The sequence below is a fragment of the Paraburkholderia sp. J7 genome (genome assembly GCF_905220155.1).
GTDB lineage: Bacteria > Pseudomonadota > Gammaproteobacteria > Burkholderiales > Burkholderiaceae > Paraburkholderia.
Genome location: NZ_CAJMYZ010000016.1, coordinates 57,672 through 115,342 on the forward strand (window position 1 = coordinate 57,672; position 57,671 = coordinate 115,342).

Consider the following 57,671-nt stretch of genomic DNA (forward strand, 5'->3'; position numbering starts at 1 on the left):
CATCGGCGTCGCAGAAGCTCATTGTGTTCGAACAGCTCGACGAGCCAGTCGATAAATACGCGGACCTTCGCGCTCAGATAGCGGTTGGGCGGATAGATCACGTGCACGGGGTAGGTGGGCTGCGACCAGTCCTCGAGCAGCGGCACGAGCTTTCCCGCGGCAATGGCGTCGCGCACCGAATAGGCGGGTGCCTGGATAATGCCGAGGCTCGCGAGGCCGGCTGCCAGATAAGTATTCGTATCGTTGACGATGAGCCGGTGAGTGAGCGGCAGACCTTCTTTTCGATCGTCGTACAAAAACGGGAACGACGCGGGGTAGCCTGCGCCCGAGGGGATCATGCCGATGGTCGGAAAGTCGCTCAACTGGTCCGGCGAGGTGGGCGTGCCATGCGCGTCGAGCAGCGCCGGTGTCGCGCATGTGGTGAAGCCGAACGCACCGATCTGCCGGGCAACGAGAAACGGTTCGTCGACCTTGCCGGCGCGGATCGCGCAGTGGAAGCCCTCGGCAATCAGGTCGGCGCGCTCATTGCCCACCTCCAGTTCGATCTGGACGTCCGGATAGGTGCGGTAGAAGTCATCGAGCGCCGGCGCGAGCACCAGTGTGCCGATCGCCGTCGCCGCGTCGACACGGATCTTGCCCGAGGGCTTGGTCCGCGCATGGGTCGTCGACGATTCGATGTCCGCGAGGTCGGCGAGCAAACGCACGACACGGTCGTAGTAGAGCGCGCCTTCCGGCGTGACCGTCACCGAGCGCGTGGTGCGATGCAGCAGGCGCACCTTCAGGTCTTCTTCGAGCTTCTGGATGAGCCGCGTCAACGACGCGTTCGGCATGTCGAGCGTCTCGGCCGCTTTCGTGAACGTACCGGCCTCGACCACGCGCACGAAAGCGTTCATCGCTGCGATGCGGTCCATGACAGGCGTCTCCGTTCGAAGGGACGCCGTCATTAGACCGCACAATCGCGACACCTGCTTTCAGATGCCCTTGAAGTCCATCACCGGGCGTGGGCGGCCCGCCTTCAGCGCGTCGACGGCGGAGCGCAGCCCGCGTTGCACGTCGTCGGTTTCGAACAGCGGCATCGCAATGTCGAGCATCGCTTCGTCCGCCGCCGCGACGCCGCCAACGGCCCATGCGCGCAGCAGCGCCTTGTGCGCGGCATAGGCACGCGTGGGGCCGCTCGCGAGCTTGCGCGCGAACTGGGTCGCTTCATCCAGCAGTGCCGTGTCGGCTACCACGCGGTTCACGATGCCGAATCGCTCCATCGTGGCGGCAGGCACTTTCTCCGACGTGAGCGCCCATTCGGAAGCGCGCGAGCGCCCCGCGCGTTCCGCGACGCGGTAGATGCCGCCGAGCACGGTGACGATACCCAGTGTCTGCTCGGGATGGCCAAAGGTCGCCGATTCGGCCGCAAAGATCACATCCGCCCGCAGCGCGAGTTCGAAGCCGCCGCCGAAGCACAGACCCTGCACCGCGGCGACCACCGGCAGCGGCAGGTGCTCGAAGCGATTGAACACGGACAGGTATCGCCCGAAACGCGCGCGCAGTTCGCGCACACTCGCATCGGGCCAGGTCATGATGTCGCCGCCGAACGAGAAGTTTTCGCCAACGCTGCGCACGAGCACGGCGCGAGCTTCGCTGCTCTCGATTGCGGTGACGGCCGCGTCGAGTTCGTCGATCATCAGGTCGTCGATGCGATTTTGCGGAGGGCGGTCGATGACGATCGTCGCGAGCGCGCCGTCGAAGCTGACAGTCAGGTGAGCCATGAGGTGATCCTTGAAACGTGAGTGCGGAGATTAGCCGAGGTGCTGCTTGAACCACTCGAGCGCGGCGCTGCTGGAAATCTGAAACTGCGACAGATACGGATCGAAGTGACCGCCTTCGATCGTCACGAGCCGCTTGGGCTGAAGCGCGCGTTCGTAGGCAGTCAATTCGAGGTCCGTCAACGTGATCGCGTCGCGCGTGGCGACCACCATCAGCAACGGAGTCGGCGATACACGCGCAATCCACTGGCCCGGCTCGTACATGCGCGCCGCGCGCGTCGAGCGCACCGTCACGTTGTTTTCCCAGACGCCTTCCGGCAGCGACTGCAGATAGAAGTCGATCGCGTCTTTTGCACGATACGACGCGGCGACCGCGGGATCGGCACTGACGATTGCCTGGCGACGCGGCGCCTCGCCGCGCAGTTGCGCGCGGTCGTCGTCGGCGAAGGCTTCTTCGATGGCCGCGACGTTCTCCGGCGCAATGCGGCGCAGCCCCTGTTCGTAGCCGCTGATCGTCGGCACCTGGGCGACGACGCAGCGCAGGCGCCGCTCGGTTGCGCCCAGCACGATGGCGTGGCCGCCCGCATAGCTCGTCCCCCACAGGCCGATGCGCGCCGGATCGACGACGTCGAGGCTTTCGAGGTAGCTGATCGCGCGCCGCCAGTCCGCGATCTGACGCCACGGGTCGATGTCGTGGCGCGGCGTACCCTCGCTTGCGCCGAAGCCGCGGTGGTCGTGCAGCAGCACGACGAAGCCCGCTTCGGCGAAGGCGCGCGCGAACGGCTCGAGCCCGTGCTGCTTCACGCCGGCGTATCCGTGCGCCATCGTGATGGCGGGGCGCCTTCCTTCGCCGGGCGGCGTGAAGAGCCAGCCGCGCAGCTTGACGCCGCCGTCCACTTCGAATTCAACATCGCTACGTTGCACCATTTCACACTCCTGGAATCGGGATGATTGCGCGTGGATACCACTCACGCGCCGGGATAAAAGAGGCTCGCGTCCACCTTGCCTTGCAGGCGGCGGCCGAGTTCGGCGGAGAATTTCAGCGCGCCGCCGAGCGGCCGATGATGGATCGCCACGTGGACGATCTTGCCCGCCTCGTTCTTCGTGAGCACCGTGACGCCGCGCATGCGCTCGCCGCCGAACGCCTGGACCTCCCACTCGAGGTATTCGCGCAGCCCGCTGTGTGCCTCATGCGTGAACGAGAGCGCCTCGTAGATCTTGCTCGCGGTGGTCATCACGGTCTTGACCTGTTCGATGCCGACAGCCGGCTTCGCGAGCACGCTGGCTTCGAGCACGACGTTCGATGCGAATGCGTCCGCAAAGGCATCCGCGGACTTTTGCTCGAAGGCCCGGGTCCATCCTTGTGGGGCGACAGGGGTGTCCTGCGAGTGCGCGGCATTGGGCGCGTGTTCGATATCGGCGAGAAACGACTCGACGACCTGTGCAACGGCTGCTGGCCGCTCGACGTGCGGCCAGTGGCCAGCGTGCTCGATCGACGCGATGGAAGGCGCCTTGAAGCGCGGCATCACGCCCGAGGAAAGCATGGCGAAGTCGACGAAGCTGTCGCCGTCGCCGCGGATAATGAGGACCGGGCCGCGATACCGGGAGGGTTCTGCGCCGGATGCATGGCCCGCGTTCCAGAGGTCGGCAAAAATCCCGACCGCCGGGGCGGCCACGCGGTCGCCGAGCTGGCCGAGGCGTTCGAGCCGCGTGTCATCGAGACTCACCGAGACATTGCGTCGTAGCTCGCGTTGCGCCGCCGGATTGCCGCCGATCGCATGGAACGCACTGACGGCTTCCTTGGGCAGTCTCGCGCCGCCCAGCGGCACCGGCGTCAACAGCACGAGACCGTGGACCTGGTGATCCAGCCGTTGTGCGACGAGTTCGGCAATCTGCGCTCCCATGCTATGGCCGACGAGCACGACCGGTCGCGACAGCGCGCGAACCTGCGTTGTGATGTCTGCTGCGAAGCGGTCGAGGCTGAACGGGCCGGGGTCGTCGGCGCGCGCGCCCATGCCGGGCAGATCGATGCACAGTGCGCCGGCCGCGCGCTGGCCGAGGTGCCGCGCGACGTCTTCCCAGATCCGGGCGCCGTCGAGGAACCCGTGGACGAATACGAGCGCGGGCTGGGTCGAATGAGTCGGATGCATGTTCGTTTCTCTCGCTGGCGGTTCGAAGATCAGCGTGTCGCGCCGGATGCGGACCAGTTCGCGGCATCGACAGGCGAGTAGTTGTCGTCAAAGTCGTCGAGCCGGCCAATGCGCTTGTTCTGCAGGCGCGCGAGCACCTCCGGGGCGAGCGGCGTCGTGAACGCGCTCTGTACCACCGTGTATTCGGCAGCCAGGCGGCCAACGGCCTGCAGGGCGCCGGTGTCGATACGGCCACGTTCGAGGTAGAGGTCGTCGCGGATCTGGAAACGGAGCACTTCACCGAATATCACGTGGTCGTATTCGCTGATCTGGATGATCCGGTCGAGCTTGCATTCGAGTGCGATCGGCGCGGCCTTCACGCGGGGCGGGCGCACCGTCAGCGAATCGGCCTTCTCGAGTCCGAGTGCGTCGAATTCATCGATATCGGAAGGAAATTCGTATGCACTACGATGCATTGCATCCGCAAGCTCGAGATTGGCGATATTGACGACGAACTCGCCGGTGTCGCGGATATTGACGAAGGTGTCCTTCAACGTCACGCCGTCGGAGCGGGGCTGCATCGAAATGGAAATCATCGGCGGCTTGCGGCCCACGGCGGTGAAGAACGAAATGGGCGCGAGGTTGGCGACGCCGTCCGTGGAAAGTGTGCTGACCCAGGCGATGGCGCGCGGCAGGATCGAGCCGATCAGCAGCTTGTAGTTCGCAGCGGCGTCCTGAGTGGTGGGGTCGATGATCATGAAGAGTGTCCTTGAAACGGTGTCAGGTGCGCAGCGTTATGCGGGGCGGCGTGCGACGATCAGTTTGGCCGTCATGTTCTGCACGACCTGGTCTTGCTGATTGAGCGTTCTGGAACGCAGCACGAGGGTGCCGAGATCGGTGCGCGAGCGCGAAGGAATCAGCTCCATCACTTCGCTTTCGACATGCAGCACGTCGCCCGCGCGCGTCGGCAGCTTCCACTCGATCTCGCAGCCGGCGCCGAGCACACCGTTGGCCAGCTTCGGACCGTCGTCGACGAGCAGACGCATCGTCATTGCCGCCGTATGCCAGCCGCTCGCCGCGAGTGAGCCGAACATCGTGTTGCGGGCCGCTTCATCTTCGAGATGGAACGGCTGCGGATCGAACTCCGCGGCGAAGCGTTTGATGTCGGCTGAACCGACTTCATGCGTGCCTGTGGTGAAGGTGTCGCCGACCTTGAGGTCGTCGAAGTAGCGCGTTTCCTGACTCATGAACGTGTCCTTTTCAGGGAGCGGGCGGCAAGCTGGCCGGTCGTGCCGGCTTGCTTGCCCGCGGAACCTGAAGCTACTGTAGGCAACGTCCGGGGAGGGAGAAAGAGGGGTGCGCTGAAAGCGGCATTCCAATCCGGTCAATAATCGGCGCGAATGCCGCCTGGCGGGCTGTCAGGCCTGGTCGAGCCACGCGACGATGTTGCGTACGGTATCGCCGTAGAAGGTCTGGTACATCTCGCGCGTCACGTAGCCGATATGCGGCGTGACGAGCACGTTCTCCGTTCTGCGCAACGGGTCGTCTGGGGCCAGCGGTTCCGTGTCGTACACGTCTAGGGCCGCGCCTGCGATCTTTGCGCTTTTTACCGCCGCGAGCAGCGCTGCGATATCGACGATCGGGCCGCGCGACGTATTGACGATGCGGCTCGTGGGCTTCATGTTCGCGAGTTCCGCCGCGCCGACCAGGCCCCGCGTGCGCTCGCTCAGGCGAACGTGAATCGAGAGAAAGTCGGAGGTCGCGAACAGCGTCTCCTTGTCGACCAGTTGGACGCCTTTCGATTCCGCACGCTCGGCCGTCAGGTTCTGGCTCCAGGCAATCACGTTCATCCTGAACGCCTGGCCGATCACCCCGACCGCGGACCCGACACGGCCCAGCCCGAGCAGGCCAAGGGTCTTGCCCGATAGTTCCGTGCCGAGCATGGTCTGCCAGCCGCCCTCGCGCACGGACCGGTTCTCGACGGTCAGATTGCGGGCCATGGCCAGAATCAAGGCCCACGTGAATTCGATCGTGTGGGTGGACCAATATCCGGTGCCGGCAACCTGGATGCCGTGATCCGCCGCCGCGTCCATGTCGATCGAGGCGTTGGCCGGGCCCGTCGAGGCAATCAGCTTGAGATTGGGCAGGCGCTCGATAATCTCGCGCGTGAGCGGCGTGCGCTCGCGCATCACGCATAGCACGTCGAACGGTGTGAAGCGCTCGATGACCTGCCCGGTTTGCGCGACATGGTCGTTGAAAACGGTGATCTCCGCGCGGCCTTTCAACGGTGACCAGTCCGCCATGTCGAGCGCGACGTTCTGATAGTCGTCGAGAATGGCGATACGGGCAGGCGATGGACTGGACATGGGGGTGACCTCCTGCAGCGATGTTTCGGTTAGCTTACGGTTGACGCGCTATGCCGGTATGCCGGTATGCACGGTGCAATGGTAATCCCGAAGCGGTTTGCCGCGCTCGTTTAGCCGGAGCCGAACTCGATCGTGCGAAAGTCGATCGACACGAGCAACGGCTCGCCAACCTTGCGCCTCGCCTCGTCGTAGGCAAACACGCGCCGCGACATTGGCACCATCACGCCGTTCACCTCGCGATAGTCGGACGCATAGTTGGCGCCAGGTGCGCCGCCCATCACGTCGACGGTATAGTCGTGGCGGCGCAGCAGACCGTCCGCGCCGAAGTACGAAATCTGCTCGCGCGTGTGACTGGCAATCGAGTCTGGAAACGTGACCTTCAACCGTCGCCAGACTTCGCCGCTCTCTTCCCATTCAGGCAGCTCTTCCGTCTGGAAACCGGGGTAGGTGTAGAGAAACGGGATCGTCAGATAAGTCCAGAGCGCGTAGCCGGTAAAGTACAGCGCGTGCAGACGATCCCATGAGGTCTCCTGAGCATGACCGCGGTAACAATCTCGCGGTGCGCGCCGCTCTTCGGTGGCGTGACCCTCGAGCGACTCGATGCGCACGGCATCCGGCGTGAACGCGCCTTGCCAGCCGGATTGCGGCGACATGATCGAGACGTGCTGCCGTGCAAGGCTCGCCACCAGTGCGATATTGCGGAACATGTCCGGCTGGCCTTTGAGCTGCCATACGGCGCCGCCAATATCGAGGGTGGCCGAAGCGGTGCGCAGCGTCTTCCACTTTTCGATTCCTCCGTGTGCCTCTACGGCGCGTTCGAGCAAAGTACTCATTGTCTATTCCTTGGCTGCAGCGGTTGCCACGAGCGTTATTGCTCGCCCGGGAATGCGTTGCCGAACATCGGGTAGCCGCCGGCGGACTCGCTGCGCTTCGGCTCGTCCTGCAGCACGTCCCAATGCTCGACGAGCTTGCCATTCTCGATGCGCAGGATATCCACGGCGATCAGGGCGGCAGGCGTGGCAGAACTGGTGTAGCGGCTGTGCACCCAGACGAAGTCGTCTTTGGCGATCACCATGTCGTACTCGAATCGAATATCGCCCATCGAACGCACGAGGCCGAAGAGCCCGTCGCGTCCGGCGGGAACGTGCCGGCTGTGCTGCACATAGGCAGCGGACCAGAACTGCGCGGCCTTCTCGTAGTCCTTCTTGTTGAACAGCGTTTCGAGCGCTTCGAGCACGAACGCCGTGTTTTTCGCTTCAGTTGCGGTGGTCATGGTCAGGCGCCTCTCAATCAACGGGAATCGGGTTATCGACGACGAACTGGTTGAACTGTTCGACGAAAGCGTGTTCGTTGGGTCCGGCGTTGTCGCGCATCGGCTTCGCCGCATCGACCACGACCTCCGTCGTCGCGGTTTCCAGCAGCTTCAGCGTTTCGGCGATGAAGGCGTCGAGCGGCATGGCGCGCGGGTCGCCGCTCTTGTGAACGAGGTCCGTATCGACCCAGGGCGGCGCGATCTCGAGCACCTTCACGCTCGTATCGCGCAGCGCGAAGCGCTGCGAAAGCGTGTACGAGTGAATCGCTGCCTTGGTCGCGGAGTACAGCGCCGTGGCCGCGAGCGGCACATACGCGAGCACGGAACTGTTGTTGATGATGTACGACTCTGATTGTTGCTTCAGATGCTCGACGAACGCGGCGCTGACGCGGACCGGACCGAGCAGGTTGGTGTTCACGAGCCGCACGGCCTGTGCGTCGTCGAGTGCGCCGCCGGCGTCGTCGAATGGCATGATGCCGGCGTTGTTGATCACGACATTCAGCGACGGATAACGCGCGATCAATTGCGCGGCGACTTCGCGAATCTGCGTGGCGTTGCCGATATCGAGTTCGACGGTATCGATGCCGGGATTGAGCCTCGCGATCTCGTCGAGCAGAGACTTGCGCCGCCCCGCGACGATGACCTTGTTGCCACGGCGATGGAGGGCTTCTGCCAGTGCGCGCCCGATGCCCGAGGTGCCGCCCGTGATGAATACGGTATTGCCGCTGAGTTTCATGATTGTGCTCCTGATTGCAACGAGTTAAACGTTAGGATGGCGAATTAAATTTAACCGAGCCCCACGCAAAAAAATGCCGCGACACCTGCGCGCGCCGCATTGGCGCTGCGCCGGCGTTGCGTCGGCACACCGGTGCGGGGGTCACTCGCCAAACGAACCATGATCCGATTGTGGTGGCTAACGCCGGCCCGATAAATCTCGCGTTCGGTTCAACAGTGTTATCGGAAAGGAGAACAATGCGCAGTGGTTGCGCCTGATTATGTTCGCGCTACCCAAGGGGCAGCGTTTCGTCCCCAGTAAGGTTGGCGCCAACGGCATCCCGGGCGTCCTGGGCGTCGACGCTCGTCGGGCGGCACCGCGCTTCGGCTTCCGGGGTGCTGGACATCAACGGGTTCGTGCGGAACAGTTCGGCGATCCAGTCGATAAACGCGCGCACGGTGGCGGAGAGATGGCGGCTGTGCGGATAAACAGCGGAAATGGGCAGCGTCGGCGGCTTCCATGGCGAAAGGATTTCGACCAATGCGCCCGATTCGAGGTAGGGCAGCGCGATGAAGCGCGCGCCCTGAGCGATCCCGAGCCCGCTTAGCGCGCCGCCCAGATACGCCTCGGCGTCGTTCACGGCGATCGAGCCGGACATTTTCACCTCGGTCACTTCGCCGCCATCGGCTTCGAACGTGAGAGGCATGATGCGGCCGGTGCGGGGCCAGTAGTAATTCACCGCGCGGTGACTGGCCAGCTCGGCCAGGGTTTGCGGGGTGCCTGCCTTGTCGAGATACGCCGGGCTGGCAACCGTGACGGCCTGATACACACCGACACGACGCGCGACGAGCGACGAATCCTGCAGGGTGCCAATGCGCACCACGCAATCGATGCCTTCCTGGACGAGATCGAGCGGTTTGTCGCCCAAGCCGAGCATCAGGTCGATTTCCGGATACCGCTCGTGAAAATCGCCCAGCGCGGGCATGACGATGAGGCGGCCGAGCGCGCCGGGCATGTCCACACGCAGCTTCCCGCGCGGGGAACGCTGCTTGCCGAGGAAGGAGCTTTCGATATCGTCGATGTCCGCAAGCACGCGCACACAACGCTCGTAGCAGGCCGCACCGTCTGGCGTCAGGTTGATACTGCGGGTTGTGCGTTGCAGCAGGCGTGTTTTGAGGTGCGCTTCGAGGCTTTGGACGATCACTGTCACGCGCGCGCGGGGCATGTCCAGCGTCTCCGCCGCGCGCGTGAAGCTATTGGTCTCCACCACTCGCGCGAATACTTTCATGGCTACCACGATATCCATGTCCTCACCTCGTCGGATCCGGGCGAGGCCAGCACGCCCAGCGCGAAGTCTAAACTGCCGCTGCCGACGGTGCCACGGGCCCGCCGCGGCTCCTCCACGGCAACGGCGTCTCCCGTGCAAAGCCGCTAAACTCGGCTTTCTGCGCTGTCCAACGCGCACCGCTGGAGATTGCCGATGAAACTGGTGGGCCCGTGGATATCCGGCTACACGCGGCGGGTGGGGATCACGCTAAACCTGCTGCAGATTCCGTTCGAACATCTGGCTTATCACGCCTATCGGGAACCGGAACGCGTGAGGGTGTTCAATCCGATGGTGCGCGTGCCCGCACTGCAGCTGGACGACGGCCAGGTGCTCATCGACAGCCACGCGGTCGTCGACTATCTGGACAGCATCGTGCCGGCCGACCGGCGCTTGATGCCGGCGAGCGGCCCGGAGCGCGTGCGCGCGATGCAGCTCGTCGGCTACGGTTGCGCCTGTTACGACAAGGTGGCCCGCTATTGCGACGAGCTGATGCTGCGTCCCGAGGCCCACCGGCTCGCTCACCTGCAGGCCGGTTATCGGGAACAGCTGCAGAGCGGCTTGTGCGTGCTGGAAGCGGCGCATGCGGACCCATGGCTGCTCGGCTCGCGCATCTTGCAGGCCGACATCATGGCAGTCGTGGCGTTCCAAAGTGCCTCGGCGGTCTTGCCCCGCCTATTCCACGGCGAATCGTTCCCGCAACTGGCCGCGCTCGCGCAGCAAGCGATGCAATACACAGCGTTTTCCTCGACGCTCCCCGACCTGGAGGAACTGCAGGCCTCGGGTCTCATTGACGCGAATCACGGCGTGTAGCGAACAGCGGTTAGAGATCCAGCGTCACGCCGCCCGCCGCCGGATGCCCGACGCAGATCAGCGCGTAGCCTGGCTCGACGTCGAATTCCGGCGCTTCGTCGTATTCCACGCCGCCTTCCAGCACGCGCGCGGCGCAGGTTCCGCACATGCCGGAGCGGCAGTTGGACGCCGCGTTCGTGCCGCAGCGCTCGGCTGCATCGAGCAGCGAACCCTGCTGCGGCTCCCAGCGAACCGTTTTCCCTGTGCGGGCAAATGTCACCGGACCGCCTTTCGTCGCGTCTCCCGCAATGGGAGGTTGCTCAGGCGACGTACGCTTCACGCTCGACGGACCGAACGCCTCGAACCGGATGCGCTCGTCGGCGATATTCAGCGCGCGCAGCCCGTCGTACAAGTCGCGCATGAATGCTTCGGGGCCGCACAGATAGAAGTCGTAGTCGTCGAACGGCAGGAAGCGGCGCAAGGCATTCACGTCCACACGGCCCGCGAGCCTCTCGCCATCAGGCGCGTCGTGCTGCGCGGCGCTGTCGTACAGATGCACCGACACGTTCGGATGCGCACGTTCGATCTCGCGCAGTACGGCGGCGAACGGTCTTTCGTGCTCACCGCGCGTACCGTGGAACACATGGATACGGCGCTGCGGTTCGAGCGCGAGCGCCGCGTCGAGCATGGCCAGCATCGGCGTGATGCCGATACCTGCCGCTGCCAGCACGATCGCGCGCGGGCTGCTTGCATCGAGCTTGAACGACCCGCGTGGCGCCAGCGTGTCGATCAGCGAGCCGATGCGCGCGTGTTCATGCAGCCAGCGCGACGCCGCGCCGTCGCGCTTCACGCTGATCCGGTAGCGCGCGGGTCGCGCGGCATCGTGCGCCGCAGAGAGCGTATACGTGCGCGTGAGCGGCTTGTTCGATCCCGGTGCGGCGACGCGCAGTGGAAGGTACTGCCCGGCTTCGAATGGTGTGAGTGGCCGACTGTCCACCGGTTCGAAAGAGAATGAACGGATCGTTGGAGATTCGTCGTGCACGTCGGCCACGCGCAGCGTGCGCCATGAGGGTGCGTCGGCTTTTTTCGGCGCAGCGGCTAACACCTGCTCGAACTGCGGCGCATAGTCGACCGCCGACCAGCGCAGCGGCAACGCGCCTCGCACGCGCCGCACCTCGTGCAGATGAAAGCGAACCAGCCGCTGCGCCATCGGGAATTGCGCGACCTCCGGGCCGTCCCAGATCACCTCGGCGCGCACGGCGAGATAGAGCAGATCGCCGCGCTCGAAGTCGACGAACAGCAGCCCCGCGCGCGGCTCGCGCAGCAGGTTGCCGATCGTGTTGAAAAAATTGTTGCCGCTGAAGTCGGGCGCGGTCAGCGTGCGCGCGTCGTCGATCCGCACGAAGCCGGGCACGCCGCCGCGATGCGAGACATCCACGCCGCGCCCGGCTGCGGCTGCATCGTCGAGATTGGCGCTCGCGATAAAAAATGCGTCGGCGCGGGCAATCAGGGCGCGGTCGTCTTCCGAGAGTGAATCCGCGTGTTCGACCGACGCGTTCGGCGGCAGGTTGCCGACGAACGTCGGCTCGCGGCCGTTGATGTACTTCGGGCAGTTGCCGAAGCTTTGCTTGACCGCGAGCGTGACTACGTCGCCGTCTACCGCTTCGATCACGCCATTCACGCGGTTGCGCCGCCGCGTGTGCGGCTGGATGCCGAGCCCGCCGATTCGCGCGCCCGGCACCCAGCTTCCCGCGAGCGGGTCGCCCGGCAACGCGCCGCCGTCGATGCGCAGCGTGCGGCTGTCCGGCGTCGATACGAAGCCCGCCGTGTTCGCGCGCATCGTCGCCCAGGGCTGACTGTTTGCATCGACGCCGCCGAACACCATGAACGGCAGCATCGCGAAGAACGCACGATGCTGGTCCGGCATCTGGTCGCGAATACCGCGCGAGCCGTACGCGAGCGCGATGTCGGCGACGCCCGCCCGCGATTGCGCCTCACGTTCGCCGTCGTGAAACGGGCCGATCGCGTGATAGGGGTTCAGTTCAGGCAGTGCATTCATGACGGTCTCGGGTTGGCGACGCGCGCGTGCGGTTCAGGCCGCTAGCAGGCCCGCTTGCGTCGATGGCATTGGCACGAAGCCCGGCAACGCGGCGACGCGTTCGAGCCATGCACGCAGATGCGCATACGGCTCGAGCGACACGCCGCCTTCAGGGGCATGCGCGATATACGTATGCGCGGCGATATCGGCGATCGTTACGTGACTGCCTGCCGCGAATGGCTTGTGCGCGAGTTCGGCATCGAGCAGCGGCAGCAGGGTTGCAGCGGTTTCCTGTGCGCGCGCCAGATCGAGATCGCGCTTGAACACATGGACGAGACGCGCGGCGCACGGGCCGTATGCAATAGGGCCGGCGGCAAGCGACAGCCAGCGTTGCACGTTTGCCGCGCCGAGTGCGTCGTCCGGCAGCCACGACGGATCGCCGTAGCGCTTGGCCAGATACACGAGAATCGCGTTCGAATCGAACAGTACCGTGTCACCGTCGACGATGGTCGGCACCTGGCCGAATGGATTGAGCTTCAGATACGCGCTCTGGCGATGCTCGCCTGCGGCGAGATCCACCGGCACGATCTCGAACGGCAGATCGAGCAGGGAGAGGAAGAGCCGCACGCGGTGCCCGTGACCGGACAGCGGTGTGGTGTACAGGCGGATCGGCGTGGCGGGACGGGCAGCAGGCATCGGCATTCTCCATAACGAAAGCGCTTCGGAAAGAAGCGGCAGGGAGTTTGCAGATTAGGCAATGACTGCGTGCGCGAGAAGACTGCTAAGCTTGTAATCATTTTCTATCGAAAGTGGACAATCGCCGATGACCGATGTGCGCGACGTCAATCTGAACCGGCTGGCGGTGTTCGTCGCCGTGGTCGAAGCGGGCTCGCTGACGGCGGCGGCCGAGCGGCTTGGCATTGCCAAGACGATGGTCAGCGCGCATATGCAGCGACTCGAACGCGAGATCGGCGCGAGCCTGATCGCACGCACCACGCGGCGACTTTCCGTGACCGACGCGGGCCGCGCGTTTTACGACGCCAGTTGCCGCATCCTGCAGATGACGGAAGAGGCCCTTTCGGCGGCGTCGGGCGAGGCATCGCCCGCGCGCGGTACGCTGCGGGTGAGCGCGCCGGTCGACTACGGCGCACAGGTCGTGGCGCCCGCGCTCGTCGATTTACGCGGCGCGTATCCGGAACTCGAAATCGAACTGGTCTGTGCCGACCACTATGTCGATCTGATCGGCGAGGGCATCGATCTGGCGGTGCGGCTGGGCAACTTGCCGGACTCGAACTACCGTTCGGTGAAACTCGGCAGCTACGTGCGCTGGCTGGTCGCGAGCCCTGCGTTCGTCGCGCGGCACGGCATGCCGGGTTCGCTGAAGGCACTGGCGTCCTTGCCGCATATCGCGATGACGGTGCTGCGGCATCCGTCGACGCTCGAGTTGACGCGCGACGCCGGGCGGCTCGCCGCGGGCCGCGTCACCCGCGACAAGGCCGTGCGCCGCGTGCGCTGCGTGAACGCCATGAGCGTGAACACGGCCACCTCGGCTCGCGCCGCGGTCCTCGCGGGCGGTGGCTTTGCCGCGCTGACCGACTTCTCGACGCGCGCCGATGTGGCGTCTGGCGCCCTCGTGCGGTTGCTGCCCGAATGGTCCGGCGTGCCTTCGAACGTGCAGGCCGTGTTTGCGCCGACGAGCTATCCGTCGGGCAAGGTGCGGGCGGTGATCGAGGCGCTGAAGGCGCGGGTCGCGAAAAGCGCGGCGTGAGAAATACTGCGCCTTCAAATGTCGAAGGGTCGGGGTAGGGTCCCCGCGTTTGCAGTCGTCCCGGTTGTTCCCGTGAAAGGCGACTCGAACGGCGCGATTTCGATTTCCGGATTGACGAGGTCGCTCTCACGCTCGCGCTCGTACTGCTCGGTCCAGATCTGGCTATCGGGAAACCAGAATGCGTTCTCGCGCGGTGCCACGGCAAGCCTGACCCGCAGCGAAGGATTGAAGATTTTGGACCATGCAGACAAATAGGAGGGCGTCTTGATCAAATGCCCGCAATTGGCCAGCAGCAGGCTCGCGACCAGGGCTTCGCGGGCGATGGCGAGTCCGGGATGACCGCTGAAGTGCACGGGTTTTTCACCGCTCGCGAGCAGCGCGGCAGGCGCGACGTTCACGGGCACCGCGAAGCCCCACTTCAGGAAGAAGTCAAGAAACGCCTGCTCGTCGCTGGAGACGAAGATGCGGGTGAGATGGCGATCTTCCGCAAGCGCTTTCTCGACCTTATGGCAAAACGCATTCCATTCGATCGTATGGGCTTCGAACTTTTTATCCGTGCCGCGAAAGTGGACGCCCAGTGTCGATGAACCGATATCGAGCCGTTCGCTGATGCGCGCGACTTCCTCCCGGATCGACTCGCTTGGCCGGTAGTTCGACAGGAACAGTGTGCTCGCCCGCTGCAGCCCGAGGCCGGCTTCGTAACGGCGAAAACCCAGATCGCCGAGATCGCGCACGACCGACGTTCGCAAACCAGAGCGCTGCGCTTGTGGCATGGCAGGCAGTGCGAGGTTTTCAAAGCATTCGGCTAGCCAGTCGATTTTGCCTTGCGGGTCGCCATAACTGCCGCCACGCGCGGAAATGACGGGCGTCAGACGCTTTTCGTCGCAGTACAGGAGGGTGCACAGGACAATCTGCATGACGGAAAAGAAGCCCGAACTCGCCCGGATCTCGATGACGAAGTGGCCGCGGTTGAGGCGTTGTCTGGCATGGAGGGCAACGCGGCCTGGCGTATTGAGCGCATTTTTGAAGTCTTCGCTGCGCCGCACCTGCCTCGCGAAATCAACAAGGTTTCTGAACATGCCATGTCCCTTCGATCCAGGCGACGGAGATGACTACGCGAGCGGGGCGCCCGCGGTCGATTCCGTCGATGGATTCGCGTTTAACTGCGTTAGCAACGATTGGGGATGAGACGTCTGTTTTCCGGCGATAGCTTAATTGTCGTGCCCGTGTGGGTTCACCGGTTCTTTGGCATCCTAACAGGTTGAGGCATTCCTGGCTGGCGTGTTTGCGCATGGATTAAGCTGAGGATTCAGCTGGCTTGCCCGATGCTAATCGCCGCTCGCGCGCCTAGGCAAACGGCCAGAGCTGCGCATCCGGCACGTCGATGCGCAGGTTCTCCATCAGCACCGTTTCGATCGGCTCGCGCGATTCGCCCTCGCTTACGACCTTGATGGGCAGCCCGTGGCTCATATCGAACCACAATTCATAGCGGAACACGCCGCTCGCCCGGTATCCTGGCCGGCACGCCACGATCACATGCGCCGCCTCGCGCGCGTCGATCGTCTCAGCGCCGACGTTTTGTGTGTCGCCATGTTGTTGGAGCGCGCGGACATTGGCGAGCAGGGCGCCGATATCGGACTCGTCCACGCGATGCCCCTGCGGGCTCTGGATCATGTGATTGTCGGGGCTCAGCGTGAGCCGCGGAAACGTGTCGATGCCGAACGGCCAGAGCTTGACCTTGCCCGATTCAGGGCTGAAGGTGAGTGTCGCGCCCGCATGCGGCCGGATGAAGTCCATCCGAACGAAACCCGGCTTGCGGTAACCATAAAGTACCTCGACCGTTTCCGCCCGCGCCGATGTCGATTTCAGCGTGACCTGATAGTTTGCGAGCGCATCGAAGCGTGCCTGCGCGACGGCCACGTAATCGCGGACTGGGAGCGCCATCGCCGCCTCCTATACTCCAACGTGGATGATGCGTCATTCTGGAGCACGGCTTCGCCCCCCGCAATGCAGACCTGGCCGTATTGCAAACCAGGAGGAAGCGAACGATGGCGGAATTCCGTCTGACCACCTTGTGGTGCATCGAGGCGCCGCTGCAGCCGGTTTGGGACGCGATCCACGATTCGATGACCTGGCCGAAGTGGTGGAAGAGTGTCGAAGCCGTGCGCGAGTTGCAGGCGGGCGGGACAGACGGTCTCGGCGCGGTGCATCGCTACACCTGGAAGGGCGCGTTGCCCTATCGCGTGATCATCGACGTGCGTGTGACGCGCGTCACGCCGCTCGTGGCGCTCGAGGGCGAAGCCAGCGGCGCGCTGGAGGGCGTGGGGCGCTGGCATTTCGCAGCCGACGGCAACCGCACGATGGTGCGCTACGACTGGCAGGTCAGGACGGCCAGTGCGTGGATGAGCGCGGTCGCGTTCGCGCCGCTCGCGCGGCTGGTATTCCGCTGGAATCACGATTCGATCATGCGCGAAGGGGGGCGCGCACTGGCGCACCTGCTCGAGGCGCGGCTTGTCGATTGCCGCGCCGAACGTGACGCCAGGCGTAGCACCAAACACAGCACCAAGCGCAGCACCAAGCCGCGATAAGTGCAACAATCGAACCCGTTGGCGCGCTTGTACACCGCTTGTACACGATTGCACGTGCTTTTCCGCCCGATTTCTGCGAGAAGGAGGCGTGATGAACCACCCCCACCGCTTACTTGCCTTGCATGGGAGGCAACATGACTGAGATCGAAAAGGAGCCGGTCGTCGCCGTGCTGAACAAGATCCTCGAATCCGAGCTGGCGGGCGTGGTGCGGTACACGCACTATTCGTTCCTGGTGTTCGGATTCGGCCGCATTCCGATCGTCTCCTGGCTGCGGCAGCAGGCCGACGAATCGCTCCTGCATGCGCAGCAGGCCGGCGAATGGATCACGACGCTCGGCGCGTATCCGTCGCTCGAAATCGGACCGCTGCTCGATTCCCATACGTTCGATATCGGCTCCATCCTGCGCGAATCGCTCGAAGCCGAACAGATCGCGCTCGGTCTGTACCGCGAGCTGCTCTCGCTCGTGGCAGACCGCTCGGTTGCGCTCGAAGAGTACGCGCGCCAGATGATCCAGGTCGAGGAACTGCACGCGGGCGAGGTCGACAAGATGCTGCGCCGTCCCGGCTCGACCACGACCTCGCCGCAGCACGGCATGGGGCTGGCCGAATAGGCGCGCTAGCCGGGCCGCTATGCTGACGCTCGCCAATGTGTCGAAGCACTACGACGGCACCACGCCGCGCAACGTGCTGCGCGGCGTGAATCTCGAACTGGGCTCGGGAGAGTGCGTCGCGATCATGGGCGAATCGGGCGCGGGCAAATCGACGCTGCTCAATCTCGCGGCCGGACTCGACCGGCCGGATGCGGGACACATCGTCTTCGACGGCAACGACCTCGCCACGCTCGACGACGACGCTGCCACCCTGCAGCGCCGCCAGAAAATGGGTTTCGTGTTCCAGGCGTTTCATGTGCTGCCGAATCTCTCGGCGGCGCAGAACATCGCGCTGCCGCTGCTGCTGAACGGCGCGCGCGCGAAAGACGTGCCGGCGCGCGTGTCGCTCGTGCTGCAGGCGGTCGGGCTCGGCGGGCGCGAGCACGCGTTGCCGCGCGAGTTGTCGGGTGGCGAATTGCAGCGCGTGGCGATCGCACGTGCGCTCGTGCATCAGCCGCGTCTCGTGCTGGCCGACGAGCCCACCGGCAATCTCGATCACGACACGGCGATGCGCGTGCTCGCGCTGCTGCGCGATCTGGCGCAACAGAACGGCGCAGGCGTGCTGCTCGCGACGCACTCGGCTGCCGTGGCGGCTGCCGCCGACCGCGTGCTGCGGCTCACGCCCGACGGGCTCGAGCCGTACACGCCGCGCGCAGGCGGCGCGTAGGCGATGCGCTGGCTCGGCGCCGAGCGCGCGTCGCGCGACTCCGACGCAGCGCGTGCATCGCGCTGCCCGGGCCATGGCATGCCCGCTGGCGGAGTCGGTGCGGCGCTCATCGGCGGGGAAATGCGCGCGCATCCGCTGCGCACGTTGATCGGCATTCTCGCGATCGCCGCGGGCGTCGCGATGGGCTACGCCGTGCAGTTGATCAATCGCGCGGCGCTCAACGAGTTGTCGGCCACGGTCAACTCGCTGATGGGCAACGCCGATCTCGAACTGCGCGGCCCGCGCGCGGGCTTCGATGAGGCGCTGTATCCGCGTATTGCGCGTTTGCCCGAGGTCGCGGCGGCCAGCCCCGTGGTCGAGGTCGACGCGCGCGTCGCGGGACGCGACGAGTCGTTGAAGCTGCTGGGCGTCGATGTCTTTCGCGCAGGCTACGTCACGCCGAATCTCGTCGGGCGCGTGGATCGAGCGGATCGCGCCAGTCACACGAATGGCGCGAAGGCAAGCACCCTCGATCTGCTCGACCCCGACACGGTGTTTCTCTCGCCCGCCGCGCTGACCTGGCTCGCGCTCAAGCCCGGCGACACGCTCACGGTACAGGTCGGGCTCGCTTCGGTCGCGCTGCGCGTTGCGGGCGTGTTGCCCGCGTCGGGCGATGCGGTGCGCGTCGGCGTGATGGACATCGGCGCCGCGCAATGGCGCTTGCAGCGGCTCGGCACGCTCGAGCGCATCGACATCAAGCTCAAGCCGGGCGTCGACGCCGAAGCGTTCGCGCGTTCGATCGCGCCGCGATTGCCCGCGGGTGTCTCCGCCGTCACGCCGCGCGACAACGCGCACCGCACATCGATGCTTTCGCGCGCCTATCGCGCCAATCTCAACGTGCTTGCGCTCGTCGCGCTGTTCACGGGCGCATTCCTCGTCTTCACGATGCAGGCGCTCGCCGTGCTGCGGCGCCGCGCGCAGTTTGCGCTGCTGCGCGCGATCGGCGTGACGCGGCGGGGCGTGCTATGGCTCGTCGTCGCGGAGGGCGCGATCCTCGGCGTGCTCGGCGCCGCCGCGGGGCTCGCCATCGGCTTCGCGCTCGCGGCCGCCGTGCTCCGTTATGCGGGCGGCGATCTGGGCGGCGGCTATTTCGAAGGGGTGCAGCCGCGCTTGTATTTCGATGCGCTGCCCGCCGCGATATTTTTTGCGCTGGGCGTGGCCGCATCGGTGCTCGGCAGTCTCGCGCCGGCGCTCGAAGCGGCGAGGGCGCGGCCCGCGCGGGCGCTGAAGGCGGGCGACGAGGAAGCGCCGGCCGCACGCTTGCGCACGAAGCGCACCGTTGCGGCGGCGCTGCTCGCGCTCGCCGCCGGGCTCGTGGCGGCGCTGTTGCCGCCCGTGGCCGGCTTGCCGGTGTTCGGCTATCTCGCCATCGCGTTGTTGCTGCTGGGCGGCGTGCTCGCGATGCCGGCCGTCGCGCGTGCGGTGTTCGCCTTGCTGCCGCGCTCGAATCATGTCGTGCCGCAGCTTGTGCTCGCGCAGCTCGCCAATGCCCCCGGCCGCGCGACGATCGGCCTGGCGGGCATCGTCACGAGCTTCAGCCTGATGACGGCGATGGCGATCATGGTGTCGAGCTTTCGCGTCGCGGTCGACGACTGGCTGCAGTTGCTGCTGCCCGCGCCGCTTTACCTGCGCGCTGCGCCCGGCGGCGACAGCGCATTCCTCTCGCCGGGCGATCAGGCGGCCATCGCGGCCACGCCAGGCGTGGCGCGCGCGGAGTTTCTTCGCGCGACGCAAATCTCGCTCGACGCTCGCCTGCCGCCTGTGAGCCTGCTCGCGCGGCCCATCGATGCGCGCAATCCCGCCGCGCGTCTGCCGCTGACGAGCGCGCCGCTCGCGCCGCAGCCCGGCGACCCGCCGCCCGTGTGGATCAGCGAGGCCGCCGCCGATCTGTATGGGATGCACCCGGGTCAGCGCATTACGCTGCCGCTGGCGGGGCAGCGCCTCCCGTTCACGGTGGCCGGCATCTGGCGCGATTACGCACGCCAGTTCGGCGCCATTGTGATCGACGCGAGCGACTATCGCCGCCTGACTGGCGACACACGCGTGAGCGACGCCGCCTTATGGATCGCCCCGGGCGTGGCGCCGGCGCAGGCGATCGCGCGCTTGCGCGAGGGCGTGCGCGGCGGGCAGCGTCTGGAGTTTGCGCAGCCCGGCGAGATTCGCGCGGCGAGCCTACGGATTTTCGATCGCAGCTTCGCCGTGACGTATCTGCTGGAGGCGGTGGCGGTGATCATCGGACTGTTCGGCGTTGGCGCGAGCTTCGGCTCGCAGGCGCTTGCGCGCACGCGCGAGTTCGGCATGCTGCGGCACATCGGCGTGACGCGCCGCCAGATCGGCGTCATGCTCGCGATGGAGGGTGCGCTCGTGGCGCTGCTTGGCGTGCTCGCCGGGCTGACGCTGGGCCTGGGTCTCGCGATGGTGCTCGTGCATGTCGTCAACCCGCAGTCGTTTCACTGGACGATGAGCGTGCACATGCCGTGGGGGTTGCTCGCCGCGCTGGCGTTGGCGGTCGTCCTCGCCGCCGCGCTCACGGCGCTCCTGAGTTCGCGCGCGGCAATGTCGGTGGACGCGGTGCGCGCCGTACGCGACGACTGGTGACGCGATGAGACGGCGCACGTTCCTTTTTTGGCCGCTGGCCGCCCTGACGCAGAACGCCGCGCGGGCGAGCCTGCCGCAATATCCGCCGGTCACGAGCGGACAGCCGCTTGTGTTCCCGCGCGACTATGGCGCGCATTCGAGCTTTCGCAACGAATGGTGGTACGTGACGGGCTGGCTGCAAACGCATGCCGGTGCATCGCTGGGTTTCGAAGCGACATTCTTCCGCTCGCGCCCCGCGCTCGATGAGGCGAACCCGAGCCGCTTCGCGCCGGATCAATTGCTGTTCGCCAACGTGGCGCTGAGCGATCCTAGCGCGGCCAGCCTGCAGCACGACCAGCGCGTCGCGCGGCGCGGCTTTGGACTTGCCGAAGCGAGCGAGACGGACACGGCCGTTCATATCGACGACTGGTCGCTCGTACGCAATGCTAACGGCCGCTACCGCCTGAACGTGGCCACGCCCGGCTTCGCCTTCGCCTTCACGTTGGCGCCGGCACAGCCGGTGCTCGTCAACGGTGCAGGCGGGTATAGCCGCAAAGGTCCGCTGCCGGAGGAGGCCAGCTACTACTACAGCCAGCCGTGGCTGCAGGTCGAAGGCGTGCTCGAACGCAGTGCCGATGCGCGCGGCAAAGGGGAGCCCGTGCGCGGGTTGGCGTGGCTCGACCACGAATGGTCGTCGGCGCCGCTAGCCGACGACGCCGTTGGCTGGGATTGGATCGGCATCAATTTCGACGACGGCGGCGCGCTGATGGCCTTGCAGATTCGCGACAAGGCAGGCCGCAAGTTCTGGGCAGGCGGCACGCTGCGCGCCGCCGATGGAAGCACGCATGCGCTATCGCCCGATAGCATTCGTTTCACGCCGCTGCGCCGGTGGCGTTCGCCGCATACCGGCGCGGAGTATCCGGTGGCGATGCGCGTCGATGCGCAGGACCGGCATCTGACGCTCGTGCCGCTCATGGACGATCAGGAATTCGACAGCCGCGTGACGACCGGCGCGGTGTATTGGGAGGGCGCCGTGACGGCCTTCGAGGCGGGCGCAAGCGCGGCAAAACCGGCTGCAAAACCGGTCGGACGCGGCTATCTCGAGCTGACGGGCTATGTCCAGCGGCTTGCGCTTTAGCAGCCTCATCCCAGTTCGAACGACGTCACCCCGAACACCCGATCCATCGCAATCGCGGGTGCGCCTTTCGTGTACATTCGCGCGGTTTCGAAGACGCTCGCCATGCCGTGCCGCTCGGCCAGCGCGACGGCCGCGGGATTCGTCTGCGGTACGTCGAGCACGATGACCTCGCCGGGCATGCGTGCCGCAAGCGCGCGAAAGAGGCCCGTGGCGACGTCCGCGTCGTCGGCGAACAGCGGGCCGATCTTGCAGCCCGCCTGGCAGCGGCGCACGACGCCGTATCCGGCGACCCGGCCCGCGTCGATGGTTGCGAGCGCAACGGCATCCGGCTGCGCGATCCAGGCCGAGAGGAAGCGCTCACGCTGCGCGGGAAAACAGGAGCGATCGTAGGCAAGCAGCTGCGCGAACGGCACGTCGGCCACCGCCGCCACATGCGCGCAACCGATGCCGCTCACGAGGCCCTGATAGCGGATGTTGCGGTACGCGAGCTGGAACCCGGACTTCCGGTAGTTCGCCTGCTGGGCAACGACGCCGTCGAGGCCGATGTTGCGGTCTCCCAGGTAACGCATGCCATGCTGCCAGGTCCGCAGGCCGAAGCCTTTGCCGCGAAAACCGGGTTTCACGATGTAAAGGCCGATGAAGCCAAAGCTGTCGTCATAGGCGACGGCGCAAATGCAGGCAACCGGCTCGCCGCGCCAGACGCCGACGAAGAAGCCGTCCGGGTCTGCTTCCCTGAAACATGGCGGGTCGTGCCAGCCGGGATTCCATCCCTCTGCGGCGGCCCATTCCACCGACATGGCCACCTCGTCGGCCGACATGGTGCGCACGATGAAGTCGTCGGTTTCGTCCATGAGACTGGAGCACGCAGTTCTTGCAGCAGTGGTCAGGGGGCACGACTGCCCGTTCGTCTGGATTATGCCACCGCTGAATAGCAACGCCGCGCTACACGGCCAGCCGGTCTCGCAACTGCCGCCGCAGCACTTTCCCAACCGGCGTTTTCGGCAAATCGTTCACGAAGACCACGTGCTTCGGCACTTTGTAAGCGGTGAGACTGGTCCGCGCAAACTCGATCACGTCCGCCTCGGTCAGCCTGGGTTCTTTTTTCACCACGAAGGCGACAGGCGTCTCACCGGATTGCTCATCCACCACACCCACGACCGCGACTTCCAGAATGCCGGGATGCCGAAACAGCACGCCCTCCACCTCGTTCGGGTAGACGTTGAAACCGGAGACCAGAATCATGTCCCGCTTGCGGTCGACAATCCGGATCACACCGCGCTCGTCCATGATCCCGATATCGCCGGTCGAGAAGAATCCATCGGTGCCGATTGCCTGGGCCGTTTCCTCCGGCCGGTTGAAGTAGCCCTGCATGACTACCGGTCCTGCAACGCAGATTTCACCCGGCATACCGGCGCAGACGGCCGCGCCGCGTTCGTCGCGGATTTCAATGCGCATGGATGGCAGCGGCACGCCGATCGTGCCTTCAAACGCCGTTTGCGTGACGGGATTGGCCGTCACCGCGCCGGCGGCTTCAGATAGCCCGTAGGCTTCCACCACCGGGCAGCCCGTCACTTTCTGCCAGCGCTCGGCAACGGCAGGCTGGGTCGCGGTGCCTCCCCCGAAGGTGCTGCGCAACGAGGAGAAGTCGAGCGCGCGAAAATCCTCGTTGTTCATCAGCGCCGTGAATAGCGTGTTGAGGCCGCCGAACACGGTTGGCCGATGCGTGACAAAGTCCTTCACGAGCGAAGGAATATCGCGTGGGTTCATGACCAGAACGCAGCGGGTGCCCAGATGCAACGAAACGAGGCATTGGCACACCAGAGCGGCCACGTGGTACAGGGGCAGGGCGATGAGCGTGATTTCGCCACTCTCGCGAAACACCGGTTGGACCCACGCGGCAAAGATCAGCACGTCGGCGAGCACGTTGCCGTGCGTGAGCACGGCCCCTTTGGGTTCGCCGGTCGTGCCGCCGGTGTATTGCAGGAACGCCCTTGTCTCGCGGTTCAGCGCCGGCCTCGTGAAGTCCGTGGCGGGACGGGCGGTCATGGCAGTCTTGAAGGCGATCGCACCGGGAATCGTCCAGTGCGGAACGAGCTTTTTCTTTTTTCGCACGACATAGTCGACGAGGACGGATCTCGGGAAGCGCTGCATCTCCGCCACGCGCGCGACGATCACATGCTCGATGGCGGCGTGGGCGAGCGCCTGCTCGAGCGTGGCCGCGGAAACTTCCATGACCACGATCGCACGCGCACCGGAATCCCCGATCAAATTCGCCAGTTCCGGTGCGGTGTAGAGCGGATTCACGTTGACCACGGTGAGCCCGGCACGCAGCGCGGCAAACATTGCGATGGGGTGTTGCAGGGAGTTCGGCAACATCAGTGCAATGCGGTCCCCGGGCTGGAGACCAAGGTCTTTCTGGAACCAGGCGGCGAGGCGCGCGGAGTCCTCTTCCAGCTGACGATAGGTGAGATCCACACCGAACTGATGAAAGGCGACACGGTCGCCAAAGCGGGCGACGGCGTGCTCCAGGAGGGCTGCCATCGAGGGGTAGTCATTGAGGTTGACGTCTGCCGCGACGCCGGCGGGATATTGCGAAAGCCAGGGCAAGTTCGACATGTCGTCCTCCGCTGCGGGGTCGCTTTGGCGTTCGCTGATTCTAATTTTGGACTCCTAGCGTATTCTCGCGGTGACTGGCCAAGTGTGCTCTAGCGCACGTACGCGTGCGATCCGATGCGCATTCGTGCGCGAAGGGCGATGGCTATTCGACGGGCGCCGGCTGAATGCCATTTTCCGGTTGAGGTTCTCTGGGCAGTTGCGACGCAGGCTCGAGGTCTTCTTCCGGCGTCGGCTCGACGGTTTGAACGACGGGCGGCGCGACACTTTTGGTCACAACGGGCACCTCGGAGACTGGCGCGCTCGCTCTGGGCTGCGCGGTGTGGGCGGCGGTCATGCCCGTGCCGACGTTCGAACTCGTGGTGTTCGCGCTTTTGAGCAGCCCCCGCGAATCGAACAGGAACACCGCCGCAGACGAATGTGTATCCGCGCCAGCGACGAGCGAGCCGATGAACGGGATATAGCTTTCCGGGTGCGGACGTGACGTGACATAGGTGTAGACGAGCAGCGTCGAGCCGTCGTCCAGCGCGGTCTCGACCGACGGCGGGCCGAGCACGGCTGTCACGTCTTGCAAGGTTGTCACGCCGTGCCGGAAGTTCGCCATCTGCTCGGGCCTCACCTCGACGCCGGCCGACACACAGCCGGCAAGCAGTGCGCCGCACAGTAGCCCAGTGACCACTTCGCGATTCATCACGCCTCGCCCCCCTGATATGGATTCTAGGACGAATGCGTCGGGCCGGCTGGCGTGAAACGATCGGCGCCGGCGTTCAAACCACGCCCAGCCACTCTTTCAATTGTGCGGCGCGAGACCGGCTCACCGGCACGACGCTGCGTTCGCCGTCGTCCATCACGAGGTTCACGCTGTCGTCGGCTTTGACGAGTTCCACGGCGTACGGCAGGTTGACGATATGGCTGCGATGCACGCGCACAAACGCGTTGCTGTCGAGCCGCAGCTCGAGGTCGGCGAGCGACAGGTTGGAGAGGTAGCGATCGTCCTTCGTGACGATCGTCGTGTAGTGGCCGTCGCCCTGAAAACGCACGATGTCCTTCAGGTCGATCAGGATCACGCGGTTCTTGCGGTACACCGGAATCTTGAAGAGCCGCCGCGGCGGCGTGGGCGCACCGGCATGCGACTCGGAGGAGGGCTCGGTCGTCAGGTCGGTGAGGTCGTAAAAAATCATGCAGGTGCCGCACGTGCCGTTCATGTCCGACATGCGCGAGACCTTGAGCATGAGAAGGCGGTCGGGAATGTTGATCATCATCGCGACCGGCGGCGGCGACTTCACGGGGCAGCCGCCGGCGTCGCGCGACTGCAGCAGGAAGCGCAGCTTGTCGCGGCTTTTTGCCGGGTGCAGCTGCACGACGTCAATGCCGAACAGCTTGTCCTGGGCTACGCCCAGCGACTGCTCGCCCGCGGGGCCGAGAATTTGCAGCGCGACGTCGTTGAACGCGCTGACGCGCCCCTGCGCGTCGAGCCACACCACACCCGGATTGAACTGCTCCAGGCGGTGCTGAAAAGACTCGGCGCGGCGCGCGTCGGTGGTCGGCATGGCGTGCTCGAACGGTTTCATCCAGGGTTCTCCCCGATGCGGCCGCGGCGTTGTGCGCGGCGTTTGCGGCGGCGGGACGCTGCCTCCGTTTTATGTCCTTTCCCCTTTTCGCGCAAGTTTTCCGGCACCCGGCGCAACCAGAACGCCGTTCGCGAAATCCCGTTGAATTGCTGCGTTGCATTGTGAAATCCTGAACTGCAGGACGATGCCAACAAGGAGACTAGTGTGATTCCCCGCCCATTCGAATACCACGCTCCACAAACCTTGTCCGAGGCGTTCGCGCTGCTCGGCACGCACGGCGAGACGGCCAAGCTGCTCGCGGGCGGCCATAGCCTGCTGCCGATGATGAAGCTGCGCTTCGCGCAGCCCGATCATCTGATCGATCTCGGGCGGCTCGCCGAACTCAAGGGCATCCGCGAGGAAAACGGCACGCTGTGGATCGGCGCGATGACAACCGAGAACGAGCTGATCTGGTCGGCGGTGCTGCAGGCGCGCTGCCCGCTCATCGTCGAGGGCGCGCGGCAGATTGCCGACCCGCAGGTGCGCTATCGCGGCACGCTGGGCGGCGATCTTTCGCACGGCGATCCAGGCAATGACCATCCCGCGTTGATGATCGCGCTCGACGCGTCGTTCGTGCTACAAGGCGCGGCGGGCGAGCGCGTGGTGAGCGCGGACGGCTTCTTCGTCGGCACCTATGCGACGCTGCTCGAGCCGGGCGAGATCATGACGGGCATCCGCATTCCCGTGCCGCCGCCCGGCACCGGCTACTGCTATGCAAAGCTCAAGCGCAAGACCGGCGACTTCGCAACCGCGGCGGCGGCTGTGACGTTGCACCTGGCCGGCGGCAACGTCGAGCACGCGCGCATTGCTCTGACGAATGTCGGCGACACGGTGATCCGCGCGGTGGACGCCGAGCAGGCGCTCATCGGCAAGCCGTTCGACGCACGCGCGCTCGACGAAGCCGCGCGGCTCGCCATGGCGGCATGCGATCCGGTGGAGGATTTGCGCGGCGACGCCGACTACAAGCGCGCGATGGCGGGCGAAATGACCCGCAGGGCGCTCACTAGCGCTTACGAACGGGCCACGAACCCGGCACGCCCCTGACTCACGGAGAACGCGAAATGGCCAGCAAAACCATGGTGTCGTTCAGCCTCAACGGCAGCGAGGTCGACGTCGTCGTCGAGCCGCGCGAACTGCTGATTCACACACTGCGCGAAAAATGCCAGCACACCGGGCCGCATATCGGTTGCGAGACGTCGCATTGCGGCGCCTGCACGGTCGATTTCAACGGCATGTCCGTGAAGTCCTGCACGCTGCTCACCGTGCAGGCTCAGGGCGCGGAAGTGCGTACGGTCGAAGGGCTCGCACAAGGCGGCACATTGCATGCGCTGCAGGAGGGCTTCATGCAGGAGCACGGGCTGCAATGCGGTTTCTGCACGCCGGGCATGCTGATGCGCGCGTACCGCCTGCTGCAGGAGAACCCCGATCCAACCGAAGCGGAAATCCGCTACTGGATGGCGGGGAACCTGTGCCGCTGCACGGGCTATCAGAACATCGTGAAGGCCGTGCAATACGCGGCGCGCAAGCTGCGCGGCGAAGCGGTCGAAACCTCGCATCCGCTCATCGAAGCGGGCGCGGCACAAGCGCACTGAGCGCCGGGAGACACGTCATGGGCAATCTCGACGCCAATCTCGAGCGTCTCGCCGCGCTCGAAGGCATGGGCTGCTCGCGCAAGCGCCGCGAGGACCCGCGTTTCATCCAGGGCAAGGGCAGCTACGTGGACGACATCAAGATGCCGGGCATGCTGTTCGGCGTGATGGTGCGCAGTCCTTACGCCCACGCACGCGTGAAGCGCATCGACAAGTCGCGCGCGCTCGCGCATCCGGGCGTGCACGCCGTGCTCACGGCGGATGATCTCAAGCCGCTCAAGTTGCACTGGATGCCGACGCTCGCAGGCGACGTGCAGGCCGTGCTCGCCGACGAAAAAGTCTGCTTCCAGAACCAGGAAGTCGCGTTCGTGGTGGCGGACGACCGCTACGTTGCGGCCGATGCGGCCGAACTCGTCGAAGTCGAGTACGAGGAATTGCCCGCGCTCGTCGATCCCATGAAGGCGCTGGAGCCCGACGCGCCCGTGATTCGCGAGGACATCCGCGACAAGGATACCGGCGCACATGGAGCGCGAAGGCATCCTAATCATATTTTCACGTGGACGATGGGCGACCGCGACAAGACGGACCGCATGTTCGAGAGCGCGGAGGTCACGGTCAAGCAGGATATCGCGTATCCGCGCGTGCATCCGTGCCCGCTCGAAACCTGCGGCTGCGTCGCGTCGTTCGACAAGGTGCGTGGCGATCTCACGGTCTACATCACCTCGCAGGCGCCTCATGTGGTGCGCACCGTGGTCGGGCTGCTCTCGTCGATTCCGGAGTCGAATATCCGCATCATCTCGCCCGATATCGGCGGCGGCTTCGGCAACAAGGTCGGCGTGTATCCGGGCTACGTGACGTCGATTGTCGCGTCCATCGTGCTCGGGCGTCCGGTCAAGTGGATCGAGTCGCGCAACGAGAATCTCTCGAGCACCGCATTCGCGCGCGACTATCACATGACCGGCGAGCTGGCCGCCGACAAGGACGGCCGCATCAAGGCGCTGCGCGTGAATGTGGTGGCCGACCACGGCGCGTTCGACGCGTGTGCCGACCCGACCAAGTGGCCCGCAGGCATGTTCCACGTCTGCACGGGCTCGTATGCGATCCCCAATGCGTTCGTCAGCGTCGACGGCGTGTACACGAACAAGTTTCCGGGCGGGGTCGCGTACCGCTGCTCGTTTCGCGTGACCGAGGCCGTCTACCTGATCGAGCGGATGGTCGATGTGCTGGCGCAAAAGCTCGGCATCGACAAGGCCGAGATCCGCTTGCGCAATTTCATTGCGAAGGAGCAGTTTCCGTACACGACGCCGCTTGGCCTCGAATACGATTCGGGCGATTACGAAACGGCGCTGAAAAAGGTGCTGGCCGCAGTCGACTACGACGCGCTGCGCGCGGAGCAGGCGCAACGCCGCGCGGACCCCGATGCGGAGTGGCTCATGGGCATCGGCCTCGTGAACTTCACCGAGATCGTCGGGGCGGGGCCGTCGAAAATGTGCGACATCCTTGGCGTGGGCATGTTCGATTCCTGCGAGATCCGCGTGCATCCGGACGGCTCGGCCATCGCGCGCATGGGCACGATCACGCAGGGCCAGGGGCACCAGACCACCTACGCGCAAATCATTGCGTCGGAGGCGGGCATTCCGGCCTCGAAAATCACGGTGGAAGAGGGCGATACCGCCACGGCTCCGTACGGGCTCGGCACTTATGGCTCGCGCTCGACCCCCGTTGCGGGCGCCGCGGTGGCGCGCGCCTCGCGCAAGATTCGCGAGAAGGCGCGCCGCATCGCCGCGCATCTGCTCGAAGCGAGCCCGGACGACGTCGAGTTCGATCTGGATCGCTTCGTGCTGAAGGGCTCGCCCGACCAGTTCAAGACCGTGAAGGACGTGGCGTGGGCGGCGTATAACAACGTTCCCGAAGGGCTGGAGATGGGCCTCGAGGCCGTCGACTACTACGATCCGCCCAACTTCACGTTTCCGTTCGGCGCCTACGTGTGCGTGCTCGACATCAACCGCTATACCGGCGAGATCCGCGTGCGCCGCTTCTACGCGCTCGACGACTGCGGCACGCGGATCAACCCGATGATCATCGAAGGGCAGATTCATGGTGGCCTGACCGAAGGGTTCGCGGTGGCGCTGGGCCAGGAACTGCCGTATGACGAAGCGGGCAATCTGCTCGGCGCGACGCTGCTCGACTACTTCGTGCCGACGGCCGTGGAAACGCCACATTGGGAGACGGACTTCACGGTGACGCCTTCGCCGCATCACCCGATCGGCGCAAAGGGCGTGGCCGAATCGCCGCACGTGGGCTCGATTCCGTGCTTCACGTCAGCGGTGGTCGATGCCTTCGCGCACCTCGGCGTAACGCACATGAACATGCCGCACAACGCGTACCGCGTGTGGCAGCAGTGCCGCGAACTCGGATTGACGCGGCCCGCCTGAGTCGACGCGATTGATAATGAGGATTCCGGAATGAAAGTCGTACTCGACAAGGCATTTCCACTCGATGCGAGCGCGGACCGCGCCTGGGCGCTGATGCAGGATATCGAGGCGGTGGCCGGCTGCATGCCAGGCGCGAAGATCACCGAGCGTGTGGACGATACGCACTACAAAGGAACCATCACGGTGCGGCTCGGGCCGGCGACGATGTCGTTCAAGGGCGACATCGAAGTGCTCGCGCTCGACGCCGCGGCGCGCAGCCTGCATCTGCTCGGCAAAGGCACGGATTCGACCGGCAGCTCGGCAGCGACGATGGATCTCACGGCGAGTGTCGAGCCCACGGGCGAAACCTGCACGCTGACCGGCAAGAGCGAGGTGACGATGAGCGGCAAGGCCGCCGCGCTGGGTGGGCGGCTCATGGGGCCGGTGTCGGAGCAGCTGCTCAAGCAGTTCGTCGCGAACTTCTCGGCCCGGTTGAGCGCCATGGCGCCGCCGCAGGGTGCGCCTGATGCGCCGGGCGCTGAAGCGGACGCGGTTGGCGGGGCCACTGCGCCCGACGAGGCGACGGCAATGGCTCCGGTTGCACGAGCGGCCGCGGCGCCGCCCGTGCAAGCCGCCGAGCTGAACGGCATCGCGTTCATGTGGGCCATCGTGCGCGACTGGCTGCGCGCTCACTTCACACGCAAGGCGCAGGGCCGCTGAGGGCCACTGAGGGACGCCATGACGTCGATCGACCGCATGCCGGACGTCCTCGCGCTGCAGGCGCAGCTGGCGGCCCACCGGTTCATCGTGGAGCGCAGCTTCGCGGCGGCGCTGCTGCTCACGATGGAAATGCGCCGCCCGCTGCTGCTGGAGGGTGAAGCGGGCGTGGGCAAGACGGAGGTCGCGAAGGCACTGGCGCGCCTGCTCGACGCCCCGCTGATCCGCCTGCAATGCTACGAAGGACTCGACGCGCACGCGGCGCTTTACGAGTGGAACTATGTTCACCAGCTGCTGGCCATCAAGCTCTTCGAGCAGGACGCTCGGCCGCTGCGCGACAAGGAGCAGGACATTTTCTCCGAGCGCTATCTGCTCAAGCGCCCACTGCTCGAAGCCATTACGACCACGCCCGCGCCCGTGCTGCTGATCGACGAAATCGACCGCACCGACGAGGCGTTCGAGGCCTACCTGCTCGAGCTGCTTTCGGATTTTCAGCTTTCGATTCCCGAGCTTGGCGTGATCCGCGCGAGCGAGCGGCCCTATGTGATCCTGACCTCGAACGGCACGCGCGAGATCTCCGACGCACTGCGCCGCCGCTGCCTTTACCAGTACGTCGACTATCCGTCGTTCCAGCGCGAACTCATGATCGTGCGGACTCAGGTGCCCGAAGTGCCGGAGGCGCTGGCGGCGCAGATCGTGGAATTCGTGCATGCGGTGCGCGAAATGGCGCTGCGCCGCAAGCCGGGCCTCGCGGAAACGCTCGACTGGGTGGCCGCGCTGCTGCGCCTTGGCGTGAGCGCGCTCGACGAAGACGGGGTGGACCGCGTGATGGATTCGCTCGCGGCGCTCGTGAAAACGCGCGAGGATCAGGCGAGTCTCACGCGGCCGGTGGTTGAAAAACTGGTGGCGTCATGCTGACCGGAATCGACAGCACCCGGCCAGGCGAGGTGCCGCACGATCTCGCCGATCGCCTCGTTGCGCGCTATGCGGGCTTCGCGGGCTGGCTGCGCACGAATGCGTTCTGCGTAACGAACGCTGACGTTGCCGCCATGCTCGAAGTGGTGCAACGCATGGGCCAGACCGAGCGCGATGTGCTGCGCTGGAGCCTGCGTGCGCTGCTGTGCTCGCGCGCGCAGGAGTGGCGCCGCTTCGACGATTTGTTCGACGCGTATTTCCTTGCGCCGAACCGGCGCAAGCTCGCCGAAACCCGTGCTGGCGGCGCGGGGCCGCTTGCGTGCGACGACGCAGCCAGCGGGCCTGCCGATGCGAGCGAGGGCACGCCGATTTCGCTCGCAGGCAGCGGCGGCGGCGCGGCGCAAGAGGGCGCAGCCGCTAACGAGGGCGCGACGCACACAGCGTCGCTAACCCATGCGGACTTCCGCCACCTGAACGACCGCAGCGAACTTTTCGCCATCGACGACGCCATCCGCCGCTTCGCCCTGCGCCTGCGCGGCATCCAGATGCGCCGCGAGCAGCGCGCGAGCCTCGGGCGCACGATCGATCTGCGCTGGACCCTGCGCCGCAGCGTCTCGCGCGGCGGGCTGCCGGTCGAACTCGGGTGGCGGCGCAAGCGCAGGCAGCGCCCGCGCATCGTCATGCTGCTCGACGTGAGCCGCTCGATGAGCCTCTACAGCTTCTTCTTCCTGCGGCTCGCGCGCGTGCTGAGCGGGCGCTTGCCCGACGTGCACAGCTTCGTTTTCCATACGCGCCTGGTCTGCGTCGACGAAGCGCTGCGCGACCCCGATCCGCGCCGCGCCCAGGAGCGCCTGCACCAGATCTCCGAGGGCTGGGCGGGCGGGACGCGCATCGGCGAGAGTCTCGCCGGTTTTAACGAGCATTACGCGCCGCGCCTGCTGCATGCGCGCACCGCGGTCGTGATCGTCAGCGACGGCTACGACGCCGGCGACGTGACACAGCTCGGCGAGTCGCTCGCCGCGATCCGGCGGCGCTGCCACTCGCTCGTCTGGCTCAACCCGCTCGCCGAGCGTTCCGGATTCCAGCCAGTCAGCGCGGGCATGCAGGCCGCGCTGCCGCATCTCGACCTGTTTGCCGGCGCCCGCGACCTCGCGGGGCTCGAACGGATCTTTCCTCAAATTCTCGAGGCGCTGCAATGAATGTTCATGCCGAATCGAGCGAGACCCTTCCTGACGCCGCGGATCTGCTGCAGCTCGAGCAGCGGCTGATCGATGCAGGCGCGCCGTTCGCGGTCGTCACCGTGATCCGTGCGGCGCCGCCAACCTCGACGTGCGTCGGCGCCCAGGCGCTCGTGGAGGCGAGCGGTGAGCTGCATGGCTGGGTCGGCGGGGGCTGCTCGCAGACGATCGTCATCGAAGCCGCGCGCCAGTCGATGCGTACGGGGCAGCCGCGGCGCGTGCGGATCAGCAACGAACCGGGGCCAGCCGACGCCGAAGTCGAAGCGCATGCCATGCCGTGCGCGAGCAACGGCGCGCTGGAGCTCTTCATCCAGCCCACCGTGCCCGCGCCGCTCGTGGCCGTGCTCGGCGCGACGCCCGCGGCACACGAGGCCTGTGTGCTCGCACGGCGCGTCGGGTTTCGCGCGAGCCTGGCGGGCGAGGTTGCGCGCGCTGGCCAAGCGGGCTTCGACGCCGCTGCGCTGGACCGTGCCGGCACGTCGTTCGTGCTGATCGCGACACAAGGCGAGCGCGACGAGGATGCGCTCGAAGCCGCGCTGCGCAGCGCCGCGGTGGCCGTGCTCCTGATCGCGAGCCACAAAAAGGCCGAACGGCTGCGCGAGGCAATGCGACTGCGCGGCATCGACGAAGTGCGCCTCGCGGCGCTGCATGCACCCGCTGGGCCGGCGATCCATGCGCATACGCCGCAGGAGATTGCGCTTGGCGCCGTGGCGGGACTCGTCGCGCTGCGGCATGAGATAGCCGAGGCGGCAGCGCGCGCGCAGGCCGAGCCGCCGACGGCCACGATCGCAACCGAAACCGTACCGCCCTTGCCGCCGTGCGAGGCGCTCGGCGCGCCACCCGTGCAGCAGGCACAGGCGGGGCGCTACGTGAACCCCGTGTGCGGGATGAGCGTCGAGATGGCGAACGCGAAACACGTGGTCGAATATGGCGGCCACAAGGTGTACTTCTGCTGCGACTGCTGCAAGGCCGAGTTCGAGCGCGCACCCGAGCGCTATCTGAACGCTGTCCCAGGCGCGGCCGGTCGCCCGGACGATCTCCACAAGGAGGCGCGATGAGCCGCGCGACATTTTCGGCTGTCGTGCTCGCGGCGGGCCTGTCCACGCGCATGGAGGGCCGCCACAAGCTGTTGCTGCCGGTGTGCGGCGAGCCAGCCGTGCGGCGCGTGGTGCGCGCAATCGTTGCGGCACAGCCCGAGGAGATTGTCGTCGTGACCGGATTCAACGGCCGAGCCGTGTTCGAAGCGCTCGACGGCATCGACGTGCGCTTCCAGAGCAACCCACGCTACCGCGAAGGACAGATGACTTCGGTCGCGAGCGGCGTTGCTGCGCTGCAGGCGCCCTGCGACGCCGTGATGATTTGCCTCGCCGACCAGGTGCTGCTCGAAGCGGCCGACTATCGCGAGCTGATCGAGGCCTATGCGTCGATGCCGTGCGGATCGATCCTGGTGCCGATGTACCAGGGCGCTAGAGGCAATCCTGTGGTGTTTGCGTCGAGTTATTGCCCCGAAGTCGTGGGCGGCCGCGTGAATCCGGGCTGCCGCAAGCTGATCGCCGAGCACAGCGCCGAGGTCTTTCTCCACGAGGCGGCGCACGATCGCTTTTGCGTCGACATGGATACACCCGCCGACTACCAGAGCGTCATGGCGCGAGTGGAGGGCGGGGTGGCCAACGACGCACGCGTGCCCAACCCCTGAATCAGCGCCGCAAAGCCGCCACGATTCCCGCCGCCGCTCGCGCCGCCACCTCGCAGCCGAGGACGATATGTTTCTCCTCGGTGTCCTCGATGAAATCGTGACTGACGCCGCCGATGCTAGGCACGAACAGCATGCAGGCAGGAATGTGAGGCGCGATGACCTGTGCGTCGTGCGACGCGCCGCTCGGCATATCCGTCCACTGTCCGGGCGCGAGCGCTTCAGCCGCTTCTTCGAGTCGCTGCTGCAACTCAAGATCCATCGTGACCGGCTCCTCGGCTCCCTCGCACGCGATCAGTTCCGCATGCACGGTGTGTTGCGTGTTCCAGGCATCGACTAACTCAACAAGCGCACGTTCCATTGCATGCAGGCGCTCGGGATTCGCATCGCGGAACTGCAGGTTCATCAGCGCCTTGCCTGGCACGACGCTGAACGAACCCGGATCGAGATCGATGCGTCCGACGGTCCACACCGTATCGGCGTCCGCCAGGCGGCCAAACGCGTCGTCAATACGCGCGATGAACGCGACCAGCGCCGCCCCGGCGTCGCGCCGGATCGACATCGGCGTCGTGCCTGCGTGATTGCGCTGCCCGGTGAAGCACAACTGAAACTCGCGAATGCCGACGATCGTCGTCACGATGCCAATCGATTTCGCCGACGCTTCGAGCCGCCCGCCTTGCTCGATATGCGGTTCGAGATACGCGCGTTGCCGCGTGCGATCGAGCGTGACGCGCGGCAGATTCGCGAGGCCGGCCTGCGCGAGTGCGTCGCCGAGCAGTAGACCTTCTTGATTGCGCGCGCTGTGCACTGAAGTGTCGATTGCTTCGCCCACGAAGCTGCGGCTGCCAAGGAAACCTGAAAACGTCCCTTCTTCGTCGATCCACGATGCAACGTCGACCGCGAAGTCGCGCGTTGCGGCGCATTCGCCGAGGGCGCGCGCGATTTCGAGGCCATAGATCACGCCGAGCGCGCCGTCGAGCCAGCCGCCGGTCGGCTGGGTGTCGGTGTGCGAGCCGATCACGAGCGCGGGGCCCGGCTTGCGCGAGCGACCGAACACGGTGCCAACGCCGTCGATGGTCGCGTCGAGCCCTGCGTCGCTCATGCGCGCGGCGAGCCAGCGGCGCGCCTCCATATCGATGGGCGAAAGCGCAAGGCGGATCACGCCGGGGCCAGTGGCGCCGAAGCTGCGCAACGTCTTGAGATCGTCGAGCAGGCGAGGCGGGTTGATGCGTGGGAAGTCTGCGTGCACGGGCTCGCTCCGGGGCATGAGTCGATGGGGAAGCGGGAATCGTAGCATCACGCGCCGGCTGGCCGGTATGCAATGGTGAGAGTGGCGCGTGGCTGCAGTTTTGTCGCGATATTTTTCAGCAGGGCGTCGAGTCTATCTCTTCAGTCATTTTTCAGAGCAATGATTTGAACTCCTTTCGAAACGTCAATATATGTCGAGGAATGAATAGCGCCGAAACGATGTCTGCATTTGAAATGCAAGTAATGGTTAAAGACCCGATTTGGTGGAGGCATATCGTCAACGTAAATTTTTTTGAGACCGTTAGAACGTCCTTTCGTTGACGGGCTTCTATCGTGATATCGCTTCGCTATCTGGGAATACTGGGAATTTTCGGTTTGGTTGCCGCGTGCGCACAGCTTCCGCCCGACAACCCGGCGTCAAACAACACGCTCGCTAACCCTGCACACTCGCCGAGTGCGCTGTTGGCTGCGGATGACACGGCAGACGTTGCGAACGCAACGATTCAGCCAAGCCGTTCTCGGGCGACAGGCGGCGCGCTTCAGTCAGGCGAGGCGTCGTGGTACGCGTCGAAGTTCCAGGGGCGCCGGACGGCGAGTGGCGAACGCTACAACGGCGGCGCATTGACGGCGGCCCATCGCACGCTGCCGCTTGGCACGTGGGTGCGTGTCACATCGATGGCTACGGGCAGGTCGGTCGTCGTGCGTATCAACGATCGAGGACCGTTCATCGCAGGGCGGATTATCGATTTGTCCTGGGCGGCGGCGAAGGCGCTCGGTTTGCCCTACGCGCATTCGAAGCAGGTCCGGATAGAACGTTTTGGCAAGATGACGCTCGCGTATTCCGGGTCCGACGGAGCACACGGCTGACGACGAAAAGGGCAACTCGGGATTCCCTTTTTGCCTTTGCCTCACGCGCGGAATTAATGAGATTGGTAGCCGCTTTGGAGTAAGGTTCGATCGTTTGAATTTCCTTGACACTTTTCATTCGCGCGTCGGTGGATAATCCGGTCGCGCGCCGCGGCATTATTTGCTGGACGGCTCGCGATCATCAATAACGTGAAGAAACCGACCATGAAGAAAATCTCCTTTGCGCTGCTCGCTTCGTTGTTCGTCGCAGGCGCAGCATCGGCACAGACGCCGCAAAACGGCATCGTCACGACCCACGACGCCAATGTCGCTTCGCAGATCGAGCAACATGCACGGGACGCTCAGGCGCAGCAGCCCGTCGTCGAACAGGACGCGCACGCGGTTCGTGAGAATGCCCCGCACAAGAATGCCAAGCACAAGGGCGCTCACCACCATCACCACAAAAAGCATTCGGCGAAGCCGGCGCACAACGCTGCCGAGTAAGCGCACTGGCATGCACTGACGGCTGAACGGCTGAACGGCAGACGGGCCTGCTCAGGCGCGTCTGCAGCGAAATGCCTGACAAATAAAAACGCCAGCCTCAATGGGCTGGCGTTTTGCCTGAAGGATTGCGGGCTTCAGAACTGGTTCATCGTGTTGTCTTTCCCTGCCGCTTTCAGCGCTGCTTCGCCGCTGAAATACTCCTTGTGGTCGTCGCCGATATCCGAGCCGGACATGTTCTGGTGCTTGACGCAGGCGATGCCCTGACGGATTTCCTTGCGCTGCACGCCAGCCACATAACCGAGCATGCCCTGGTCGCCGAAGTATTCCTTGGCCAGGTTGTCGGTCGACAGCGCGGCGGTGTGATACGTCGGCAGCGTGATCAGGTGGTGGAAGATGCCGGCTTCGCGCGCCGCGTCGGCCTGGAAGGTCCGGATCTTTTCGTCGGCGATGGCTGCCAGTTCGCTCTGGTCATATTCCACGCTCATCAGCTGGGCGCGATCGTATGCCGACACGTCCTTGCCTGCGGCCTTCATCGCGTCATAGGCCTGCTGACGGAAGTTCAGCGTCCAGTTGAACGACGGGCTGTTGTTGTACACCAGCTTGGCGTTCGGGATGACCTTGCGAATCTCGTTGACCATGCCGGCGATCTGGGCGATATGCGGCTTTTCCGTTTCGATCCACAGCAGGTCGGCGCCGTTTTGCAGGGCGGTGACGCAATCCAGCACGCAGCGTGCTTCGCCCGTGCCGGCGCGGAACTGGAACAGGTTGCTCGGCAGACGCTTCGGACGCAGCAGCTTGCCGTCGCGCTTGATGATGACGTCGCCATTGCCCAGTGCGTCGGCCGACAGTTCCTCGCAATCGAGGAACGAGTTGTACTGGTCGCCCAGGTCGCCCGGCGTGTGGGTCACGGCGATCTGCTTGGTGAGGCCCGCGCCCAGCGAGTCGGTACGGCACACGATGATGCCGTCGTCCACGCCCAGTTCGAGGAAGGCGTAGCGGATCGCGCGGACTTTGGCGAGGAAGTCCTCGTGCGGCACGGTGACCTTGCCGTCCTGGTGGCCGCACTGCTTTTCGTCGGACACCTGGTTTTCGATCTGGATGCAGCATGCGCCGGCTTCGATGAACTGCTTGGCGAGCAGGTAGGTGGCTTCCGCGTTGCCGAAACCGGCGTCGATGTCGGCGATGATCGGCACGACGTGGGTGACGTGGTTGTCGATCTTCTCCTGGATCGCGGCCTTGGCGGCGCCTTCCGCCGCGTCGAGCTGGCGGAACAGGCCGCCGAGTTCACGGGCGTCGGCCTGGCGCAGGAACGTGTACAGCTCGCGAATCAGGGCGCTGACCGAGGTCTTCTCGTGCATCGACTGGTCCGGCAGCGGGCCGAACTCGGAGCGCAGCGCGGCCACCATCCAGCCGGACAGGTAGAGGTAACGGCGCTCGGTGCTGTTGAAGTGCTTCTTGATGGAGATCATCTTCTGCTGGCCGATGAAGCCGTGCCAGCAGCCCAGCGACTGCGTGTACTTCGAAGGATCGGCGTCGTAGGCGGCCATGTCGGCGCGCATGATCTTCGCGGTGTACTTCGCGATGTCCAGACCCGTTTTGAACTTGTTCTGCGCACGCATGCGTGCGGCCGATTCGGGATTGATCGCGTTCCAGGCGCTGCCTTGTTGCTCTTTCAAGCCAGCAATTGCCTTGATGTCGTCTTGATATTGGGCCATGAGAATCTCCTGAGTTTCTGAAGAGTGAAGCGCGTTTGAGTAACCGGTTCAGCGTGCCGCTGCGTCTGTCGAAGCGAACTGGATGACTCAATTGTAGGGGCTTCTTGATGCGTCGCAGCAAGGTCTTATATAAGACACATGACTTATTTATTCTTTATTTATCAATGAGATAGTCGACGGTTTTTGCGCTGCAGAACATGTTTTCACAATGCGAAAATGCGTCGATCGAGAAATTCGCGAGACATTTCACAATGTGAAACGTGCTTTCGTTTGCCGGAGGCCGGGGCAGGGCGCGCGGCGCCGAAAGGTCAGTGCGACCGGACATTCGGACAAATTGAACGCAAACACGATAGAATCGCCCGGCGATACTCACTGCCATGAAAATTCTTCGGACCCTTCTCGTCCTGCTGCTGTGCGCGATGCTGCCCCTGAGCGGGCTGGCAGCCACTGGCATGGCGGGCGAATGTCCGATGCAGCAGTCGATGCCGATGCACGACGACGGCTCCGCATCTGCCGCGATGTCTGGCTGCGACATGATGAAGTCGTCGCCGGCGAGCAAGGCCAAGGGCGGCTTCTGCAAGTCCACGGCCCAGTGCCAGTTCGCGAGCATCTATTACCCTCCCGCGCAGGCGAGCGTTAGCCATCCCATGGCTGTCGCGAGACAAGTCGTCTTCCACTACGCCGAGTCCTTCGCCGCTCACGTGCCGGCCGGTCTCTGGCGACCTCCCCAAGCTATCTAACCCTCGTTTGACTGGTTCGCCGCGTTTGCGGCGAGGTCGTCCTGTGTCCAGGACGTGGAGTTCCATTGGGACTCCCCCGTTGGGGTTAGAACATGCCTTTCACTATTGGCACGCCGCGATGCCGGCGTGCGTCCCTGCGCGCGCTCCCGATTTGCGCCGCGCTGCTGCTGCCTGGCTTCGCTGCGTACGCCCAGGAAGCCCCTTTCACGCTTGAAGCGGCATTGCAGGCTGCAACCGGCCACTCTGCGGCCATGCAGGCCGCGCAAGCGTCGGTCCACGCGAGTTCCGAAGCTGCGGTCCGGGCAGGGCAGTTGCCGGACCCGGTGCTCGCGGCCGGCGTCGACAACCTGCCGATCAATGGCTCGCAGCGATTCACCATCGGCCAGGACTTCATGACGATGCGGCGCATTGGCATCGAGCAGGAATGGGTCTCGCGGGAAAAGCGCCGCCTTCGTTCCGACCTCGCCAGCGAGGTGGTGAACCGCGAGCAGGCCGGCTATCTCGCACAACTCGCCAACGTTCGCCAGCAGACCGCCACCGCGTGGCTCAGCGCCATCTATGCGAAGCGCGCCCTGGCGCTCCAGCAGGCATTGCTGGGCCATATGACTCACGAACTTGCTGCAACGAAGGCGTCATACCGGGGAGCGAGGGCGACGGCCGCCGATGTCGTACAAGCCCAGGCCATGCTGGCGCAAACGCAAGACCAGGCGCTCAAGGCGCAGCAAACCTACCAGAGCGCGCTCATTGTTCTCTCGCGCTGGACGGCGACACCCGCGACCGATGTGACCGGCGAGCCGCCCGCGCCCGAGTCGTACGTCTCTTCCTTGCCACCGGACGAACTCCGGCTCGTGCAGCCGGCGCTCGTCGCAGCGGCCGATGACATTGCCGTCGCCGACGCCGGCACGGCCGTTGCCAGCAGCGAGCGCAGCCCCAACTGGACCTGGGAAGTCGCGTACCAGCAACGCGGTGGCGCGTACTCGAACATGGTGTCGGTCGGGGTGCGTATTCCGTTACCCATCAACCGGAAGGATCGCGAGGACCGCGACGTATCGGAGAAGGCCGAACTCGCGACCAAGGCCCACTTGATGTACGAAGACACGCTCCGGCAAGTGCAAGCCGACATTCGCACTGAGTCGGCAACCCTCGCCAGCGGCCGCGAACGCATCGCGAATCTCACGCAGTCCCTGTTGCCCGCCGCCGATCAGCGCGTCGAACTAGCAGTCGCCGCTTACACGGCGGGCACCGGTTCGCTCGCCGATACGTTTGCGGCCCGGCGGGCGCAGCTCGACGCGCAGATTCAGGTGCTCGACCTCAAGCGCGAGGTTTCGCAGACGTGGGCGCAGCTTGAATACCAGGTTGTGCCAACCACAATGGCCGCCGCCGAATGAAGGAGAAAACCATGACTCAAAAACCTTTGATGCGCGCGACATTCGCGGTCTTTGCCGCCGCCGCGCTGCTCGGCACGGGTTACTTCGTCGGCACACGACACGCGTCGGCAGCGCATGAAAATACGGTCGCCGCTTCGGCTTCCGGCAACCCGACTGACCCGAAAACCGGCAGGAAAGTGCTTTACTGGCACGACCCGATGGTGCCGAACCAGCACTTCGACAAGCCCGGCAAGTCGCCATTCATGGACATGCAACTCGAGCCTGTGTATGCGGACGAAGGGGGCGGCTCATCCGGTATCGCAATCAACCCGGGACTTCAGCAGAACCTCGGTATTCGCTACGCCACCGTGCGCCGCGAGGAAACGACGGAAGGATTCGATGCCGTCGGCACCACGCAATTCGACGAATCGCAGGCCGATGTCGTGCAGACGCGCGTTACGGGCTACATCGACCGCCTGTACGCCAGTGCGCCGATGCAACGGATTGCGAAGGGCGCACCCATTGCTTCGGTCTTCGTGCCCGACTGGCTCGCGCCGCAGGAGGAATACCTCGCGCTCAAGCGCGGTGGGATGGACAACAGCTTGCTGGAGGCGTCGCGTGCGCGTATGCGCGCGCTCTCGATTCCGGATGGCGTCATGGCGAGTCTCGACCGCACGGGCAAGGCGCAGACACACATTGTCATCGCCTCGCCAGAGACAGGTGTCCTAAGTGAACTGAACGTGCGCGACGGTGCGCAGGTCGCGCCCGGTCAGACGCTTGCGAAGGTCGCGGGTCTTTCGAAGCTTTGGCTCATCGTCGAGATTCCCGAGAACCTGGCGTTGCGCGTGCAGCCCGGCATGCGCGTTGACGCGACGTTCAGTGGCGACCCGACACAGCACTTCAAAGGGCAGATTCGCGAAATCCTGCCCGGCATCAGCACCACGAGCCGCACGCTTCAGGCGCGGCTCGAAATCGATAACACCGAGCTCAGACTCACGCCCGGCATGCTGATGCGCGTGCGCGTCGAAGCGCAAAAACCGGTTTCGCGACTGCTTGTGCCTTCTGAAGCCGTCATCACGACCGGCAAGCGGTCGGTCGTGATCGTCAAGAACGCGGACGGCCGCCTGCAACCTGCAGACGTGACGGTTGGCAACGACGTCGGCGGCGACACGGAAGTCATGAGTGGCTTGAGCGATGGCGAGACGGTCGTCGCTTCCGGCCAGTTCCTGATCGACTCGGAAGCCAGTCTGAAATCGGTCCTGCCGAGAATCGAAGGCGCGGCTGGCGCGAGCGCGGCAATGCCGGCGTCCATCCCGAGCGCTGCCGTAAAGACATACGAAACCACCGGCAAGGTGGAAAAGGTCAGCGCTGCCGACATCACGTTCTCGCATCAACCGGTGCCGGCGCTGGGCTGGGGCGCGATGACGATGGCGTTCAACAAGCCGTCATCCGGCGCATTTCCCGATGTCAAACCCGGTGAGACAGTCCACTTCGTCTTCAGACAATCGGACGACGGCTACCAGCTCACGAAGGTCGAACCCGTGGGAGATGCCAAATGATTGCGCGTCTCATACGCTGGTCCATTCACAACCGGTTCCTGGTTCTGCTGGCGACTGTGCTTGTCACGGCGTGGGGCGTCTACTCGCTCAAGGAGACACCACTCGACGCGTTGCCGGACCTGTCGGACACGCAGGTCATCATCAAGGCGTCGTATCCGGGCAAGGCGCCCCAGGTCGTCGAGGACCAGGTGACGTACCCGCTCACGACGACTTTGCTCGGCGTGCCAGGTGCGAAAACGATCCGGGCGTATTCGTCGTTCGGCGACGCGTTTGTCTACGTGCTGTTCGACGACAAGACCGACCAATACTGGGCCCGCTCGCGTGTGCTCGAATACCTGAACCAGGTCCAGAGCCGCCTTCCACCAGGCGCGACGGTTTCGCTGGGGCCCGACGCGACGGGGGTGGGCTGGGTCTATGAGTACGCACTGGTCGACCGTACGGGGCAGCACGACCTCGGAGAACTGCGCGCGCTCAACGACTGGTTCCTGAAATTCGAATTGAAGTCCGTGCCGGACGTATCGGAAGTGGCGAGCATTGGCGGGATGGTGCGCCAGTATCAGGTCGTGCTCGATCCCGACAAGCTGCGTGCATACGGCATTACCCAGGCCATGGTAGCGGATGCCCTCGGCAAGGCGAACCAGGCGTCCGGTGGCTCAGTGGTCGAACTGGCGGAATCAGAGTACATGGTCCGCTCGTCGGGCTACCTGCGCTCGCTCGACGATTTTCGCAATGTTGTCCTTCGCACCAACGACGCGGGCACACCGGTTCTGCTTGGCGATGTCGCCCGCATCCAGATCGGACCCGAGATGCGCCGCGGGATTGCCGAGCTGAACGGGGAGGGCGAAGTCGCGGGCGGGGTCATCGTCATGCGTTCAGGTAAAAACGCGCTGACGACCATCGGCGCGGTGAAGGCGAAGCTCGCTGACCTGAAGCGCTCGCTGCCCGCGGGTGTGGAGGTCGTCACGACATACGACCGCTCGCAGCTCATCGAACGCGCCGTGGACAACCTGAAAGACAAGCTCATCGAAGAGTTCATCATCGTCGGGCTGGTCTGCGCCGTGTTCCTCTTTCATCTGCGCAGCGCGTTCGTGGCCATTCTGTCGTTGCCGCTGGGTGTGCTGGCGGCGTTTATCGTCATGCGCTATCAGGGGGTGAATGCGAATCTGATGTCGCTGGGCGGGATCGCCATCGCCATCGGCGCGATGATCGATGCGGCCATCGTGATGATCGAGAACGCCCACAAGCATCTCGAGGCGTACGAGCATGAGCATCCCGGCAGGTCCATGACGACTGCGCAGCGTTGGGAACTCATTGCGACGTCGGCGGCGGAAGTCGGACCGGCGCTATTCTTCTCACTGCTTATCATCACGCTCTCGTTTGTCCCGGTATTTTCGCTGGAAGGGCAGGAAGGCAAGCTCTTTTCTCCGCTCGCCTTCACGAAGACTTACACGATTGCTGCCGCTGCGGGTCTTTCGGTCACGCTGGTGCCGGTACTGATGGGCTATCTCATTCGCGGGCGCATTCCGCATGAGAGCGCGAACCCTATCAATCGCGTGCTCATCCGCTTGTACCGGCCGATGCTCGAAGCCACACTGCGCCGCCCGTGGATTGCGATTGGGTTGGCGGTTGTTGCGCTTTTGCTGAGCGCCATTCCGCTCTCGCGACTCGGTGGCGAATTCATGCCGCCGCTCGACGAGGGCGATCTGTTGTACATGCCGACAGCGCTTCCCGGCATTTCGGCAGACAAGGCGTCCGAGCTTTTGCAGCAGACCGACAGGCTCATCAAGACGGTACCGGAGGTTGCGACCGTGTTCGGCAAGTCGGGCCGCGCCGACACGGCGACTGACCCGGCACCGCTCGAGATGTTCGAAACCACCATCCAGTTCAAGCCGCGCAGCCAGTGGCGTTCCGGCATGACGCCGGAGAAGCTCGTCGATGAACTCGACAAGACCGTGAAGGTGCCGGGGCTGTCGAACGTCTGGGTGCCGCCCATCCGCAATCGCCTCGACATGCTGTCCACGGGCATCAAAACGCCGGTCGGCGTAAAGATTTCCGGGCCCGACCTGAATGAAATCGACAAGGTGGCCGGACAGGTCGAGGCGGCGGTAAAGGGGGTTCCGGGCGTGACTTCAGCGCTTGCGGAACGACTGAACGGCGGCCGATACATCGACGTCGACATCAACCGGCAGGCGGCGGCGCGTTATGGCCTTTCCATCGGCGATATCCAGTCGGTGGTTTCCACGGCCGTGGGCGGCGACAACGTCGGCGAAGTCATCGCTGGGCGCGAGCGCTTCCCGATCAACATCCGCTATCCGCGCGAGGTTCGCGACTCGCTGGAAAAGCTGCGGCAGTTGCCGGTTCTGACCGACCGGGGCGCACAGATCCAGCTTGGCGACGTGGCGGACATCCGGATCGCCGACGGACCGCCCATGATACGCAGCGAAAACGCACGGCTCTCCGGCTATGTCTACGTGGACATCCGGAGCGTAGATCTGGAATCGGCAGTCAAGGCGATGCAACGCGCCGTCGCTGAAAAGGTGCAGCTTCCGCCCGGATATTCGATCGCATGGTCAGGGCAGTTCGAGTACCTCGAACGTGCAGCGGCGACATTGCGCACGGTAATTCCGGTGACGCTTGTCGTCATCTTCGTGCTGCTCTTCCTGACGTTTAACTCGGCGGCCGATGCGCTACTGCTCATGTCGACGGTGCCGTTTGCGCTCGTCGGGGGCTTCTGGCTCATCTGGATACTGGGCCATGCCGTGTCCGTCGCCACGTCGGTCGGTTTCATTGCGCTTGCGGGTGTTGCGGCCGAGTTCGGCGTCGTCATGCTGCTGTACCTGAAGGGCGCACTGAACCGGCGACGCGAGCTTGGGGAGGCCATGACCGAGGCCACATTGCTCGACGCGATTCGCGAAGGCGCGGTCTTGCGTGTGCGGCCGAAGGCCATGACGGTAGCGGTGGTCCTTGCAGGGCTCATTCCCATCATGGTCGGACACGGCGCCGGTTCGGAAGTCATGCAGCGTATCGCCGCTCCGATGGTCGGCGGAATGGTCACCGCGCCCATTCTCTCGATGTTCGTTATTCCCGCAGCCTGGTTCCTCCTGCAGCGTCGCCGAATGAGGCAACGCAACGAGGTTCCTTTTACCCACGCAGAACCTTATGGCACGAACGTGCCTTCTACCCAAACCAAGGAAACACAATGAAAAAGATGATTCTTGCTGTTGCGGCCGTGGCTGCTGTTCTCGCGGCCCCTGCATTTGCTGGCGACGATATGGCGGGCATGAACATGTCCGCTGCGAAGCCGACGGTCGCGAAAGTCGCTTCGAATTCCGCGCTAACCGACGCCGAGGTCAGGAAGGTCGACGCCGCTACGGGAATGGTCACCTTGAAACACGGCGCCCTGGAGAACGTCGGCATGCCCTCGATGACCATGGCATTCAAGGCGAAGGATGGAAGCATGGTCAAACAGGTTCACGAAGGCGACAAGGTCAAGGTGCGAGTCGAAAACGTCAATGGCACGCTGACCATCGTGAAACTCGAAAAGCAGCCTTAACGGGGGCGGTCGCCTCGACTCAGAAGTTCCAGAAGAGGAAATGATGGCGCTTGCGCGCATGGGCTGCGCGCGGCGGCGTATTGTTTCCTGGCGCAAGCTGCGCGTGAGAGTCGATGGCCCGTGCGCGCAGCGCCATGTCGTAGAAGGCGCCCACCACCGGCAGGGCGCTGTGCGCACCTTCACCCCAGTAGTCGTTGCGCAACGTCACGCGCGCGTCGTCGAATCCCACCCAGGCGCCGGCGACCAGCTGGGGGTGGATCAGGATGAACCAGCTATCGGTGCTGTCCTGTGTCGTGCCCGTTTTGCCGCCAACGTCGGCGTGAATCCCGAAGCGTGTCCGGATGTCACTGCCGGTGCCGCGGTTGACGACGTCGCGCATCACATCGACCAGCTTCAGTGCGGCAGCGGCGGGCAGCGCCTGCTGCGGCCGTGCGGCAGGGAAGTCGGCGAGCACGTTGCCGCTGCGGTCCTCGATGCGTGTGACCATGCGCGGCTCGACATAGGCTCCCCGGTCGGCGATCGTGCAATACGCCGAAACCATCTCCTTGAGCGTGACGGGGCTCGTGCCCAGCGCAAGCGACGGCACGGGGTCCAGTGCGCTCTCGCGTATGCCCATCTCGCGCGCAAGCGTAGCGACTTTCGCAGGGCCTTCGCGCTGCATGAGCTGGGCTGTCACGCGGTTACGTGAAAAGGCGAAGGCGTCGCGCAGCGACATCGGCCTGCCGGTTGGCGGCTCCGGATCGGTCGGCTTCCATACCGCAGTGCCCTTCAGCGGGATCGCGACATTGCGGTCGACGATCGTGTCGCCCGGCTGCGCGCCATCCGCAAAGGCGGCGCCATAGACGAACGCCTTGAAGGTGGAACCCGGCTGCCGCCGCGCTTGCTGCACATGGTCGAACGGCTCGTCGTGAAAATCGCGGCTGCCGACCCACGCCTTGATGTCGCCGTTGCGCGGATCCATCGCGACGAATCCGGCCTGAACCTGCGTCTTGCTGTGGCAGAGGCCTTCGACAAACGACGCGTCCGTCGCGAGTTTCCTGATGGCGTCCGCATCCGCCAGGCCTGCGTCGCGCGCCGAACGATACTCCGGCGTCTGCCTCATGAACGACTGGAACAGCGCGTTACCCGGCCAGCAGCCGGTCCGCTCGTTCCACGCGCCGTTGGCGATCGACTGCAGCTGGCCGGTTTGCCAGGCGAGCGCCTGCGTGGCCATCGCCTGAAGCCGGGAATCGATGGTCGTTCGCACGACGAGTCCATCGGAATAGATGTTGTAGCCATTGCTATCCGCCCAGGCAGTCAGCCACTTGCGCAACTGGGCTGAGAAGTGCGGGGCCGCGCCAACCTGCTCGGACTGAGGCTCGAAATTGACGTTGATCGGCTGGTGTTTTAGCCAGGCGTACGCGTGCGCATCGAGCTTGCCGTACTTGACCATCTGCGCGAGCACCGTGTTGCGGCGCTCCAGCGCGCGATCAGGATTGAGCACCGGGTTGTATGCGCTGTTCGCCTTGAGCATGCCAACGAGCGTCGCACTCTCGAGGACATCGAGATCGGCGGCTGGCTTGCCGAAGTACGTTCGCGCGGCCATCTCCACGCCGTATGCGTTGTACAGAAAGGGCACCGTGTTCAGGTACGTCTCGAGGATCTGGTCCTTGCTGTACACGGACTCGATCTTGAACGCGGTGATCGCTTCCTTGAGCTTGCGCGTCAACGTTGGCGCGCGGCCGATTTCATCCGGATACAGGTTGCGTGCGAGCTGCTGGGTGAGGGTAGAGCCGCCCTGGCGACTGCCCGTGAACGTATGGACCGCGGCCCCCGCAACGCGCTGGAGGTCAATGCCGTGATGCTCGTAAAAGCGGTGATCTTCGGTCGCGATCAGGGCGTCCACCACATGCGGCGAAATCTGGTTGAGCGTGACCCACTCGCGATTGACCGGCTTGAACTCGGCGAGCACATTGCCGTCGGCGGAGAGGATCAGCGCGGGACGATCGACTCGGGCCTTGCGGATGTCACCGAGGCGCGGGGTGAATGGCACGAGCGCTGCCGTGTAGGCCAGCGAAAGCACCGGCAATGCAGCGAGCGTCAGGACGATGCCACGGCGTGTCGGGTGGCAAATACCGTGCAGCGCCGCGCGAAAAACGCGGCGTGCCTTCGCGCCGGCCGTGGCGGCTAGCGAGCGGGCACGGTTCACCCAGCGTGCGCAGAGTTCACGAAATAGCGACACATAGGGGTGATTCACGGTGGCTGCGCAATGGACGAAAGGCCGGATCGTACCAAAGCGGAGATGCATTTCAGGCCGCAAAACAGGCCTTCCTGCCTGACGCTAACAGATGATTACACTTGTTTCGAATTGGCGGCATGCCGCGCTCGATGCGAGGCGCCGGCGACGCGGCAAGGACGCGCGTCGCAACGGACTTCAGCGATGCGGCGACTGCCGTGCTAGTATACCCCCCTACCCTATAAGGAGCCGCCTTGAGTCATACCATTCGCGAGAAACAGAAGCTGCTCAACCGGGTTCGCAGGATCAAGGGGCAGATTGAGGCGATCGAGCGGGCCCTGGAAGAGGAGCGTGGCTGCATGGATGTGCTTCAGCTCATCACCAGCTCGCGGGGCGCGATGACCGGACTGCTTGCGGTGGTGCTCGAGGACCATATCCGCACGCATCTCGTGGACGCCGAACCGGCCGACGAGCACGGCAGCGGCACGGAACAGTTAATCGAAGTGGTTCACAGTTACTTCAAGTGAAAGACGTGATGAGCAGGTTTGAAGATGCGGCCTTCGGGGCCGGGCACGACCATATATTTCTCGGCAACGCCCACGAGGACAACGAACGCCGGACCTGGATGGTGATCGCGCTCTGTAGCGCCATGATGGTCGCCGAGATCGTGGGCGGAAGCCTGTTCGGCTCGCTCGCGCTCGTGGCGGACGGACTGCATATGTCGACGCACGCGGGGGCGATGCTGATCGCGGCGCTTGCCTACACCTATGCGCGCCGCCACGCCCGCGACCCACGCTTCGTTTTCGGGACCGGCAAGCTGGGCGACCTCGCCGGTTTCACCAGCGCCATCGTGCTTGCAATGATCGCACTCCTGATTGGTTACGAGGCGGTGTGCCGCCTGTTCGCACCGGTCCCGATCCATTTCGGCGAGGCGATACCCATTGCCGTTGTTGGCCTGCTCGTCAATCTTGCCAGTGTCTGGCTGCTCAGCGGCGGGCATCACGGGCACAGTCATGGTCACGGCCACGATCATGGGCATAGCCATGGGCACGGTCACGGCCATGACGGTCACGAACATGAAGAAGCGCGGGAGATCGTTACGGCAGCAGGGCGCTTCACCGTTTCGATTTTCGAGGACGGCGTGCCCCCGGTATTCCGTCTCCACACGCAGGCGCTCACGTGCGGTCCCGCAGACGTGCGCATGACGACAGTGCGTGAAAACGGGCAGCGGCAGACGTTCGAGTTCGTGGCCCGCGACGGCTATCTGGAATCGAAGGACGACATACCGGAACCCCATGCCTTCAAGGTCATCGTTCAGCTTCCCGATGGCGAGCATGCAATCGAGTTTGAAGAGCATGACCATGACGACGCACACGCTGCAGCGGCACGCGACCACAACATCCGGGCGGCGTATGCCCACGTGATTGCCGATGCAGCGGTTTCCGTGCTGGCGATTATTGGACTGTTGCTTGCCCGCGCGTTCGGGTGGCTATGGATGGACCCGCTTGCGGGCATTGTGGGCGCGGTGGTGATCGCGAACTGGTCGTGGAGTCTCCTGCGCGACACCGGAGCCATTCTGCTGGACATGAATTCGGATCAGCGCACGGCCGAGGGGGTGCGCAACCTGATCGAAGACAACGGCGACCGGGTGCTCGACCTTCACGTCTGGCGTGTGGGGCCTGGGCACCTGAGTGCCGTTGTGTCGGTCGCAACAGACCAGGCTTCACGCGGCCCGGACTTCTATCATGGCGCGCTTCGCCGCTTCCGGAGCCTGTCTCATGTCACGGTCGAAGTGAATCCGCTGCGCGCGGCGATGTGAGCGATGGCTGTGAAATCACCTTGCATCGACGTGTGCGCGTTTCACGGTAAGAGCGGACTTTGTACCGGCTGCTTTCGCACCCGGGACGAGATCCGGGCCTGGAAGAAGATGACTGACCACATGCGTCATCAGATCCTGAATGACCGGCCGCGGCGGGAAGCAAAAATAAAGGCGGCCGGATCCGTGCGCTGAAAGTGCCTTGTGCTTTCGAGGCGGGCAACCCGATCAGCACTCGCCTTTCTTGGCGTGTCCGGGCGGGCAGTGCCAGCCCTTGTCATGGTGATGGTGCTTTTCCCAATCGTCGCGTTCCCAGTAGCGGTGGCCGTCCCAATAGCGGTCGCCATGCCAGCCCGGCGTAATAACGACAGCGGGAGGCGGCGGGGCGACCACGACAGGGGTACCCACGTTGATGCCTACGTTGACATCGGCGGCGTGTGCCGCGCCGGTCATGCCGATTGCAATGGCAGCGAGTGCCAAGTGTGCGAGTGCTGGTTTCTTCATGGAACAGTCCCCCAAATTTCAACGTGCCTGGATTGGATTTTGCTGAGCAACAAAAAACCCACTCGAAGGCGGGTTCACTGGCAGGGAGCATTTATACCGGATTTGCGGGAGGGCGGCTACCTGTTGCTCGGAATTGGGAAAGGATGACATTGCCCGGACTTCGAAAATCACGGAAAGACTTACTGGACTTTGGTTGCGGTGCCTGGATCTGGCAATAAGAGACGCGACTGCGTTTTCTTCGTAAACGGGTTTGCCCTTTGCGTCGGACGGGTGTTGTTTATCTTCACTCGTCGACAAGCTATTTGCAGTGGAGCGCGGTCATCCGCAGCTTGTCGGGGCTTGCGATTTTTGTCGACGAGTTTCTCGATGGTCGCGCACCGCGCCGCAGATTATTTTGGGAGATGTCATGTACCCCATCTGACTTGAAGCCCGCGTCACGCGGGCTTTTTTTTGCCCGTGTTGGCTAGCCACGACAATGCTATGCGTTCTGAATGAATTGTTTTCGGACTAGTCTGAATGTTGCGCCATCTTGACAATGCTTAACGCATTAATTTCGAACACTCCGCAAGAATCGAAAGATTATTTCTTGCGGGGTTGGGTCGATGAATCGTTGCTACCGGCTGGTCTATAGTCGTTCGCGCAACATGCTCGTTGCCGTCGAGGAAACGGCCACCGCGTCCGGCAAGGCGGGAGAGACAGGCGCGGCCTCGCGCATTTCGCGTTCCGTTTATCTGTCGCTGCGCCGTCTGCTTCCCGCTGCGCTGCTCGCGCTCGTGCCGATGCTCTCTTTCGCGCAGATCGTCGCCGGCGGCGCGCACGCGCCGAACGTCATCCAGACTCCCAACGGTCTCGACCAGGTGAACGTGAACAGGCCCTCGGGTGCGGGCGTGTCGGTCAATACCTACAACCGCTTCGACGTGCAGTCGAAAGGCGCGATCCTGAACAATTCGCCGACCATAGTCCAGACGCAGCAAGGCGGCGTGATTAACGGCAACCCGAACTTCGCGGCGGGCCAGTCAGCGAAAGTCATCGTCAACCAGGTCAACAGCGCGAACCCGTCGCAGTTCAACGGGTTTCTCGAAACAGCGGGCAATCGCGCGGAAGTCATCATCGCGAACCCCTCTGGCATTTCGGTGAATGGCGGCGGTTTCATCAATACGAGCCGGGGCATCCTGACCACCGGCACGCCGAACTACGCTCCCGATGGCTCGGTCTCGGGCTTCAACGTCACGGGCGGCAACATCACCGTCGACGGCGCGGGGCTGAATGCGTCCAATGTGGACCAGGTGGATTTTCTGGCACGCGCAGTACAGGCGAATGCAACCATCTACGCGAAGAATCTCAACGTCGTCACGGGTGCAAACAGCGTTGACCACGATACGCTGAACGCGACCCCAATTGCAGGCAATGGCTCCGCGCTAGGCGTTTCCATCGACGTAAGCAATCTCGGCGGTATGTACGCGAATCGCATCCTGTTGGTGGGCTCGGAGTCAGGGGTTGGTGTTTCCCTCAAGGGCGTCGTGGCAGCGAATGCCGGCGACCTCGTACTTCAGACCAACGGTCAGCTCGTGCTTGCGGGCACGCAGAACGCGAGCGGCAGTATCAGCGCGAGCGCAAGAGACGGCATCAGCAACAGCGGCACGACCTACGCACAGCAGAACGTCAACCTGAGCACGTCTGGCACACTGACCAACAGCGGCCTGGTTGCCGCGCAGCAGAACACGACCGTCAGCGCGGGCGCGGTGAATTCGACCGGCACGCTCGCGTCGGGCGTGAATGGCGACGGCTCACTGGCGCATTCCGGCGACCTGAACGTGAACGCTTCAGGCGCGGTCATTGCGACCGGCCGCAATGTGGCGGGCGGCAATGCGGCCATTAGCGGCGCGGCGGTCAACCTCGCGGGCAGCACCACGTCAGCAAACGGCGCTATCACGCTCGCGGCGAATAACGGCGACCTGAACCTGTCCGGGGCAACGACGACCGCAGGCAGCACCCTTGACGCTCACGCGAGCGGCACGCTCACGAACGACAACGGCGCGATGTCCTCGGGCGGCGCGCAGACCGTCACGGCGGGCGCACTCTCGAACCGCAGCGGCCAGATGGTTTCGGGCGGCACCCTGACCGAAAACGTCACAGGCGCGACGAACAACCAGAACGGCGCGATGCAGGCGAACGGCGCGCTGTCGGCCGCGTCGGGGTCGCTCGACAATACGGGGGGTCGTGTCGTATCGCTGACCACCGACGGCGTGACCATGTCGGCGAGCGGCTTGCTCAACAATGGCGCGGGCGGGACTATCGGCGGCAACGGCAACGTCACGTTGCAGGCCGGGCAGATCGCGAACGCCGGGTCCATCATGGCAGTCCAGAGGCTGATCGCGACAGCGGTACAGACCCTGTTCAACAGCGGCACGTTCGCGGCCAACGCGAACATGACACTCACAGCAGGTTCGACGCTCACGAACGCCAGCCAGGTCACAGCGGCCGGCGCGCTCGCACTCTCGGCGGCAACGTTCGACAACAGCCACGGCACGACCAGCGCGAACCAGTTCACGCTGCACGCGGCGAACCTCGTCAACCACGCAGGCAGCGTCACGCAGACTGGAACCAGCGCAACGACGCTCGACGTGACCGGCACGCTCGACAACTCGGCGGGCGGCACACTGCAAACCAACAGCGCGGACCTGATGATTGCACCGGCCGCGCTGAACAACGACTGCGGCACGATCACGCACGCCGGCAAGGGTACGCTCACGATCAACGCGGGTAGTGGCGCGGGTGCCGTGTCCAATGTCGGCGGCACGATTGCCACCAATGGAAAGGCGGCGATCCAGGCAGGAGCACTCAACAACACGGCGGGCTCGGTCGTCGGCCAGACTGGTATCGCAGCAACGGTCGGCGGCGCGCTGAACAACACGAACGGCAAGCTGCTTTCCAATACGGACCTTGGCATCACGAGCGGCACGCTGAACAACAACGGCGGCCAGATCGCCGCGGGCTCCAACGCAAACGCTTCGATCCATACCGGCTCGATGACGAATAGCGGCGGGTCAATTGTCGCGCCGAACCTCACATTGACCGGCTCGACGCTGGACAACAGCGGCGGCGACATCGAAGCGAACCAGATTGCACTGGCTGCGCAAAACGTGCTGAACCACGGCGGCACGATTGCGCAGTACGGCACGTCGACGATGGGCTTCAACGTCAGCGGCACCTTCGACAATTCGGCGGGCGGCACGCTGCAAACCAACAGCACCGAACTGACAATTTCGCCGGGCACGCTCGACAACGACGGCGGCACGATTACGCACGCCGGCAAAGGTACGCTCACGATCAACGCGGGCAACGGCGCGGGTGCCGTGTCCAATGTCGGCGGCACGATTGCCACGAATGGAAAGGCGGCGATCCAGGCCGGCATGCTCAACAACATGGCGGGCTCGGTCGTCGGCCAGACCGGTATCGCGGCAACGGTCGGCGGCGCGCTGAACAACACGAACGGCAAGCTGCTTTCAAACACGGACCTTGGCATCACGAGCGGCACGCTGGACAACAACGGCGGTCAGATCGGCGCGGCATCGAACGCAACAGTGCAGGCGTCATCGCTGACGAACAACGGCGGTTCGATTGTCGCGCCCAACCTCTCGGTGACGACCGGTAGCACGCTCGATAACAGTGGCGGCGACATTGAGGCGAACCAGCTTGCCCTGAAAGCGACCGACCTGCTGAACCACGGCGGCACGATTGCGCAGTTCGGTACGCCGACGATGGGCTTCAACGTCAGCGGTACGTTCGACAATTCCGCTGGCGGCACACTCCAGACCAACAGCACCGACTTCACACTCGCGCCGGGTGCGCTCGACAACGACGACGGCAAGATTCTCCATGCCGGAACAGGCACGCTGACCCTTGCACCGGGCAATGGTTCGGGCGCAATCTCGAACGCGGGCGGTCAGGTCATCACGGCGGGCAAGCTCGACGCACACGCCGCCAGCCTGAACAATGCGAATGGTGTGCTTGCCGCACAGGGCAACATCACGGCAGACGTCGCGGGCGACACCAACAATACACGGGGCGCTATCCGCTCGCTCTCGTCGGAATCCCTGACGACGGGCGGCACGCTGACGAACACGAACGGACAGATACAGTCCGGCACGGGGGCCACGGGCGACGCGAGCACGCTCAACATTCAGGCCGGCGCAATCGACAACACGAATGGCCTCGTCGGCAACCTCGGCGCGGGCGACACGACCGTACACGGCGGCAGCCAGACGACCAATAACGGCGGCGTGATGACGGGCAACGGCAACGTCGCCGTCGATACGTCGGCGCTCGCGAACACGCAGAACGGACAGGTAAGCGGCGCGAACGTCTCGGTGCAGGCTGATACCGTCGACAACAGCGGCGGACAGATTGGCAGCCTGACCGGCTCGAATGGCGACGTCGCAATCACAACGACCGGCACGCTCACGAACACGAACGGGCAAATTGGCGCGACACATAACCTGTCCGTCAACGCCGCGGTGCTCACGGGCGGCGGCGCATACACTGCGGCGAATGATGTCGCGGTCAGCGTTCAGGGCGATTTCGCACCGACGCCGGATTTGCAGTTCGCTGCGGGTCACGATCTCACCTTTACGCTGCCGGGTACGTTCAGCAACGGCGCGACGCTGGAGGCCGTGAACAACCTCGGCATCAACGCGGGCGATATCACCAACAGCGGCGTGATGATGGCAGGCGGCACGCTCACGACGCACTCGAACACGCTGGAGAATACGGGCGCGATTGTTGGCGGCAGTGTATCGCTCAACGCCACGCAATCCATTACGAATGTCGGGCCGACCGCGCTCATTGGCGCGACGGACAGCAACGGCTCGCTCGAACTGCTCGCGAACGACATCGAAAACCGCGACGAGACCACGGCCACGGACACACAGGCGACGACTGCGATTTACGGTCTCGGCAAGATCGTCCTTGCGGGCGGCAAGGATGCGAGCGGCAACTACACCAACGCAAACCTGATCCTCAACCAGTCGGGCCTGATTGAGTCGGCGGGAGACATGGAACTCCATGCCAACCGGGTCACGAACACCCGCACGACGATGACGGCGACCGGGATGAACCAGCCCGTTGATCCGGCGCTGCTGGAGCAGCTCGGTCTCAGTCTGTCGGGGTGCACGGCCATCTACATGGCCGCGTGCGGGCCGGGCAATCCGGTGGTCTCGGGCCAGGTAACGGGCGACCCGAACATGATCGGTGGCGTCTTTATCGATCCGCCACACGGCGGCTCGATGAACAGCACATACCAGTACACGACCTATACGGGCACGGCACTGGCAAACCTGGTCGCGGGCATCAGTCCACAGGCGCAGATCATCTCGGGCGGCAATCTCGACGCCTCGAACGTGGGCCAGTTCCAGAACTACTGGAGCGCGGCCGCAGCGGTCGGCAACATTGCCGCGCCTGTCTCGCTCGACCAGAACTCGTGGCAGGGGCAGGCGGCCCCGTCCGTCCAGATCACGTACTCGGGGCTTTACCACTATCGCACCTATGACGGCAAGTACTGGACCTACTCGTTCTGCGATGGGAACGGCTGTAACGTGCCCGCTGATATCAAGAACTACGCACTGCCGGCCTACGAATCGACTTTCGTTGCGGGCGGTACGCTCTCTGGCACGGGCATCGATATCAACAACACGGCGGGTAACGCGGGCATTCCGTCACTCGGTCTCGCGCCCGGTCAGGCGCTAACCGGCGTGACCATCGGCGGCATTAGCGGCAGCGCGGGCACGAATGCGGGGGCCGCCTCGTCGATTAGCGGCAACGCATCAGGCACAAAGGCCGGCGCGACTTCGGTCAATGGCGGTGCGAGCATGGTCAATCCGGTCATCGCGAACGCGACGGCGCAGACCGTGCTGCAAAACCTGACGGTTCCTCAAGGTGGCCTGTTCAGTCCGGCAACCGCACCAGGCGCAACGTACCTGATCGAAACGAACCCGGCCTTCACGAACCAGAAGACGTTCATTTCGAGTGACTACTACCTGCAACAGCTTGGGCTGAATCCGCAGACCACCGAAAAGCGTCTCGGCGATGGTTTCTACGAGCAGCAGCTTGTGCGCAACCAGATTACGTCGTTGACCGGCAAGGCGGTACTTGGCCCATACACCGACACACAAGCGATGTACCAGTCCCTGCTTGCAGCAGGCGCCTCGCTCTCGCAGTCGCTGAACCTTCCGCTCGGCATGAGCCTCTCGCCTGAACAGGTGGCGCAGCTCACGAGCAACGTCATCATCATGCAGACAGAAGTGGTGAACGGTCAGACCGTGCTCGTGCCTGTCGTCTATCTCGCGAAGGCAAGCCAGCAGAACATGAACGGCCCGTTGATCGCTGCGACCGATATCGACATCCAGAATGCGCAGAGCTTCACCAACAGCGGCACGGTGCAGGCCGGCAATACGATGTCGATTCAGGGACAGCAGATCAATAACGCCTTCGGCGCGCTGCAAAGCGGCGGCCTGATGTCGCTGAACACCACCGGCAATATCGACCTGACTTCGGCAAAGGTGAACGCCGGCAGTCTCGCGCTGAACGCCGGCGGCGACCTGCTTCTGAATACGGCGGTCAAGACCGTTGACCAGGTGAGCGCGACGGGGGCCACGCGCACCACGACCACACTCGGACCTGTCGCGAGCCTGAGCGTTGCAGGCAATGCGGCCATCGTCACGGGCGGCAACTTCGAGCAGAACGCGGGCAACCTGAACGTGGGCGGCAACCTCGGCATGGCCGTAGGCGGCAACTACGATATCGGCTCGGTGCAGACCGGCGAACACAAGGTCGTCGAGCGCGCGAACGGCGTTTCGAATACGAACGTCAACAGTACGACGGGGAGTTCGATCAACGTCGGCGGCGTGTCGGCTATCGGCGTGGGCGGCGACCTGACTGCGACGGGCGCGAGCATCAA

49 protein-coding genes (2 of these 49 cut by a window edge) are annotated in these 57,671 nt (G+C 64.6%); 26 read left to right on the forward strand and 23 right to left on the reverse strand.

What is annotated here, in order from left to right; all coding sequences use genetic code 11:
* The 11 genes from U5A58_RS24845 to U5A58_RS24895 all read right to left on the reverse strand — a co-directional run.
* A protein-coding gene (locus U5A58_RS24845; RefSeq protein WP_321963454.1) for a LysR family transcriptional regulator crosses the window boundary here: on the reverse strand, window positions 1-911 show its 5' portion. The gene continues 1 nt to the left of window position 1, outside the view; the window shows 911 of its 912 coding nt (coding positions 1-911); the start codon lies at window positions 909-911; its stop codon straddles the left edge of the window (only 2 of its three bases are visible, at window positions 1-2).
* 60 nt (window positions 912-971) lie between these two features.
* Window positions 972-1,760, reverse strand: coding sequence for an enoyl-CoA hydratase/isomerase family protein (locus tag U5A58_RS24850; RefSeq protein WP_321963455.1), 789 nt, complete (start codon window positions 1,758-1,760; stop codon window positions 972-974).
* Between the two features lie 30 nt (window positions 1,761-1,790).
* A complete protein-coding gene (locus U5A58_RS24855; RefSeq protein WP_321963456.1) occupies window positions 1,791-2,684 on the reverse strand; it encodes an alpha/beta hydrolase in 894 nt (297 codons plus the stop codon).
* A gap of 41 nt (window positions 2,685-2,725) precedes the next feature.
* Entirely contained in the window at window positions 2,726-3,907 is a 1,182-nt protein-coding gene (locus tag U5A58_RS24860; protein WP_321963457.1) for an alpha/beta hydrolase, read from the reverse strand.
* A gap of 29 nt (window positions 3,908-3,936) precedes the next feature.
* Entirely contained in the window at window positions 3,937-4,644 is a 708-nt protein-coding gene (locus U5A58_RS24865; RefSeq protein ID WP_321963458.1) for a flavin reductase family protein, read from the reverse strand.
* A gap of 36 nt (window positions 4,645-4,680) precedes the next feature.
* Window positions 4,681-5,133, reverse strand: a complete 453-nt coding sequence (locus U5A58_RS24870) for a MaoC family dehydratase (RefSeq protein ID WP_321963459.1) — start codon at window positions 5,131-5,133, stop codon at window positions 4,681-4,683.
* 171 nt (window positions 5,134-5,304) lie between these two features.
* A complete protein-coding gene (locus tag U5A58_RS24875) occupies window positions 5,305-6,252 on the reverse strand; it encodes a D-2-hydroxyacid dehydrogenase family protein (RefSeq protein ID WP_321963460.1) in 948 nt (315 codons plus the stop codon).
* 110 nt (window positions 6,253-6,362) lie between these two features.
* A complete protein-coding gene (locus tag U5A58_RS24880) occupies window positions 6,363-7,085 on the reverse strand; it encodes a hypothetical protein (protein ID WP_321963461.1) in 723 nt (240 codons plus the stop codon).
* A gap of 35 nt (window positions 7,086-7,120) precedes the next feature.
* Window positions 7,121-7,525, reverse strand: a complete 405-nt coding sequence (locus U5A58_RS24885) for a nuclear transport factor 2 family protein (protein ID WP_321963462.1) — start codon at window positions 7,523-7,525, stop codon at window positions 7,121-7,123.
* Window positions 7,526-7,538: 13 nt separating this feature from the next.
* Entirely contained in the window at window positions 7,539-8,300 is a 762-nt protein-coding gene (locus tag U5A58_RS24890; RefSeq protein WP_321963463.1) for an SDR family oxidoreductase, read from the reverse strand.
* Between the two features lie 268 nt (window positions 8,301-8,568).
* Window positions 8,569-9,585 (reverse strand): LysR family transcriptional regulator, encoded by a 1,017-nt coding sequence (locus tag U5A58_RS24895; RefSeq protein ID WP_321963464.1) that lies wholly within the window; start codon window positions 9,583-9,585, stop codon window positions 8,569-8,571.
* A 174-nt stretch (window positions 9,586-9,759) separates the two neighbouring features.
* On the opposite strand from U5A58_RS24895, the gene U5A58_RS24900 reads away from it, so the two are divergent.
* Entirely contained in the window at window positions 9,760-10,416 is a 657-nt protein-coding gene (locus U5A58_RS24900; RefSeq protein ID WP_321963465.1) for a glutathione S-transferase family protein, read from the forward strand.
* Window positions 10,417-10,426: 10 nt separating this feature from the next.
* Here the strand turns inward: U5A58_RS24900 and U5A58_RS24905 are convergent, their stop codons facing one another.
* A complete protein-coding gene (locus U5A58_RS24905) occupies window positions 10,427-12,454 on the reverse strand; it encodes a pyridoxamine 5'-phosphate oxidase family protein (protein ID WP_321963466.1) in 2,028 nt (675 codons plus the stop codon).
* A gap of 33 nt (window positions 12,455-12,487) precedes the next feature.
* Window positions 12,488-13,129, reverse strand: coding sequence for a glutathione S-transferase (locus U5A58_RS24910; protein WP_321963467.1), 642 nt, complete (start codon window positions 13,127-13,129; stop codon window positions 12,488-12,490).
* 127 nt (window positions 13,130-13,256) lie between these two features.
* Between U5A58_RS24910 and U5A58_RS24915 the strand changes: the two genes are divergently transcribed.
* On the forward strand, window positions 13,257-14,201 hold the full coding sequence (locus tag U5A58_RS24915) for a LysR family transcriptional regulator (protein WP_321963468.1): 945 nt from the start codon (window positions 13,257-13,259) through the stop codon (window positions 14,199-14,201).
* Between the two features lie 14 nt (window positions 14,202-14,215).
* Here the strand turns inward: U5A58_RS24915 and U5A58_RS24920 are convergent, their stop codons facing one another.
* Both U5A58_RS24920 and U5A58_RS24925 read right to left on the reverse strand, forming a co-directional pair.
* Window positions 14,216-15,280, reverse strand: coding sequence for a hypothetical protein (locus U5A58_RS24920; protein ID WP_321963469.1), 1,065 nt, complete (start codon window positions 15,278-15,280; stop codon window positions 14,216-14,218).
* A gap of 268 nt (window positions 15,281-15,548) precedes the next feature.
* Window positions 15,549-16,145, reverse strand: coding sequence for a sigma-E factor regulatory protein RseB domain-containing protein (locus U5A58_RS24925; RefSeq protein ID WP_321963470.1), 597 nt, complete (start codon window positions 16,143-16,145; stop codon window positions 15,549-15,551).
* 104 nt (window positions 16,146-16,249) lie between these two features.
* On the opposite strand from U5A58_RS24925, the gene U5A58_RS24930 reads away from it, so the two are divergent.
* The 5 genes from U5A58_RS24930 to U5A58_RS24950 all read left to right on the forward strand — a co-directional run bounded on the left by U5A58_RS24930 (window position 16,250) and on the right by U5A58_RS24950 (window position 21,860).
* Window positions 16,250-16,789 carry an SRPBCC family protein gene (locus U5A58_RS24930; protein ID WP_321963471.1) on the forward strand — a complete coding sequence of 180 codons (540 nt, stop codon included), beginning with the start codon at window positions 16,250-16,252 and terminating at the stop codon, window positions 16,787-16,789.
* Between the two features lie 134 nt (window positions 16,790-16,923).
* Window positions 16,924-17,400, forward strand: a complete 477-nt coding sequence (locus tag U5A58_RS24935) for a ferritin-like domain-containing protein (protein WP_321911023.1) — start codon at window positions 16,924-16,926, stop codon at window positions 17,398-17,400.
* 19 nt (window positions 17,401-17,419) lie between these two features.
* Window positions 17,420-18,106 (forward strand): ABC transporter ATP-binding protein, encoded by a 687-nt coding sequence (locus tag U5A58_RS24940; RefSeq protein ID WP_321963472.1) that lies wholly within the window; start codon window positions 17,420-17,422, stop codon window positions 18,104-18,106.
* A gap of 3 nt (window positions 18,107-18,109) precedes the next feature.
* On the forward strand, window positions 18,110-20,743 hold the full coding sequence (locus tag U5A58_RS24945; RefSeq protein WP_321963473.1) for an FtsX-like permease family protein: 2,634 nt from the start codon (window positions 18,110-18,112) through the stop codon (window positions 20,741-20,743).
* Window positions 20,744-20,747: 4 nt separating this feature from the next.
* Window positions 20,748-21,860, forward strand: a complete 1,113-nt coding sequence (locus tag U5A58_RS24950; protein WP_321963474.1) for a lipocalin-like domain-containing protein — start codon at window positions 20,748-20,750, stop codon at window positions 21,858-21,860.
* Between the two features lie 5 nt (window positions 21,861-21,865).
* Here U5A58_RS24950 and U5A58_RS24955 read toward each other — a convergent pair whose 3' ends face one another.
* The 4 genes from U5A58_RS24955 to U5A58_RS24970 all read right to left on the reverse strand — a co-directional run bounded on the left by U5A58_RS24955 (window position 21,866) and on the right by U5A58_RS24970 (window position 26,044).
* Complete coding sequence (locus U5A58_RS24955; protein ID WP_321963475.1) at window positions 21,866-22,711, reverse strand: GNAT family N-acetyltransferase; 846 nt, start codon at window positions 22,709-22,711, stop codon at window positions 21,866-21,868.
* Between the two features lie 91 nt (window positions 22,712-22,802).
* Window positions 22,803-24,476: an AMP-binding protein gene (locus U5A58_RS24960; RefSeq protein WP_321963476.1), complete on the reverse strand. Its 1,674-nt coding sequence runs from the start codon at window positions 24,474-24,476 to the stop codon at window positions 22,803-22,805.
* A gap of 142 nt (window positions 24,477-24,618) precedes the next feature.
* A complete protein-coding gene (locus U5A58_RS24965; RefSeq protein WP_321963477.1) occupies window positions 24,619-25,164 on the reverse strand; it encodes a hypothetical protein in 546 nt (181 codons plus the stop codon).
* A gap of 76 nt (window positions 25,165-25,240) precedes the next feature.
* Entirely contained in the window at window positions 25,241-26,044 is an 804-nt protein-coding gene (locus U5A58_RS24970; protein WP_321963478.1) for a LytTR family DNA-binding domain-containing protein, read from the reverse strand.
* 204 nt (window positions 26,045-26,248) lie between these two features.
* On the opposite strand from U5A58_RS24970, the gene U5A58_RS24975 reads away from it, so the two are divergent.
* The 8 genes from U5A58_RS24975 to U5A58_RS25010 are packed head-to-tail and all read left to right on the forward strand — an operon-like array spanning window position 26,249 to window position 34,652.
* Complete coding sequence (locus tag U5A58_RS24975) at window positions 26,249-27,127, forward strand: xanthine dehydrogenase family protein subunit M (RefSeq protein ID WP_321963479.1); 879 nt, start codon at window positions 26,249-26,251, stop codon at window positions 27,125-27,127.
* Between the two features lie 17 nt (window positions 27,128-27,144).
* Complete coding sequence (locus U5A58_RS24980; protein ID WP_321911010.1) at window positions 27,145-27,675, forward strand: (2Fe-2S)-binding protein; 531 nt, start codon at window positions 27,145-27,147, stop codon at window positions 27,673-27,675.
* 17 nt (window positions 27,676-27,692) lie between these two features.
* Window positions 27,693-30,107 carry an aerobic carbon-monoxide dehydrogenase large subunit gene (locus U5A58_RS24985; protein WP_321963480.1) on the forward strand — a complete coding sequence of 805 codons (2,415 nt, stop codon included), beginning with the start codon at window positions 27,693-27,695 and terminating at the stop codon, window positions 30,105-30,107.
* 30 nt (window positions 30,108-30,137) lie between these two features.
* Entirely contained in the window at window positions 30,138-30,806 is a 669-nt protein-coding gene (locus U5A58_RS24990; protein ID WP_321963481.1) for an SRPBCC family protein, read from the forward strand.
* An 18-nt stretch (window positions 30,807-30,824) separates the two neighbouring features.
* Complete coding sequence (locus tag U5A58_RS24995; protein WP_321911006.1) at window positions 30,825-31,721, forward strand: MoxR family ATPase; 897 nt, start codon at window positions 30,825-30,827, stop codon at window positions 31,719-31,721.
* Window positions 31,715-32,917: a vWA domain-containing protein gene (locus tag U5A58_RS25000; RefSeq protein WP_321963482.1), complete on the forward strand. Its 1,203-nt coding sequence runs from the start codon at window positions 31,715-31,717 to the stop codon at window positions 32,915-32,917. The genes U5A58_RS24995 and U5A58_RS25000 overlap by 7 nt, the downstream gene beginning before the upstream one ends.
* Window positions 32,914-34,014 carry an XdhC family protein gene (locus tag U5A58_RS25005; protein WP_321963483.1) on the forward strand — a complete coding sequence of 367 codons (1,101 nt, stop codon included), beginning with the start codon at window positions 32,914-32,916 and terminating at the stop codon, window positions 34,012-34,014. Before U5A58_RS25000 ends, U5A58_RS25005 begins: the two co-directional genes overlap by 4 nt.
* Complete coding sequence (locus U5A58_RS25010) at window positions 34,011-34,652, forward strand: nucleotidyltransferase family protein (RefSeq protein WP_321963484.1); 642 nt, start codon at window positions 34,011-34,013, stop codon at window positions 34,650-34,652. Before U5A58_RS25005 ends, U5A58_RS25010 begins: the two co-directional genes overlap by 4 nt.
* A gap of 1 nt (window position 34,653) precedes the next feature.
* On the opposite strand, the gene U5A58_RS25015 is transcribed toward U5A58_RS25010, so the two are convergent.
* Window positions 34,654-35,898 carry a Zn-dependent hydrolase gene (locus U5A58_RS25015; protein WP_321963485.1) on the reverse strand — a complete coding sequence of 415 codons (1,245 nt, stop codon included), beginning with the start codon at window positions 35,896-35,898 and terminating at the stop codon, window positions 34,654-34,656.
* Between the two features lie 461 nt (window positions 35,899-36,359).
* Here U5A58_RS25015 and U5A58_RS25020 point away from each other — a divergent pair, with 461 nt between their 5' ends.
* Together U5A58_RS25020 and U5A58_RS25025 are read left to right on the forward strand one after the other, a co-directional pair.
* The gene (locus U5A58_RS25020; RefSeq protein ID WP_321963486.1) at window positions 36,360-36,764 is read left to right on the forward strand and encodes a septal ring lytic transglycosylase RlpA family protein; all 405 of its coding nucleotides are present in this window, start codon (window positions 36,360-36,362) and stop codon (window positions 36,762-36,764) included.
* Window positions 36,765-36,968: 204 nt separating this feature from the next.
* The gene (locus U5A58_RS25025) at window positions 36,969-37,247 is read left to right on the forward strand and encodes a hypothetical protein (protein ID WP_321963487.1); all 279 of its coding nucleotides are present in this window, start codon (window positions 36,969-36,971) and stop codon (window positions 37,245-37,247) included.
* 134 nt (window positions 37,248-37,381) lie between these two features.
* Here the strand turns inward: U5A58_RS25025 and U5A58_RS25030 are convergent, their stop codons facing one another.
* Window positions 37,382-38,962, reverse strand: a complete 1,581-nt coding sequence (locus tag U5A58_RS25030; RefSeq protein ID WP_321910994.1) for an isocitrate lyase — start codon at window positions 38,960-38,962, stop codon at window positions 37,382-37,384.
* A 377-nt stretch (window positions 38,963-39,339) separates the two neighbouring features.
* Here U5A58_RS25030 and U5A58_RS25035 point away from each other — a divergent pair, with 377 nt between their 5' ends.
* The 5 genes from U5A58_RS25035 to U5A58_RS25055 all read left to right on the forward strand — a co-directional run bounded on the left by U5A58_RS25035 (window position 39,340) and on the right by U5A58_RS25055 (window position 46,181).
* Entirely contained in the window at window positions 39,340-39,702 is a 363-nt protein-coding gene (locus tag U5A58_RS25035; RefSeq protein ID WP_321963488.1) for a hypothetical protein, read from the forward strand.
* Window positions 39,703-39,794: 92 nt separating this feature from the next.
* A complete protein-coding gene (locus U5A58_RS25040) occupies window positions 39,795-41,090 on the forward strand; it encodes a TolC family protein (RefSeq protein WP_321963489.1) in 1,296 nt (431 codons plus the stop codon).
* 11 nt (window positions 41,091-41,101) lie between these two features.
* Window positions 41,102-42,628 (forward strand): efflux RND transporter periplasmic adaptor subunit, encoded by a 1,527-nt coding sequence (locus tag U5A58_RS25045; RefSeq protein WP_321963490.1) that lies wholly within the window; start codon window positions 41,102-41,104, stop codon window positions 42,626-42,628.
* Window positions 42,625-45,831, forward strand: coding sequence for an efflux RND transporter permease subunit (locus U5A58_RS25050; RefSeq protein ID WP_321963491.1), 3,207 nt, complete (start codon window positions 42,625-42,627; stop codon window positions 45,829-45,831). The genes U5A58_RS25045 and U5A58_RS25050 overlap by 4 nt, the downstream gene beginning before the upstream one ends.
* Window positions 45,828-46,181: a copper-binding protein gene (locus U5A58_RS25055; protein WP_321963492.1), complete on the forward strand. Its 354-nt coding sequence runs from the start codon at window positions 45,828-45,830 to the stop codon at window positions 46,179-46,181. The genes U5A58_RS25050 and U5A58_RS25055 overlap by 4 nt, the downstream gene beginning before the upstream one ends.
* Window positions 46,182-46,200: 19 nt before the next feature.
* Here the strand turns inward: U5A58_RS25055 and U5A58_RS25060 are convergent, their stop codons facing one another.
* Window positions 46,201-48,468 (reverse strand): penicillin-binding protein 1A, encoded by a 2,268-nt coding sequence (locus tag U5A58_RS25060; RefSeq protein ID WP_415774288.1) that lies wholly within the window; start codon window positions 48,466-48,468, stop codon window positions 46,201-46,203.
* Window positions 48,469-48,650: 182 nt separating this feature from the next.
* Between U5A58_RS25060 and U5A58_RS25065 the strand changes: the two genes are divergently transcribed.
* From U5A58_RS25065 to U5A58_RS25075, 3 genes are read left to right on the forward strand one after another with little or no spacing between them, the layout of a single operon-like run.
* Window positions 48,651-48,923 (forward strand): metal/formaldehyde-sensitive transcriptional repressor, encoded by a 273-nt coding sequence (locus U5A58_RS25065; protein ID WP_321963493.1) that lies wholly within the window; start codon window positions 48,651-48,653, stop codon window positions 48,921-48,923.
* An 8-nt stretch (window positions 48,924-48,931) separates the two neighbouring features.
* Window positions 48,932-50,215, forward strand: coding sequence for a CDF family Co(II)/Ni(II) efflux transporter DmeF (gene dmeF, locus U5A58_RS25070; RefSeq protein ID WP_321963572.1), 1,284 nt, complete (start codon window positions 48,932-48,934; stop codon window positions 50,213-50,215).
* Window positions 50,216-50,218: 3 nt separating this feature from the next.
* The gene (locus U5A58_RS25075; protein WP_321910981.1) at window positions 50,219-50,407 is read left to right on the forward strand and encodes a DUF1289 domain-containing protein; all 189 of its coding nucleotides are present in this window, start codon (window positions 50,219-50,221) and stop codon (window positions 50,405-50,407) included.
* Window positions 50,408-50,440: 33 nt separating this feature from the next.
* Here U5A58_RS25075 and U5A58_RS25080 read toward each other — a convergent pair whose 3' ends face one another.
* Entirely contained in the window at window positions 50,441-50,716 is a 276-nt protein-coding gene (locus U5A58_RS25080; RefSeq protein WP_321963494.1) for a hypothetical protein, read from the reverse strand.
* 602 nt (window positions 50,717-51,318) lie between these two features.
* Between U5A58_RS25080 and U5A58_RS25085 the strand changes: the two genes are divergently transcribed.
* Window positions 51,319-57,671 carry the 5' portion of a hemagglutinin repeat-containing protein gene (locus tag U5A58_RS25085; protein WP_321963495.1) on the forward strand. Its footprint extends 3,235 nt past the window's final position, so only the first 6,353 of its 9,588 coding nucleotides appear in the window; the start codon lies at window positions 51,319-51,321; the stop codon falls past the right edge of the window.

Excerpts from the sequence above, each read along its gene's own strand:
- U5A58_RS25000 (WP_321963482.1), top strand. The coding sequence starts at position 31,715 with ATGCTGACCGGAATCGACAGCACCCGGCCAGGCGAGGTGCCGCACGAT.
- dmeF (WP_321963572.1), top strand. The coding sequence starts at position 48,932 with ATGAGCAGGTTTGAAGATGCGGCCTTCGGGGCCGGGCACGACCATATA.
- U5A58_RS24885 (WP_321963462.1), bottom strand. The coding sequence starts at position 7,525 with ATGACCACCGCAACTGAAGCGAAAAACACGGCGTTCGTGCTCGAAGCG.
- U5A58_RS24955 (WP_321963475.1), bottom strand. The coding sequence starts at position 22,711 with ATGGACGAAACCGACGACTTCATCGTGCGCACCATGTCGGCCGACGAG.
- U5A58_RS24980 (WP_321911010.1), top strand. The coding sequence starts at position 27,145 with ATGGCCAGCAAAACCATGGTGTCGTTCAGCCTCAACGGCAGCGAGGTC.
- U5A58_RS24875 (WP_321963460.1), bottom strand. The coding sequence starts at position 6,252 with ATGTCCAGTCCATCGCCTGCCCGTATCGCCATTCTCGACGACTATCAG.
- U5A58_RS24915 (WP_321963468.1), top strand. The coding sequence starts at position 13,257 with ATGACCGATGTGCGCGACGTCAATCTGAACCGGCTGGCGGTGTTCGTC.
- U5A58_RS24935 (WP_321911023.1), top strand. The coding sequence starts at position 16,924 with ATGACTGAGATCGAAAAGGAGCCGGTCGTCGCCGTGCTGAACAAGATC.
- U5A58_RS24970 (WP_321963478.1), bottom strand. The coding sequence starts at position 26,044 with ATGAAACCGTTCGAGCACGCCATGCCGACCACCGACGCGCGCCGCGCC.
- U5A58_RS25005 (WP_321963483.1), top strand. The coding sequence starts at position 32,914 with ATGAATGTTCATGCCGAATCGAGCGAGACCCTTCCTGACGCCGCGGAT.
- U5A58_RS24865 (WP_321963458.1), bottom strand. The coding sequence starts at position 4,644 with ATGATCATCGACCCCACCACTCAGGACGCCGCTGCGAACTACAAGCTG.
- U5A58_RS25075 (WP_321910981.1), top strand. The coding sequence starts at position 50,219 with ATGGCTGTGAAATCACCTTGCATCGACGTGTGCGCGTTTCACGGTAAG.
- U5A58_RS24965 (WP_321963477.1), bottom strand. The coding sequence starts at position 25,164 with ATGAATCGCGAAGTGGTCACTGGGCTACTGTGCGGCGCACTGCTTGCC.
- U5A58_RS24960 (WP_321963476.1), bottom strand. The coding sequence starts at position 24,476 with ATGTCGAACTTGCCCTGGCTTTCGCAATATCCCGCCGGCGTCGCGGCA.
- U5A58_RS24900 (WP_321963465.1), top strand. The coding sequence starts at position 9,760 with ATGAAACTGGTGGGCCCGTGGATATCCGGCTACACGCGGCGGGTGGGG.
- U5A58_RS25030 (WP_321910994.1), bottom strand. The coding sequence starts at position 38,962 with ATGGCCCAATATCAAGACGACATCAAGGCAATTGCTGGCTTGAAAGAG.
- U5A58_RS24950 (WP_321963474.1), top strand. The coding sequence starts at position 20,748 with ATGAGACGGCGCACGTTCCTTTTTTGGCCGCTGGCCGCCCTGACGCAG.
- U5A58_RS25025 (WP_321963487.1), top strand. The coding sequence starts at position 36,969 with ATGAAGAAAATCTCCTTTGCGCTGCTCGCTTCGTTGTTCGTCGCAGGC.
- U5A58_RS24905 (WP_321963466.1), bottom strand. The coding sequence starts at position 12,454 with ATGAATGCACTGCCTGAACTGAACCCCTATCACGCGATCGGCCCGTTT.
- U5A58_RS24990 (WP_321963481.1), top strand. The coding sequence starts at position 30,138 with ATGAAAGTCGTACTCGACAAGGCATTTCCACTCGATGCGAGCGCGGAC.
- U5A58_RS24880 (WP_321963461.1), bottom strand. The coding sequence starts at position 7,085 with ATGAGTACTTTGCTCGAACGCGCCGTAGAGGCACACGGAGGAATCGAA.
- U5A58_RS24945 (WP_321963473.1), top strand. The coding sequence starts at position 18,110 with ATGCGCTGGCTCGGCGCCGAGCGCGCGTCGCGCGACTCCGACGCAGCG.
- U5A58_RS24995 (WP_321911006.1), top strand. The coding sequence starts at position 30,825 with ATGACGTCGATCGACCGCATGCCGGACGTCCTCGCGCTGCAGGCGCAG.
- U5A58_RS25040 (WP_321963489.1), top strand. The coding sequence starts at position 39,795 with ATGCCTTTCACTATTGGCACGCCGCGATGCCGGCGTGCGTCCCTGCGC.
- U5A58_RS25055 (WP_321963492.1), top strand. The coding sequence starts at position 45,828 with ATGAAAAAGATGATTCTTGCTGTTGCGGCCGTGGCTGCTGTTCTCGCG.
- U5A58_RS24850 (WP_321963455.1), bottom strand. The coding sequence starts at position 1,760 with ATGGCTCACCTGACTGTCAGCTTCGACGGCGCGCTCGCGACGATCGTC.
- U5A58_RS24890 (WP_321963463.1), bottom strand. The coding sequence starts at position 8,300 with ATGAAACTCAGCGGCAATACCGTATTCATCACGGGCGGCACCTCGGGC.
- U5A58_RS24930 (WP_321963471.1), top strand. The coding sequence starts at position 16,250 with ATGGCGGAATTCCGTCTGACCACCTTGTGGTGCATCGAGGCGCCGCTG.
- U5A58_RS25080 (WP_321963494.1), bottom strand. The coding sequence starts at position 50,716 with ATGAAGAAACCAGCACTCGCACACTTGGCACTCGCTGCCATTGCAATC.
- U5A58_RS24860 (WP_321963457.1), bottom strand. The coding sequence starts at position 3,907 with ATGCATCCGACTCATTCGACCCAGCCCGCGCTCGTATTCGTCCACGGG.
- U5A58_RS25010 (WP_321963484.1), top strand. The coding sequence starts at position 34,011 with ATGAGCCGCGCGACATTTTCGGCTGTCGTGCTCGCGGCGGGCCTGTCC.
- U5A58_RS25060 (WP_415774288.1), bottom strand. The coding sequence starts at position 48,468 with ATGCATCTCCGCTTTGGTACGATCCGGCCTTTCGTCCATTGCGCAGCC.
- U5A58_RS25050 (WP_321963491.1), top strand. The coding sequence starts at position 42,625 with ATGATTGCGCGTCTCATACGCTGGTCCATTCACAACCGGTTCCTGGTT.
- U5A58_RS24940 (WP_321963472.1), top strand. The coding sequence starts at position 17,420 with ATGCTGACGCTCGCCAATGTGTCGAAGCACTACGACGGCACCACGCCG.
- U5A58_RS24925 (WP_321963470.1), bottom strand. The coding sequence starts at position 16,145 with ATGGCGCTCCCAGTCCGCGATTACGTGGCCGTCGCGCAGGCACGCTTC.
- U5A58_RS24920 (WP_321963469.1), bottom strand. The coding sequence starts at position 15,280 with ATGTTCAGAAACCTTGTTGATTTCGCGAGGCAGGTGCGGCGCAGCGAA.
- U5A58_RS24855 (WP_321963456.1), bottom strand. The coding sequence starts at position 2,684 with ATGGTGCAACGTAGCGATGTTGAATTCGAAGTGGACGGCGGCGTCAAG.
- U5A58_RS24985 (WP_321963480.1), top strand. The coding sequence starts at position 27,693 with ATGGGCAATCTCGACGCCAATCTCGAGCGTCTCGCCGCGCTCGAAGGC.
- U5A58_RS24870 (WP_321963459.1), bottom strand. The coding sequence starts at position 5,133 with ATGAGTCAGGAAACGCGCTACTTCGACGACCTCAAGGTCGGCGACACC.
- U5A58_RS24895 (WP_321963464.1), bottom strand. The coding sequence starts at position 9,585 with ATGGATATCGTGGTAGCCATGAAAGTATTCGCGCGAGTGGTGGAGACC.
- U5A58_RS24910 (WP_321963467.1), bottom strand. The coding sequence starts at position 13,129 with ATGCCTGCTGCCCGTCCCGCCACGCCGATCCGCCTGTACACCACACCG.
- U5A58_RS25045 (WP_321963490.1), top strand. The coding sequence starts at position 41,102 with ATGACTCAAAAACCTTTGATGCGCGCGACATTCGCGGTCTTTGCCGCC.
- U5A58_RS25035 (WP_321963488.1), top strand. The coding sequence starts at position 39,340 with ATGAAAATTCTTCGGACCCTTCTCGTCCTGCTGCTGTGCGCGATGCTG.